Origin of the sequence: Arthrobacter sp. Soil762, assembly GCF_001428335.1 — a bacterium.
Classification (GTDB): domain Bacteria; phylum Actinomycetota; class Actinomycetes; order Actinomycetales; family Micrococcaceae; genus Arthrobacter.
Genome location: NZ_LMSG01000023.1, coordinates 1 through 57,482, shown reverse-complemented (window position 1 = coordinate 57,482; position 57,482 = coordinate 1). Strand labels below are relative to the sequence as shown.

The 57,482-nt window shown below is 65.9% G+C and carries 53 protein-coding genes, 2 tRNA genes, 1 pseudogene and 1 riboswitch (1 of these 57 running past the window's edge); of the genes and pseudogenes, 41 read left to right on the top strand and 15 right to left on the bottom strand.

What is annotated here, in order from left to right:
- On the bottom strand, positions 1-1,072 hold the 5' portion of the coding sequence (locus ASG77_RS20050; RefSeq protein WP_056349194.1) for a hypothetical protein. 323 nt of this gene lie to the left of the window's left edge; 1,072 of the gene's 1,395 nt are visible here — the first part of the coding sequence; the start codon lies at positions 1,070-1,072; the stop codon falls past the left edge of the window.
- 297 nt (positions 1,073-1,369) lie between these two features.
- Here ASG77_RS20050 and ASG77_RS20045 point away from each other — a divergent pair.
- The 4 genes from ASG77_RS20045 (at position 1,370) to ASG77_RS20030 (ending at position 5,205) form a co-directional block, all read left to right on the top strand.
- Positions 1,370-1,441: transfer RNA gene (locus ASG77_RS20045), tRNA-Gln, on the top strand.
- A 143-nt stretch (positions 1,442-1,584) separates the two neighbouring features.
- Positions 1,585-1,660, top strand: a tRNA-Glu gene (locus tag ASG77_RS20040).
- Positions 1,661-1,876: 216 nt separating this feature from the next.
- Positions 1,877-3,592 (top strand): dynamin family protein, encoded by a 1,716-nt coding sequence (locus ASG77_RS20035; protein WP_056349191.1) that lies wholly within the window; start codon positions 1,877-1,879, stop codon positions 3,590-3,592.
- Complete coding sequence (locus tag ASG77_RS20030) at positions 3,589-5,205, top strand: GTPase (protein WP_056349189.1); 1,617 nt, start codon at positions 3,589-3,591, stop codon at positions 5,203-5,205. Before ASG77_RS20035 ends, ASG77_RS20030 begins: the two co-directional genes overlap by 4 nt.
- A gap of 5 nt (positions 5,206-5,210) precedes the next feature.
- Here ASG77_RS20030 and ASG77_RS20025 read toward each other — a convergent pair whose 3' ends face one another.
- Positions 5,211-5,750 (bottom strand): DUF1697 domain-containing protein, encoded by a 540-nt coding sequence (locus tag ASG77_RS20025; protein ID WP_056349185.1) that lies wholly within the window; start codon positions 5,748-5,750, stop codon positions 5,211-5,213.
- 46 nt (positions 5,751-5,796) lie between these two features.
- Positions 5,797-6,516, bottom strand: coding sequence for an IclR family transcriptional regulator (locus ASG77_RS20020; RefSeq protein ID WP_056349182.1), 720 nt, complete (start codon positions 6,514-6,516; stop codon positions 5,797-5,799).
- A 113-nt stretch (positions 6,517-6,629) separates the two neighbouring features.
- Between ASG77_RS20020 and leuC the strand changes: the two genes are divergently transcribed.
- The 6 genes from leuC to ASG77_RS19990 all read left to right on the top strand — a co-directional run bounded on the left by leuC (position 6,630) and on the right by ASG77_RS19990 (position 13,158).
- Positions 6,630-8,084 (top strand): 3-isopropylmalate dehydratase large subunit, encoded by a 1,455-nt coding sequence (gene leuC, locus ASG77_RS20015; protein ID WP_056349640.1) that lies wholly within the window; start codon positions 6,630-6,632, stop codon positions 8,082-8,084.
- A 9-nt stretch (positions 8,085-8,093) separates the two neighbouring features.
- Positions 8,094-8,696: a 3-isopropylmalate dehydratase small subunit gene (gene leuD, locus ASG77_RS20010; RefSeq protein WP_056349180.1), complete on the top strand. Its 603-nt coding sequence runs from the start codon at positions 8,094-8,096 to the stop codon at positions 8,694-8,696.
- Positions 8,697-8,854: 158 nt separating this feature from the next.
- Positions 8,855-10,180, top strand: a complete 1,326-nt coding sequence (murA, locus tag ASG77_RS20005; protein ID WP_056349177.1) for a UDP-N-acetylglucosamine 1-carboxyvinyltransferase — start codon at positions 8,855-8,857, stop codon at positions 10,178-10,180.
- A gap of 10 nt (positions 10,181-10,190) precedes the next feature.
- On the top strand, positions 10,191-10,958 hold the full coding sequence (locus tag ASG77_RS20000) for a lysophospholipid acyltransferase family protein (RefSeq protein ID WP_056349174.1): 768 nt from the start codon (positions 10,191-10,193) through the stop codon (positions 10,956-10,958).
- Positions 10,958-12,007, top strand: coding sequence for an NAD(P)H-dependent glycerol-3-phosphate dehydrogenase (locus tag ASG77_RS19995; RefSeq protein ID WP_056349171.1), 1,050 nt, complete (start codon positions 10,958-10,960; stop codon positions 12,005-12,007). Before ASG77_RS20000 ends, ASG77_RS19995 begins: the two co-directional genes overlap by 1 nt.
- A gap of 2 nt (positions 12,008-12,009) precedes the next feature.
- The gene (locus ASG77_RS19990; RefSeq protein ID WP_056349168.1) at positions 12,010-13,158 is read left to right on the top strand and encodes a D-alanine--D-alanine ligase family protein; all 1,149 of its coding nucleotides are present in this window, start codon (positions 12,010-12,012) and stop codon (positions 13,156-13,158) included.
- 102 nt (positions 13,159-13,260) lie between these two features.
- Here ASG77_RS19990 and ASG77_RS19985 read toward each other — a convergent pair whose 3' ends face one another.
- Positions 13,261-13,764 (bottom strand): DUF3515 domain-containing protein, encoded by a 504-nt coding sequence (locus ASG77_RS19985; RefSeq protein WP_056349165.1) that lies wholly within the window; start codon positions 13,762-13,764, stop codon positions 13,261-13,263.
- 121 nt (positions 13,765-13,885) lie between these two features.
- Here ASG77_RS19985 and thiL point away from each other — a divergent pair, with 121 nt between their 5' ends.
- The 4 genes from thiL to rsmD are packed head-to-tail and all read left to right on the top strand — an operon-like array spanning position 13,886 to position 18,864.
- Positions 13,886-14,926 (top strand): thiamine-phosphate kinase, encoded by a 1,041-nt coding sequence (gene thiL, locus ASG77_RS19980; RefSeq protein WP_056349162.1) that lies wholly within the window; start codon positions 13,886-13,888, stop codon positions 14,924-14,926.
- A gap of 22 nt (positions 14,927-14,948) precedes the next feature.
- Entirely contained in the window at positions 14,949-15,959 is a 1,011-nt protein-coding gene (locus ASG77_RS19975) for a DAK2 domain-containing protein (protein ID WP_056349159.1), read from the top strand.
- Positions 15,949-18,231, top strand: coding sequence for an ATP-dependent DNA helicase RecG (locus ASG77_RS19970; RefSeq protein ID WP_056349639.1), 2,283 nt, complete (start codon positions 15,949-15,951; stop codon positions 18,229-18,231). Before ASG77_RS19975 ends, ASG77_RS19970 begins: the two co-directional genes overlap by 11 nt.
- 9 nt (positions 18,232-18,240) lie before the next feature.
- Entirely contained in the window at positions 18,241-18,864 is a 624-nt protein-coding gene (rsmD, locus tag ASG77_RS19965; RefSeq protein WP_056349156.1) for a 16S rRNA (guanine(966)-N(2))-methyltransferase RsmD, read from the top strand.
- Positions 18,865-18,904: 40 nt separating this feature from the next.
- On the opposite strand, the gene ASG77_RS19960 is transcribed toward rsmD, so the two are convergent.
- Positions 18,905-19,693 carry a spermidine synthase gene (locus ASG77_RS19960; protein WP_056349153.1) on the bottom strand — a complete coding sequence of 263 codons (789 nt, stop codon included), beginning with the start codon at positions 19,691-19,693 and terminating at the stop codon, positions 18,905-18,907.
- On the bottom strand, positions 19,693-20,922 hold the full coding sequence (locus tag ASG77_RS19955) for an aminotransferase class I/II-fold pyridoxal phosphate-dependent enzyme (RefSeq protein WP_235564704.1): 1,230 nt from the start codon (positions 20,920-20,922) through the stop codon (positions 19,693-19,695). The genes ASG77_RS19960 and ASG77_RS19955 overlap by 1 nt, the downstream gene beginning before the upstream one ends.
- A gap of 43 nt (positions 20,923-20,965) precedes the next feature.
- Between ASG77_RS19955 and coaD the strand changes: the two genes are divergently transcribed.
- The 7 genes from coaD (at position 20,966) to ftsY (ending at position 29,069) form a co-directional block, all read left to right on the top strand.
- Positions 20,966-21,466 carry a pantetheine-phosphate adenylyltransferase gene (coaD, locus tag ASG77_RS19950; protein ID WP_056349147.1) on the top strand — a complete coding sequence of 167 codons (501 nt, stop codon included), beginning with the start codon at positions 20,966-20,968 and terminating at the stop codon, positions 21,464-21,466.
- Positions 21,467-21,590: 124 nt separating this feature from the next.
- Complete coding sequence (locus ASG77_RS21595) at positions 21,591-22,115, top strand: YceD family protein (protein ID WP_082576166.1); 525 nt, start codon at positions 21,591-21,593, stop codon at positions 22,113-22,115.
- Positions 22,116-22,151: 36 nt separating this feature from the next.
- Positions 22,152-22,355, top strand: coding sequence for a 50S ribosomal protein L32 (gene rpmF, locus ASG77_RS19935; RefSeq protein WP_009356569.1), 204 nt, complete (start codon positions 22,152-22,154; stop codon positions 22,353-22,355).
- 21 nt (positions 22,356-22,376) lie between these two features.
- Positions 22,377-23,117: a ribonuclease III gene (gene rnc, locus ASG77_RS19930; protein ID WP_056349636.1), complete on the top strand. Its 741-nt coding sequence runs from the start codon at positions 22,377-22,379 to the stop codon at positions 23,115-23,117.
- A gap of 8 nt (positions 23,118-23,125) precedes the next feature.
- Complete coding sequence (mutM, locus tag ASG77_RS19925) at positions 23,126-24,073, top strand: bifunctional DNA-formamidopyrimidine glycosylase/DNA-(apurinic or apyrimidinic site) lyase (protein WP_056349138.1); 948 nt, start codon at positions 23,126-23,128, stop codon at positions 24,071-24,073.
- Positions 24,074-24,214: 141 nt separating this feature from the next.
- A complete protein-coding gene (smc, locus tag ASG77_RS19920; protein ID WP_056349135.1) occupies positions 24,215-27,805 on the top strand; it encodes a chromosome segregation protein SMC in 3,591 nt (1,196 codons plus the stop codon).
- Between the two features lie 55 nt (positions 27,806-27,860).
- Positions 27,861-29,069 (top strand): signal recognition particle-docking protein FtsY, encoded by a 1,209-nt coding sequence (gene ftsY, locus ASG77_RS19915; RefSeq protein ID WP_056349133.1) that lies wholly within the window; start codon positions 27,861-27,863, stop codon positions 29,067-29,069.
- A 77-nt stretch (positions 29,070-29,146) separates the two neighbouring features.
- Here ftsY and ASG77_RS19910 read toward each other — a convergent pair whose 3' ends face one another.
- Positions 29,147-30,388: an MFS transporter gene (locus ASG77_RS19910; RefSeq protein ID WP_056349129.1), complete on the bottom strand. Its 1,242-nt coding sequence runs from the start codon at positions 30,386-30,388 to the stop codon at positions 29,147-29,149.
- Positions 30,389-30,615: 227 nt separating this feature from the next.
- On the opposite strand from ASG77_RS19910, the gene ASG77_RS19905 reads away from it, so the two are divergent.
- Positions 30,616-31,965 carry an ammonium transporter gene (locus tag ASG77_RS19905; protein ID WP_056349126.1) on the top strand — a complete coding sequence of 450 codons (1,350 nt, stop codon included), beginning with the start codon at positions 30,616-30,618 and terminating at the stop codon, positions 31,963-31,965.
- Positions 31,962-32,300, top strand: a complete 339-nt coding sequence (locus ASG77_RS19900; protein WP_056349123.1) for a P-II family nitrogen regulator — start codon at positions 31,962-31,964, stop codon at positions 32,298-32,300. The genes ASG77_RS19905 and ASG77_RS19900 overlap by 4 nt, the downstream gene beginning before the upstream one ends.
- A 113-nt stretch (positions 32,301-32,413) precedes the next feature.
- On the opposite strand, the gene ASG77_RS19895 is transcribed toward ASG77_RS19900, so the two are convergent.
- Positions 32,414-33,817, bottom strand: coding sequence for a glucose-6-phosphate dehydrogenase (locus ASG77_RS19895; protein ID WP_056349120.1), 1,404 nt, complete (start codon positions 33,815-33,817; stop codon positions 32,414-32,416).
- Positions 33,818-33,905: 88 nt separating this feature from the next.
- Between ASG77_RS19895 and ffh the strand changes: the two genes are divergently transcribed.
- Positions 33,906-35,486 carry a signal recognition particle protein gene (gene ffh / locus ASG77_RS19890; protein ID WP_056349117.1) on the top strand — a complete coding sequence of 527 codons (1,581 nt, stop codon included), beginning with the start codon at positions 33,906-33,908 and terminating at the stop codon, positions 35,484-35,486.
- A gap of 103 nt (positions 35,487-35,589) precedes the next feature.
- On the top strand, positions 35,590-36,324 hold the full coding sequence (locus ASG77_RS19885; protein ID WP_056349113.1) for an alpha/beta hydrolase: 735 nt from the start codon (positions 35,590-35,592) through the stop codon (positions 36,322-36,324).
- Between the two features lie 4 nt (positions 36,325-36,328).
- Here ASG77_RS19885 and thiC read toward each other — a convergent pair whose 3' ends face one another.
- On the bottom strand, positions 36,329-38,098 hold the full coding sequence (thiC, locus tag ASG77_RS19880) for a phosphomethylpyrimidine synthase ThiC (protein WP_327019632.1): 1,770 nt from the start codon (positions 38,096-38,098) through the stop codon (positions 36,329-36,331).
- Between the two features lie 39 nt (positions 38,099-38,137).
- A riboswitch (TPP riboswitch) is annotated at positions 38,138-38,245 on the bottom strand.
- Positions 38,246-38,363: 118 nt separating this feature from the next.
- Here thiC and ASG77_RS19875 point away from each other — a divergent pair.
- The 16 genes and pseudogenes from ASG77_RS19875 to ASG77_RS19800 all read left to right on the top strand — a co-directional run bounded on the left by ASG77_RS19875 (position 38,364) and on the right by ASG77_RS19800 (position 50,554).
- On the top strand, positions 38,364-39,239 hold the full coding sequence (locus ASG77_RS19875; protein ID WP_056349107.1) for a VOC family protein: 876 nt from the start codon (positions 38,364-38,366) through the stop codon (positions 39,237-39,239).
- Between the two features lie 113 nt (positions 39,240-39,352).
- On the top strand, positions 39,353-39,790 hold the full coding sequence (locus ASG77_RS19870; RefSeq protein ID WP_200950819.1) for a hypothetical protein: 438 nt from the start codon (positions 39,353-39,355) through the stop codon (positions 39,788-39,790).
- Between the two features lie 212 nt (positions 39,791-40,002).
- A complete protein-coding gene (gene rpsP / locus ASG77_RS19865) occupies positions 40,003-40,419 on the top strand; it encodes a 30S ribosomal protein S16 (RefSeq protein ID WP_056349101.1) in 417 nt (138 codons plus the stop codon).
- Between the two features lies 1 nt (position 40,420).
- Positions 40,421-40,663 carry an RNA-binding protein gene (locus tag ASG77_RS19860; RefSeq protein WP_056349097.1) on the top strand — a complete coding sequence of 81 codons (243 nt, stop codon included), beginning with the start codon at positions 40,421-40,423 and terminating at the stop codon, positions 40,661-40,663.
- 112 nt (positions 40,664-40,775) lie between these two features.
- On the top strand, positions 40,776-41,321 hold the full coding sequence (rimM, locus tag ASG77_RS19855) for a ribosome maturation factor RimM (protein WP_056349094.1): 546 nt from the start codon (positions 40,776-40,778) through the stop codon (positions 41,319-41,321).
- The gene (trmD, locus tag ASG77_RS19850; protein ID WP_056349091.1) at positions 41,322-42,194 is read left to right on the top strand and encodes a tRNA (guanosine(37)-N1)-methyltransferase TrmD; all 873 of its coding nucleotides are present in this window, start codon (positions 41,322-41,324) and stop codon (positions 42,192-42,194) included.
- A gap of 243 nt (positions 42,195-42,437) precedes the next feature.
- Entirely contained in the window at positions 42,438-42,797 is a 360-nt protein-coding gene (rplS, locus tag ASG77_RS19845; RefSeq protein WP_056349088.1) for a 50S ribosomal protein L19, read from the top strand.
- A gap of 85 nt (positions 42,798-42,882) precedes the next feature.
- Positions 42,883-43,560: a signal peptidase I gene (gene lepB, locus ASG77_RS19840; protein WP_056349086.1), complete on the top strand. Its 678-nt coding sequence runs from the start codon at positions 42,883-42,885 to the stop codon at positions 43,558-43,560.
- Entirely contained in the window at positions 43,561-44,430 is an 870-nt protein-coding gene (lepB, locus tag ASG77_RS19835; RefSeq protein WP_056349083.1) for a signal peptidase I, read from the top strand. It abuts the gene before it with no gap.
- An 11-nt stretch (positions 44,431-44,441) separates the two neighbouring features.
- A complete protein-coding gene (locus tag ASG77_RS19830; RefSeq protein ID WP_235564723.1) occupies positions 44,442-45,170 on the top strand; it encodes a ribonuclease HII in 729 nt (242 codons plus the stop codon).
- Between the two features lie 93 nt (positions 45,171-45,263).
- Positions 45,264-45,590, top strand: coding sequence for a DUF2469 domain-containing protein (locus ASG77_RS19825; protein WP_056349080.1), 327 nt, complete (start codon positions 45,264-45,266; stop codon positions 45,588-45,590).
- Between the two features lie 123 nt (positions 45,591-45,713).
- Positions 45,714-46,070: a YraN family protein gene (locus ASG77_RS19820; protein WP_056349077.1), complete on the top strand. Its 357-nt coding sequence runs from the start codon at positions 45,714-45,716 to the stop codon at positions 46,068-46,070.
- Positions 46,071-47,615: a YifB family Mg chelatase-like AAA ATPase gene (locus ASG77_RS19815; RefSeq protein ID WP_056349074.1), complete on the top strand. Its 1,545-nt coding sequence runs from the start codon at positions 46,071-46,073 to the stop codon at positions 47,613-47,615.
- A gap of 13 nt (positions 47,616-47,628) precedes the next feature.
- Positions 47,629-48,812, top strand: a pseudogene (gene dprA, locus ASG77_RS19810) (DNA-processing protein DprA).
- Positions 48,813-48,862: 50 nt separating this feature from the next.
- On the top strand, positions 48,863-49,789 hold the full coding sequence (locus ASG77_RS19805) for a tyrosine recombinase XerC (protein ID WP_056349071.1): 927 nt from the start codon (positions 48,863-48,865) through the stop codon (positions 49,787-49,789).
- Between the two features lie 261 nt (positions 49,790-50,050).
- Positions 50,051-50,554: a DUF3145 domain-containing protein gene (locus ASG77_RS19800; RefSeq protein WP_056349065.1), complete on the top strand. Its 504-nt coding sequence runs from the start codon at positions 50,051-50,053 to the stop codon at positions 50,552-50,554.
- 154 nt (positions 50,555-50,708) lie between these two features.
- Here the strand turns inward: ASG77_RS19800 and ASG77_RS19795 are convergent, their stop codons facing one another.
- From ASG77_RS19795 to ASG77_RS19770, 6 genes are all read right to left on the bottom strand, one after another.
- A complete protein-coding gene (locus tag ASG77_RS19795; RefSeq protein ID WP_056349063.1) occupies positions 50,709-51,944 on the bottom strand; it encodes a beta-ketoacyl-[acyl-carrier-protein] synthase family protein in 1,236 nt (411 codons plus the stop codon).
- Between the two features lie 152 nt (positions 51,945-52,096).
- Positions 52,097-52,342: an acyl carrier protein gene (locus ASG77_RS19790; protein WP_009359314.1), complete on the bottom strand. Its 246-nt coding sequence runs from the start codon at positions 52,340-52,342 to the stop codon at positions 52,097-52,099.
- A gap of 81 nt (positions 52,343-52,423) precedes the next feature.
- On the bottom strand, positions 52,424-53,485 hold the full coding sequence (locus tag ASG77_RS19785) for a beta-ketoacyl-ACP synthase III (protein ID WP_056349059.1): 1,062 nt from the start codon (positions 53,483-53,485) through the stop codon (positions 52,424-52,426).
- A complete protein-coding gene (locus ASG77_RS19780) occupies positions 53,482-54,411 on the bottom strand; it encodes an ACP S-malonyltransferase (protein ID WP_200950818.1) in 930 nt (309 codons plus the stop codon). Before ASG77_RS19780 ends, ASG77_RS19785 begins: the two co-directional genes overlap by 4 nt.
- 88 nt (positions 54,412-54,499) lie before the next feature.
- The gene (locus ASG77_RS19775; RefSeq protein WP_056349053.1) at positions 54,500-55,744 is read right to left on the bottom strand and encodes a PucR family transcriptional regulator; all 1,245 of its coding nucleotides are present in this window, start codon (positions 55,742-55,744) and stop codon (positions 54,500-54,502) included.
- Positions 55,745-55,928: 184 nt separating this feature from the next.
- Positions 55,929-57,482, bottom strand: a 1,554-nt coding sequence (locus tag ASG77_RS19770; RefSeq protein WP_442854257.1) for a transketolase-like TK C-terminal-containing protein, incomplete at its 5' end; no start/stop codon positions are given.

Genomic DNA, 57,482 nt, shown 5'->3' with positions numbered 1-57,482 from the left:
GATCGCCCTTGATCCCGGCATTCAACGCCAACGTGCCGTCCGCCAGCCGTGAGGTGCCCTCAGTAATAGTGGCGACGGCGTTGATCAGGCCCGGGCGGTCGGCATTGCCGGGCACGCCGTCCATGCCGGTGCGGATCTGGGCAGTTCCGGCGGCCAGCAGTTCGGTACCGAGCACAACACCAGGGTTGTTGGGATCGCGACTGTTGAGCTTTTCACCCAGGGTGGCGAAGCCGGCGGTGAGGCGCCCTGTTCCAGTGTGCAACTGTGCCGCTCCGTCATTGAGCTTCCCCGCGCCAGCCTGCAGTTGCTGCGCCCCGGCGTCGAGCCTATGGGCTCCAGCGGTGATCTTGGCGATCTTGTCCTTGACTACGGCCAGCGGCACCAGACCCTGAAGCGGGTCCGAGGCTGCCGCCTCCAGCAGCTCAAGGGCCTGCGCCAAGGCTGCCGTTCCGGTACCTGCCTCGGGGGAGTTGTTTGCTCCCCGGTAGCCTTTCAGCTCGGCCGTTCCGGCGGCCAGTTCGCCGGTTCCCGAGGCCAGGCGGGCCGCACCTGCATCCAGCGCAGTCGCGCCGTCCGCCAGATTGTTCTCGGCATTTCCGGCGGCCGTAGGCGTCAGCGCCGCGGCGAGCTGGGTGGCTCCGGCGGCGAGCTTTCGGGCGCCATCGTCCGCTTTGTACACGCCGGGCGCGAGCTTGTTGTTGACGTCAGTTTCGATCTTGACGGCTCCGGCGGCGAGCTGGTCTGCACCGGACTGCAGTCTTTCAGCGCCCGGGGCCAGCTTCTCGCTGACACCCAGGAGGACTTTGTCGGCGCCGGAGGAGAGCTTGCCGGCACCGGTGTCGGCCAGGCCCGCGCCGGCCGCCAGCTGGCCGGCGCCGTCCTTGAGCTGCTCAGCGCCGGCCGAGGCCTGGCCCGCACCGTCCATCAGCTTGGCCGATCCGTCGGTGATCCTGCCGGTGACCAGGGTGTAAAACCCAAGCAAAGCAATCAGCATCAGGGCCAGGACGGCGACAGCAAGCTGCTGTGCCCGGGTTCGGGTCTTGGTGGGCGCGGCGGCACGACTTTGTGTCACGGTGGGTCCTCTCGACGGTTTGCCGGCAGTGTGAAATCTGCCGGCCACCCACCTGGACCAGGGTGGCAGTCCGGACGCAAAACGACATTCCGAAGGGCCTGCAGCAAAGGCAGTGGGTGGTTACTCTCGGGTAACTTACCGAGAGTAAACTTATTCCGGGTGATCTGGCAAGAGGTTCAGGCCCTTGGGTCTTCGGTGCCGATTTGTGCCAGCCCAAAGTCTCGGGTAAAGTAATTTCTCGTGCTGAGGCGCACGGAGCACGGCTTAAAGCCCGAAACTCCGGCCCGAAAGTATCATTGGGATATGGTGTAATTGGCAACACTACGGTTTCTGGTACCGTCATTCTAGGTTCGAGTCCTGGTATCCCAGCTCTGTTTGGTCGCAGGCTAACCGCGGCAAATCAGTGGTTTCAGATCGGTTCGCCGATTTGAAACACGCGCTGAGTGTATGAAATACTCACTTAGCAAACCGGCCTGGCGCCGGTTGGAAGTGAAAACTTCCTGGAAGTACGCGGCCCCATCGTATAGCGGCCTAGTACGCTGCCCTCTCACGGCGGTAACGCGGGTTCGAATCCCGCTGGGGTCACCAACGAACGGTCCCGGGCATCAGCCCGGGACCGTTTTTTCGTTGTGGAGGCTGCGCTGCGGGTTATAGGACAAAACCGGGGCCCGGTGGAAAAGCCGGCGCAGCTGGCATGATGATCCTGTGACCTCCTCAGACGGGCTTCGTCCCACGCAGCCTCCGTCGCCTAAGCGCGCACCGAGAACGCAGCCGGGCCGGCCCGACGCTGCGTCGGAGCCGGCCGTGGCCTTGCTCGAGGCCGTGCGTGGGGATCTGTCCGCAGTGTCGTTGCCGCTCGCCCTTGCTGACGTGGAACAGGCGCGCCAGGACACTCGGAACGCCGTCGCCCAGCTGGACGACTACATCCTGCCGCGGTACCGCAGCCTGGACGCACCGCTCCTTGCCGTCGTCGGGGGTTCCACGGGTGCCGGCAAGTCAACGCTGGTCAACGCCCTGGTGGGGCACCCGGTCACACGCTCCGGGGCCATCAGGCCCACCACCCGGCAGCCAATTCTGCTGCACCACCCGGCCGATGCCGGCTGGTTCGAAGGCCACCGCGTGCTGCCCACCCTCAACCGGATCCGGGGCACCGTCTCCAGGGAACCCGTTCCGGCCAGCCGGGCCGGCGCAACACCCGATGCAGAAGCCACTTCGTCCCTGGTACTGGTAGCGGACCAGGCTGTTCCGCAGGGGATCGCACTGCTTGACGCCCCCGACGTCGACTCCATTTCCGACGACAACCGCAGGCTCGCCGGTCAATTGCTGGCCGCCGCGGACCTCTGGGTTTTTGTGACCACCGCCAACCGCTACGCGGACGCGGTCCCGTGGAAGCTTCTCCTGGACGCGTCCTCGCGGGACATCATGGTGGCCGTGGTCCTGGACCGTGTGCCGGCGGAGGCGGAAGCCGAAGTCAGTGCAGATCTCCGCGCGCTGCTGCGGCAGGAAGGCCTCGGCGATGCCGGACTGTTCATTGTGCCGGAGACGGACCTGGACCATCTTGGCATGCTGCCATCGAGCGCAGTGGAGCCGCTGCGGCGCTGGCTGCAGGAACTTGCAGCCGACGCCGCGGGGCGGTCCGACATTGCCCGCCGGACCCTCAACGGGACGGTGAAGGCGCTGTCCGGGCGGGTCGGTGCGGTGGCGCACGCGGTCCAGGGGCAGGAGCGTGCCGCGGACGCGCTCCGTGCAGGCGCTGAGGCCGCCTACCGCGATGCCGGGGCCCGGATCCTGGACGCAACAAAGGACGGCGCCCTCCTCCGTGGCGAAGTACTGGCGCGCTGGCAGGACTTCGTCGGAACAGGGGAATTCTTCCGGGCGCTGGAGCAGAACATCGGACGGCTGCGGGACCGCGTGGGAGCGTTCTTCCGGGGCGAGCCGACGCCGGCCGTCCGGGTTGAGGCCGCCATCGAAACGGGGTTGCAGGCCGTCATCCTGGACGAGGCCGCCAACGCCGGCGAAGAGACTGACCGGCGGTGGCGCTCGGACCCGGCCGGCCGCGGGCTCCTGGGGACGGAGGATCTGTCCGGCACCAGCCCAGGCTTTGCCGAGGTGGCTGCGGCGGAGATCCGGGCCTGGCAGACCGGCCTGATGGAACTGATCCGCACGGAAGGGCAGGGCAAGCGCACGCAGGCGAGATGGCTTTCCTTCGGGATCAACGGCCTGGGTGCCGCGCTGATGATCGTGGTGTTTTCCATGACCGCCGGCCTCACCGGGCTGGAGATCGGCGTGGCGGGCGGTACCGCCGTCGTCGGCCAGAAACTGCTCGAGGCAGTGTTCGGCGAAGACGCTGTCCGCCGACTTGCGCAGACTGCGCGGAATGACCTCCATGCCCGTTGCCAGCGGCTGCTGCAGGCAGAGCAGCAGAAATTCATCCAACGCCTGCCGGAGGGCGGCGCGGACACTGGCCGGATCCTGACCGACCACGCCGCTGCCCTGGCCCGGCTGGCGGACAAGGCATGAGCCGCCACAGCGTAGCCCGTGAAGCGTCGCAGCTGGACCGCAGGCTCGAAGCCCTCAATGATGCCCGCGAACTCGCCGAAGGCGTCTTGCCGGATGCTGCACTCGAGGAGGTGTTCCAGCTCCTCGAACGCGCGAGCTCTCGCCGGTCACTGTCGGCTGATCACACCGTTGTTGGGTTCTTCGGTGCCACCGGCAGCGGAAAATCGTCACTCTTCAACGCGGTCAGCGGCGCTGAAATCGCGACGGCGGCCGCCCGCCGGCCCACAACGTCGGAACCTTTGGCTGGTGTCTGGGGAGCGGACGGCAGCGAGCCGTTGCTGGACTGGCTTGAGGTGGGCAACCGCCACCATGCGGAGCCCGTGGCAGGCTTCGCGGACGACCGCACGGGGCTGATCCTGCTGGACCTGCCGGACTTCGACTCCACCAGGACCGCAAACCGCGAGATCGTGGAGCGCATGGTTGGCCTGGTTGATGTCCTGGTCTGGGTCCTGGATCCGCAAAAGTACGCCGATGCGGCGGTCCACAATGATTTCCTCACGCCCCTGGCCGCACATGGAGCCGTGACCCTGGTGGTCCTTAACCAGGTGGACCGGTTGCCCGAACGGGACGTGCAGCCTGTGCTGGAGTCCTTGAAAGGGATCCTTGCCCGCGACGGGCTGGGAAAGGTTCAGGTCCTGGGTGCCTCCGCCCTGAAGGGCACCGGCGTGGACAAGGTCCGGAGCGCCATCCGCGGTGTGGTGGTGCAGCGCCAGGCACTTTCGCAGCGTCTGGCCGCGGACGTTTCGCGGGCCTCGGGGCAACTCCGGGAAGCCGCCGGCGCTGGGGAAGCCGCCGGTGTCAGGCCGGCGTCGAGATCCCGGCTCACCGATGAGCTGGCAACGGCCGCCAACGTGCCCGTGGTGGTGGACGCAGTTGCGCGGTCCTACCGCATCGAGTCGACGCGCCGCACGGGGTGGCCGGTGACGCGATGGCTGGTGCGGTTCCGGCCTGATCCGCTCCGCCGGCTCAATCTGAGAAGTTCTTCTCCGTCCCAGCTTAACCGGACCTCGCTCCCGGCCGCGGGCGCCCCGGAACGCGCCCGGACGGATGCTGCTGTCCGTGAGTTTGCGGACGCGGCGAGTGCGGGCGCACCCGGGCCGTGGCGTGCCGCGATCAGGGGTGCTGCCCGGGAAGGGCGGGAGGCGTTGCCGGATGCCTTGGACCAGGCCATCGCAGGCACGGACCTGATGGCGTCCCGGAAGTCCTGGTGGTGGGGCGTGTTCAACGTGGTCCAGTGGCTCGCGCTGGTGACAGTCCTGGGCGGCCTGGGTTGGCTTGGCGTGCTGGCCGGGCTCGGCTATCTCCAGCTGCCCGTGCCGGAGGTTCCGAAGGTGGAGGGCTGGCCGGTGCCGACGTTGGTGATTGGCAGCGGTGTGGTGCTGGGGATCTTCCTGGCGCTGACTGGAAAATTCATTGGGTCAGGAGCCGCGAGGGCGCGCGCAGCCAGGGCCAGGAAACGGCTGAGGGCAGCGGTGGGCGAGGTTGCCCGGGACCTCGTGGTGGAGCCGGTGGAAATTGAGGTCAGCAGGCTCGCGTCCTTCAACGCCGCACTGAAAGTTGCGGGCGGAAACTAAGGCCGCTACGCCAGGGCGGTTGCGGCGTCCCTGACCTTGATCAGCGTCCGCAGGTTCCGGGTGGTAGTGGTTGCCTTAAACCTGGCCTTGGACGAAATCTTGCTGAACGGGCTGTCCAACGTCCCGCCGGCCGGGGCCAGCCAGGCCAGTGCCTCCGGGCCGAGGCGTTTCTGTTCAGTCCCGTCAAGGGCTGCGCCTGCCGCGTCCAGCTCATCGAGCATGGCGGTGTCTGAGGCCAGCGTGATGTAGGCGTGTGTTGCCCTGTCGTCCGCCGGGTACGGGCAGGCCGCCACGAGTTCGGAGACCCGCTGGGCCGTCAAAATCACCACCCAGGCATCGTAGCCGAACGCGTCACGCAGGCACTTCTCAAATGTCCGTTTGACGGCGGCAGGATCCTCGTCGCTGGCAAGCACCACGTTGCCGCTGGCCAGCAGTGTCTTGACTTCCGCGAACCCCTGCGATGCGAGGGCATTCTTGAGGTCAGCCATCTTGATGTTGATCCCTCCGACATTGATCCCGCGGAGGAAGACCGCGTAGCTGTTCATGCCGACAGCCTAGCCGGGGCAGCCAGGCCTGGACGGAGGCGGGGCCTCAGTCGTTGCCCTTGCGCAGGGCCTCGGTGAGGAGCCGTGCGGCGTTGCAAACCACCTCGGCGTGGAGGCGGCCCGGCTGGCGGGTGAGCCGCTCAATGGGGCCGGAGATCGAGACCGCGGCGATCACGCGTCCGGACGGTCCCCGGACCGGTGCCGAGACTGAGGCGACCCCGGGCTCGCGTTCGCCGAGGCTCTGGCCCCAGCCCCGCCGTCGTACGCCTGCCAGCACGGTGGGCGTGAAGCGGGCGGCCTGCAGGCCCTCCAGAAGCCGGTCGTGGTCTTCCCAGGCGAGCAGCACCTGCGCGGCGGAGCCGGCCTTCATGGAGAGTTTGGTGCCCACGGGGATGGTGTCGCGCAGGCCGATGGGGCGTTCCGCGGAGGCGACACAAATACGCCATTCGCCCTGGCGGCGGAAGATCTGGGAGCTTTCGCCGGTGGCGTCGCGCAGCTGCATCAGGACCGGCCCGGCGGAAGCGATGAGACGGTCCTCGCCGGCGGCGGAGGCCAGCTCCACCAGGCGGCTGCCGAGGACAAACCGGCCCTGGATGTCGCGGCTTACAAGCCGGTGATGGATCAGGGCCAGGGCGAGCCTGTGCACGGTGGGCCGGGCCAGGCCCGTGGCGGCCACCAGCTGTGCCAGCGTGGTGGGGCCGGCCTCCAATGCATCAAGCACATGGGCCGCTTTATCAATGACACCGACTCCACTAGAATTGTCCATGTAATGATATTGCCGTCTCATTATCTGAGATGCAAATCTTTGGGCTGGCACAAAATGCAGCCCTGCTGGTTCAGTGGAACCAAACAGCCAAACAGCAGTGAAGGGAGATGGCCGTGGCAAAGACACTGGCCGAGAAAGTCTGGGACGCACATGTGGTGCGCAAAGGCGAGGGCGAAGGAGCCAATGCCCAGCCCGACCTCCTCTTCATTGACCTTCACCTTGTCCATGAGGTGACGTCTCCGCAGGCATTTGAAGGTCTGCGACTGGCCGGCCGCAAGCTGCGCCGCCCTGACCTCACCATCGCCACGGAGGACCACAACACTCCCACGCTGGACATCCATAAGCCCATTGCCGATCTCACCAGCCGCACCCAGATTCAGACGCTGCGCAACAACTGCGCGGAGTTCGGCGTTCGCCTGCACTCGCTCGGCGACGCGGAACAGGGCATCGTGCACGTGGTTGGCCCGCAGCTTGGCCTCACGCAGCCTGGCATGACCGTAGTCTGCGGCGACTCCCATACCTCCACCCACGGCGCGTTCGGTGCCCTGGCGATGGGCATCGGCACGTCCGAGGTGGAGCACGTCATGGCCACCCAGACGCTGTCCCTGAAGCCCTTCAAGACCATGGCGATCAATGTCGAAGGCACCCTGCGCCCCGGCGTCACCGCCAAGGACATCATCCTTGCCGTGATTGCCAAGATCGGCACCGGCGGAGGCCAGGGCTACGTCCTCGAATACCGCGGTTCCGCCATCCGCGCGCTGTCCATGGATGCGCGGATGACCATCTGCAACATGTCCATCGAAGCCGGTGCCCGCGCCGGACTGGTGGCCCCGGACCAGATCACCTACGACTACATGAACGGCCGCCCGCACGCGCCACAGGGCGCCGAATGGGATGCCGCCGTCGAGTACTGGAACACGCTGAGGACCGACGACGACGCGACGTTTGACGTCGAGGTGCACCTGGACGCCGACACGCTGGAGCCGTTTGTCACCTGGGGCACGAACCCGGGGCAGGGCGTTTCGCTTTCCGCCAAGGTGCCGTCCCCGGAGGACTTCGGCGACGAAAACGCCAAGGCGGCCGCCGAACGCGCCCTGCAGTACATGGGCCTGGCCGCCGGTACGCCCATGAAGGAGATCCGGGTGGACACCGTCTTCCTGGGCTCCTGCACCAACTCACGCATGGAGGACCTCCGCGCCGCCGCGGATATCATCCGTGGCCGCCAGAAGGACCCCAATATCCGGATGCTGGTGGTACCCGGTTCGGCCCGCGTGCGGCTGGAAGCAGAGGCTGAAGGCCTGGACAAAGTCTTTAAGGACTTCGGTGCCGAGTGGCGCTTCGCCGGCTGCTCGATGTGCCTGGGCATGAACCCGGACCAGCTCGAGGTGGGGGAGCGCTGCGCCTCGACCTCCAACCGCAACTTCGAAGGCCGCCAGGGCAAGGGCGGCCGCACCCACCTGGTGTCGCCGGTGGTGGCAGCGGCCACAGCCATCCGTGGCACCCTGAGTTCGCCGTCGGACCTAGATCCGGCTCCCGAATCCGCCGCCATCCGCACCGACGCAGCCTAGGAGGCCGCCATGGAAAAGTTCACCACCCACACGGGCATCGGCGTCCCGCTGCGCCAGAGCAACGTTGACACGGACCAGATCATCCCCGCGGTCTACCTCAAGCGGATCACCCGTACCGGCTTCGAAGACGCCCTGTTCTCCGCCTGGCGCAAGGACCCGGCCTTCATCCTGAACCAGGCGCCCTTCAGTGCCGGTTCCGTGCTGGTGGCCGGGCCGGACTTCGGCACGGGATCGTCCCGCGAGCACGCCGTCTGGGCGCTGAAGGACTACGGCTTCAAGACGGTCCTGTCATCACGCTTCGCCGACATTTTCCGCGGCAACTCCGGCAAGCAGGGGCTGCTGGCCGCCGAGCTCGCCCAGGACGACATCGAGCTGATCTGGAAAGAGCTCGAGAATGCCCCCGGCACCGAAGTTACCGTTGACCTCGTCTCCAAGACTGTCATCTGCGGCAGCATCGTGGCACCCTTTGAAATCGACGATTACACACGCTGGCGCCTCCTGGAGGGCCTGGACGACATTGGCCTGACACTCCAGCACGAAGAGGACATCACGGCCTTCGAAGCCACCCGTCCGGCCTTCATGCCCACAACGCTTCCGGCCCGCCTTTCCTGAGCCGGAGCCCGGAATTTCCCGCCCCGGACGGAGCCGCCTTCACGGCGCCGCGCCGGAGGCTTTCGGCGCCCGTATTTCGGTTCGGTAACGCAACCTCCTATGCTTAGCTGGAGCCTTTGCAAGGATTTTGGGGCGAGTAATCGTAAGGAAACCGGTATATGAGTAGTGTTCTGACAATCCGCGGCGGAGTCCCGCTTACAGGCCGCGTCAGCGTCCGGGGGGCCAAAAACCTTGTTCCGAAGGCAATGGTGGCAGCATTGCTGGGCAACGAGCCGTCGGTGTTGCGGAACGTTCCGGAGATCAAGGACGTCGAGGTTGTCACCTCGCTCCTGCAGCTGCACGGAGTGACGGTGGTCAAGGATCCCGTCAGCGGCGACCTCACCCTGGATCCGAAGGCGGCCAAAACCGCCCCGAGCACGGCGATCGATGCCCACGCCGGTGATTCGCGGATCCCCATCCTGCTCTGCGGACCCCTGATCCATGCGATCGGTGAGGCCTTCATTCCGGACCTTGGCGGCTGCAAGATCGGTGACCGGCCCATCGACTACCACCTGAACGTGCTCCGCCAGTTCGGCGCCGTGGTGGAAAAGCGCCCGGGCGGCATTCACATTTCTGCGCCCAAGGGCCTGCATGGCGCCAAGATCAATCTGCCGTATCCCTCGGTCGGCGCCACGGAGCAGGTTCTGCTCAGCGCCACCCGCGCCGAAGGGATCACGGAGCTTTCCGGCGCTGCCACGGAACCTGAGATCATCGACCTCATTGCAGTGCTGCAGAAGATGGGCGCCATCATCAGCGTCCAGACCGACCGGACCATCCGCATTGAAGGCGTCCGGGACCTGGGCGGCTACAACCACCGCGCCCTCTCGGACCGCAACGAATCGGCGTCGTGGGCTTCGGCAGCATTGGTGACCCGCGGTGACATCTTCGTCGAAGGCGCCTCGCAGCGGGACATGATGACGTTCCTGAATACCTACCGGAAGGTAGGCGGCGGCATGGACATCGGCGAGGACGGCATCCGCTTCTACCACCGGGGCGGCAAGCTCAACCCGCTGGTCCTGGAAACGGATGTGCACCCCGGCTTTATGACCGACTGGCAGCAGCCGCTGGTCGTGGCCCTGACCCAGGCCGAAGGCGTGTCGATCGTCCACGAGACCGTCTATGAAAACAGGTTCGGCTTCACCGACGCGCTCATCCGGATGGGCGCGAGCATCCAGGTGCACCGCGAGTGCCTGGGCAGCGTGCCGTGCCGCTTCGGCCAGCGCAACTTCCTCCACTCCGCCGTCATCTCCGGTCCCACCCAGCTCAAGGGCGCCGACATCGACGTACCGGACCTGCGTGGCGGCTTCAGCCACCTGATCGCGGCGCTGGCCGCTTCGGGCACGTCGCGCGTCACCGGGATCGACATCATCAACCGCGGCTACGAACGTTTCACCGAAAAGCTGTCCGGCCTCGGTGCCGACTTCGACATCACCTCGACAAAGTAGCGGTGGGCACGTGAAGGAAACGGCCAAGAGCCAGGCCACATTCGTTGTGGTCGCGGCCATAGTGCGCACGGTGCTGAACGCAATGATGAACAAGAAGTGGGAAGGCCTCGAGAACCTCCCCGCCGGCGGGTTTATTGCCGCGCCTAACCATTGCACGGAAATCGATCCGCTGATCGTGGGGCACATTCTCTACAACCAGAAGCGCGCCCCGCACTTCCTGGCGAAGGCCGGGCTGTTCAAGGTTCCGGTCCTGGGCGCGGTCCTGCGGGCCACCCGGCAGATCCCGGTGGAACGTTCGACGGCGGGAGCGAACCGCTCGTTGCAGCTCGCCCAGCAGATTGTGGCGGACGGCGGGGCCATCATCATCTACCCCGAAGGCACACTCACCCGCGATCCCGCGCTGTGGCCGATGAAGGGCCACACCGGCGCTGCCCGCCTTGCCTTGGAAGGCGGCATTCCCGTGGTACCGATCGCGCACTGGGGCGCCCATGAGGTGTTCCCGCGTTATGCGAAGCGGTTCCACCTTTTCCCGCGCAGGACGTCCAGGGTGATGGTGGGCAAGCCCGTTGACCTCAGCCAGTTCATGGGCCGGCCACTGGACAAAGCAACGCTGACCGCGGCTACCGAGAAGATCATGGATGCCGTGACCGGTTTGCTGGCCGACATCCGCGGGGAGGAGCCGCCAGCTGAACGCTGGGACCCTTCCAAGCACAATCAAGCCACGCACGGTCGCTTCGTTGTGCGGGAAAATCCTGACGACGCTGCGGATGCCACCTGATGGCCGACGGAAGCCGTCAGGGTTCCGCCCGCTCCGTCGCCGTCCTGGGCGCCGGTTCCTGGGGAACCACATTCGCCAAGATCCTCGCCGATGCAGCTCGGGCAGCGGGGGAAGAACGGAGCATCCGGATCTGGGGCCGCCGCAGCGAAGTGGTGGAACAGATAAACAGCTCCCACCGAAACGTCCAGTACCTGAAGGACACAGAGCTGCCGCCCAGCATCACGGCGTCCACAGACGTCCGTGACGTGCTGGCGGGCGCAGACCTGGTGGTTCTGGCCGTTCCTGCACAGTCACTGCGACTCCAGCTCCGTGAATGGAAGCCGCTGATCGCCGCTGACGCCATGGTGGTGTCCCTGATGAAGGGCCTCGAGCTCGGCACGGACTCCCGGATGAGTGAGGTGATCAGCGACGAACTGGGTATTCCCAAGGACCGCATTGCCGTGGTTTCCGGTCCCAACCTGGCCATGGAGATCGCCCGGGAGGAACCGACTGCTTCTGTGGTGGCCTGTTCCGATGCGGCGGCCGCGGGCTGGATCGCGAGGAGCTGCACCGCACCGTACTTCCGTCCGTACACCACGGCGGATGTCGTCGGCGTGGAAATTGGCGGTATCGTCAAGAACGTCATAGCGCTGGCCGTGGGCATCTGTGAAGGTAAACAGATGGGGGACAATACCAAGGCCTCCGTGATCACCCGGGGTTTGGCCGAAACATCCAGGCTCGCCCTTGCCCTTGGTGGCGAGGCACGGACCATGGCCGGGCTGGCGGGCCTGGGGGATCTGGTGGCCACCTGCTCCTCACCGCTGTCCCGAAACCACACTGCCGGGCGGTTGCTGGGCGAGGGCCTCACGCTTGATGAGCTGGCGCTGAAGATGACGCAGACCGCCGAAGGTATTAAATCCGGCCAGGCCGTGCACGAACTTGCGGGGAAGCTGGGTGTCGAAATGCCCATTACTGCCGCCGTCGTAGCCGTCCTGGCCGGCAAACTGTCCGTTGACCAACTGGGGCCGCTGCTGCTGGCCCGGGACCTGAAACCCGAAGGCGATTACTGACGATGTCCGACGATAACCTGACCGCAGCGGACTCAGCCCCCCGGGCCAAACCCCGTGTCGCGGTGCTTTTTGGTGGCCGGTCCAGCGAGCATGCCGTGAGCTGCGTGACCGCCGCCGGCGTGCTGGGCGCCATCAACAAAGACAAGTACGAAGTCATCCCCATCGGCATCGCCAAATCGGGGCAGTGGGTGCTGGCTTCGGGGGATACCGCCCAGTGGTCGCTGTCCGCGTCGTCGCTGCCGGAGGTCGCTCCGTCATCACAAACCGTGACACTGGCCGAGATCGGCGGCGAGCATCAGCTGATCGTGGCCTCGCCGAACCAGGTCCCGCAGGAACTCGGCACGGTGGACGTGGTGTTTCCGCTGCTTCACGGTCCCTTTGGCGAGGACGGCACCATCCAAGGACTCCTGGAACTGTCCGACACCCGCTACGTCGGCGCCGGCGTGCTTGCGTCGGCTGTGGGCATGGACAAGCACTACATGAAAGTTGTGTTCGAGTCCGCCGGGCTGCACGTGGGGCCCTACATTGCCGTCACGGACCGGCAGTGGGTCAAGGACGCGGAGGCCGTCCGCAAACAGGTGGACCAGCTCGGCTTTCCAGTGTTCGTCAAGCCGGCGCGGGCGGGTTCGTCCATGGGGATCTCCAAAGTTGACTCGCTCGAGGGACTCGACGCCGCCGTCGAGGAAGCCCGGCGCCACGACCTCAAACTGGTCATCGAGGCTGGCATCGTAGGGCGTGAGATTGAGTGCGCGGTCTTGGAAGGACGCGGGACCGATTCCCCCCGGACATCCATGCCGGGCGAAATTTCCGTCGCCGCCGGAACGCACGAATTCTACGATTTCAACGCGAAGTATGTTGAGGACGACGCCGCCGCGCTGAGCTGCCCCGCCGACATTCCCGAGGAAGCCATCGTGCGGGTCCGGGAACTCGCGGCAGCTGCCTTCGACGCTGTGGGTGCGGAAGGCCTGAGCCGAGTGGACTTCTTCTACACGCCCGACGGCGAACTGATCATCAACGAGATCAACACCATGCCCGGGTTTACGCCCAAAAGCATGTACCCGCAGATGTGGGCAGCATCAGGCCTGAACTACGCGGACCTGATTGATGAGCTGATCCATCTGGCCTTGAACCGGAAGACAGGCCTGCGGTAGCCGGAGGTTGAGCCTGTCGAAACCCCCGGGCGGACTTTCGGTGGTCGAGCCTGTCGAAACCCGGTGCTCAAGCCTGTCCCCGGAGGTCGAGCGTGTCGCGACCTACTGACTGGACGGCAGGTTCTGCAGGTCTTCCTGACCCACGCAGTTCCTGCTGGCCGGGATCTTTCCGGCTGAGGCGGAAAGATCCGCCAGGACCGTCGCGGAGCTGATCTTCTCCGGATCCATCAGGATTTCCGTGGCGGGTTCGCGGCCGAAGGTAGTCAGGGTCCACACCGGATCGCCCTCTTTGATGACCCAGTCGATGCCGTTGACGCTGACGCACCGGTCCGTCGTCGGGCCTGGAACGTTGACGCCGCAGCGCAGGATCACCTGTGAGGGGTCCCCCCAGGCGGCGGTGGCCTGGCTGTTGGTTTTCCGCAGGGCAGCATCGCCGATGGCGTCCGGGAGGGCCACCATCATCGGAGCGCAGGCCGGGTTCGCCGCGTCGCCCGCGGCGGTGACATCCACAGTCGGGGCACAGGCGGACAAAGCGGCTCCAGTGACGGCCGCGGTCAGCAGGATTCCGGACACGCGGACAGGCAAGGGAAAACGGGGATTGCGCATCCATCCAGCCTAGCGTCGCCGCCGTATGGAGCGGGACGCAGGAAGGACCGGACGCCCGTGCAAGGCCCTCCACAACAAGGGGCGGACCAGCAATGTCGGTGCCGCGCTGTAGCGTAGGGAGGTGCCTGAAATTCCGTTGACTGAAGAAACGCTGACTGTCGCCGCGCTGTCCGAAGCCGAACTGCTGGCCCGGATCTTTCCGCGGCTGGAAATGGCCGGAACGCACGGTTCGGCAACCCTGCTTGGCCCGGGAGACGATGCCGCCATTATCGCCGCTCCGGATGGCAGGACAGTAATCAGCATCGATACCCAGGTGCAGGACCAGGACTTCCGGCTCCAATGGCCCAACGGGTACCGCACCACGGGCTTCGACGTCGGCTGGAAGGCGGCGGCCCAGAACCTCAGCGATATCAACGCCATGGGCGGCGTGGCCACGTCGCTGGTGGTGAGCCTGACGTTGCCGCCCGACACCCCTGTCAGCTGGGTGGCGGACCTGGCCGACGGCCTGACTGCGGGAATCCGGGAACTCGGGGCCACAGACTGTTCGGTGGCGGGGGGCGATTTGGGCCGCGGCAGGGAAATCTCCGTGACAGTCGCCGTGCTGGGCTCATTGGCTGGCGGCAACGCGGTCCTGCGGTCGGGGGCCCGTGCAGGCGACGTTGTGGCCCTGGCCGGTACGGTGGGCAGGGCCGCGGCCGGGCTTGCGCTCCTGGAAGCAGAGGCTGCTGTGCAATCCCTGGCGCCCGCGCAATGGGCGCTCGTGGAAGTGCAGTGCAGGCCACGGCCGCCACTGTCCGCGGGGCCGCTGGCCAGGTCAGCAGGAGCCACTGCCATGCTGGATATATCGGACGGCCTGATGCGCGACGGCGGCCGCCTCGCCGCCGCCAGCGGCGTCGTCCTTGACCTTGACCCCGCGGCATTGAAACCCCTCGCGGAAGCCCTGCGTCCGGCGTCGGACCTTCTCAGGGCTGACCCCATGGCCTGGGTGCTGGGCGGGGGAGAGGACCACGGGCTCCTGGCCACATTTCCGGCCGGCGTTCAGCTGCCTGCCGGATTCACTGCGATAGGCTCAGTACAAGCCTTGGGAAGCGCCACACTTCCGGGCGTCACAATTGCGGGCCACGCCGTTGGCACCGGGGGATGGGATCACTTTGCAGACTAAGGTTGCCGCCAACGCGCAAGCGATGAAGCGGTGGTTGGACAAGGCTGAAACCGCCATTGCCAACCACAGCGACCGCCTCAATGCCATCAACATCTTCCCCGTGGCGGACGGTGACACCGGCACCAACCTTTACCTGACCGTTCGGGCGGCCGCCCGTGCCCTGCACACCGGCCCTGCGGTCCTAGGCGCGGCAGTCCCGGCTGACGCCGGCCAGGCGGATGTCGGAGCGGTGCTGGCGCGTGCCGGAAGGGCCGCGATGGAGCAGGCCCGCGGCAATTCCGGAACCCTCTTCTCAGTCTTTCTCTGCGCCGCGGCTGAACCCCTGGCCGGTCACACCCGCCTGACGTCAACCCTCTTGGCCGCCGCGCTGAACCGTGCCCAGATCCGGGCCTGGTCCGCGTTGAGCGACCCCGTGCCAGGCACCATGCTTTCGGTAATGGAAGCCGCGGCCCGGGCCGCCGCGGCAGTGGACGCCGGACACAACGGCAACGACAGCAACCATGCCCTGGGCAAAGCCCTCGACGCTGCAGTCAACGGCGCGCTGAAAGCAGTAGTCAGCACCGAGAGCCAGTTGGCGGCCCTTGAAGCCGCGCATGTGGTCGATGCCGGGGGCGTTGGTATGCTGCTCATCCTCGACTGCCTTCGCTCCGCCGTCCTTGGCGAGGAGCTGCAGGATGAACTCCTCGACGGGCTGCACGGATATGACGTCCAGGACCCCCACATCCACGCTGATATGCCGGCTGACGACGGCGTTGAGGTCATGTGCACCATCAGCCTTTCGCCGCTCAGCGCGGCCACGCTGCGCCAGCGGCTCGACGAGGTCGGCGAGTCCGTCATCATGAGCCAGGTGGACAGTATGGCCGATGCTGAGGGCAGCTACCGGTGGCGCGTCCATGTCCACGTCCCTGACGCCGCTCCCGCGGTCGCCCTGATCCGTTCCCTCGGCGAGCCCAGCGACATTTCGGTCAGCGAACTCGCCCTGGCCCGCGAACCCGAACCAGCTCCGGTGAACTCCAGTGGGCATGAGCGCTGAACTGGACCTGGGCCTGGAACGCCTGATCGGAAAGCGGTCAGCGTCGGCCATTGAGAAGCACCTGGGCATCGCCACAGTCGGCGGCCTCCTGAACTACTTCCCGCGCCGCTACCTGAACCGCGGTGAACTGACGCCCATCAGCGAGTTGCCGCTGGATGAAGAGGTCACGCTTTTTGCGCGGGTGCTCTCCAACAGCACGCGCAAGATGCATACGCGCCGTGGTTCCATCACCGATGTGGTGATCACCGACGACGCCGCCTCCCACGGCCGTCCGCGCCTTTCCGCGGTAGGCCCCGGCAGCGGGCACGGCACGCTCAAGATCACCTTTTTTAGCGGACACCGGGCACAGGCGCAGCTCCTGCCGGGCCGGCGCGTGATGTTCTCCGGCAAGGTGACGCGCTACGGAGCGTCCCTGGGCTTGACCAACCCGGACTTCCACCTCCTCGACGAGGACCCGGACATGCCGGCCATGGACCCCGAAAAGCTCGCCGCGATGCCCATCCCGGTCTACCCGGCCACCGCAAAGCTCACCAGCTGGTCGATTCAGAAAGTCATCGCCACGCTCCTGGAAACCGTGGATCTGGATGCCCTGCCGGATCCGCTGCCGGAGGCTGTGGCCCGTAGGGAGAAATTCCTTCCCGTGGCCGAGGCCTACCGGCTCATCCATAGGCCGGAATCGCAGGCTGACTGGATGAAGGCCCAGGAGCGATTGCGCTACCAGGAGGCCCTGGTCCTGCAGGCGGCCTTGGCGCGGCGCCGTGCCCAGCTTGCGGCCGAGGAAGCCACGGCGCGGCGCCCGGCCACGGACGGGCTGCTGGCGGCGTTCGACAGGCAGCTGCCCTTCACGCTCACCGGCGGCCAGGCCGCCGTCGGAAAAACGCTGGCCACGGAGCTGGCGCAGGACAGCCCCATGAACCGGCTGCTGCAGGGTGAGGTCGGCTCGGGCAAAACCATCGTCGCGCTGCGGGCCATGCTGCAGGTAGTGGATGCCGGCGGGCAGGCGGCCCTCCTGGCGCCCACCGAGGTCCTCGCCGCCCAGCACTTCGAATCCATCCGGCGGACCCTGGGCTCCCTGTCCCGCGACCCGATGCTGTCCGCGGACGGGCTGCTGGGCAGCCTGGCCGAAGGGGCGGTGCAGGTCACCCTCCTCACCGGCTCCATGCCCACCGGCGCCCGGAAACGGGCCATGCTGGACGCCGCATCCGGCGCCGCCGGGATTGTGATTGGCACGCACGCGCTGCTCAGCGACAACGTCGCGTTCTACGACCTTGGCCTGATCGTGGTGGACGAACAGCACCGGTTCGGTGTGGAGCAGCGGGACGTCCTCAGGTCAAAGGCCAACAAACCGCCGCACCTGCTGGTCATGACGGCCACGCCCATTCCACGCACCGTGGCCATGACGGTCTTCGGCGACCTCGAAACGTCCGTCCTGGACGAGCTGCCGGCTGGCCGGGCGCCGATTTCCACGCATGTGGTGGGCCTCGCCGAGAACCCCGGCTGGGCAGACCGCATCTGGTCCCGTTCCCGTGAGGAGATCGACGCCGGGCACCAGGTGTACGTGGTGTGCCCCAGGATCGGAACGGACGACGACGGCGACTTCAGCCCCGGGGAAGCGGAACCTTCCGCGGCTGACCTGGCGGGCGACGGCGGTGCGCGGGAGCTCGCGTCGGTGACCGCCGTCGTCGAACATCTCCAGCAGGAGCCAGCCCTGGCCGGTGTGCCCCTTGGGCCGATGCACGGCCGTTTGGACACGGCAGTGAAGTCCGCCGCGATGGCCGACTTCACCGCCAACCGGACCAAGCTCCTGGTCTCCACCACCGTTATCGAAGTCGGCGTCGACGTCCATAACGCCACCTTGATGGTGATCCTCGACGCCGACCGTTTCGGCATTTCCCAGCTGCACCAGCTGCGCGGCCGGGTGGGCCGTGGCGGGCTTCCCGGAACATGCCTGCTGGTCACCAACCTCGAACGCGGGCACCCGAGCCGGCGCCGGCTCGATGCCGTGGCGGCAACCACCGACGGCTTCGAGCTATCGCAGGAGGATTTGAAGCTGCGCCGCGAGGGCGACATCCTGGGCGCGTCGCAGTCCGGCGGCCGCTCCACCCTGAAACTGCTGCGCGTGCTGGAACACGAGGACATCATTGCGCAGGCGCGCCAGGACGCCCAGGAAATTGTGGGCTCGGATCCGGCCCTGGCGCGGCATCCGCGGTTGGCGGAGGCCATTGACGAGTACTTGAACCCCGAGAAGGAGGCGTTCCTTGAGCGCGGATAGGAGGCGGACATGAGCCGCATCATCGCGGGCGCCGCAGGCGGGACCCCCCTGGTCAGCGTCCCCGGCTCCCTGACCAGGCCCACTACCGACCGCGTGAAGGAAGCACTGTTCTCCCGGCTCGACGCATTCGGGATCATTGCCGGTGCCAGGGTCCTGGACCTGTACGCAGGGTCCGGATCGTTGGGCGTGGAGAGCGGCAGCCGGGGCGCTGAGGCCGTCGACCTCGTGGAATTCGATGCCAAGGCCAGTTCCGTGTGCCAACGCAACGCGGACCTGATCAACGGCGTGCTGGGCCGCAAAGCGGTGACTGTCCACCGGTCCAAGGTGGAGTCCTTCCTGGAGCGCACGGCGGAGACGGCCAGCTGGGACCTGGTGTTCCTGGACCCGCCCTATCCGCTGGATGACCCTGCCCTGTCGGCGGTGCTGGGCAAACTCGCCGATCATCTGGCTCCGGCGGCCGTGGTGGTGGTGGAGCGGTCCTCGCGTTCACCGGAGCCGTTCTGGCCCGCCGGCCTGGAACGGTTTGCCGAGAAGAAGTACGGCGAAACGCGGCTCTGGTTCGCGGAGCCATTTGTGCCGGACGCCATCGCGCCGGACGTCGTTATTGAGGAGCAGTCGCCGAAGCAGGTTTAGGGCCTGGCTCGGGACGCCTGGGACGCGGGGAGTCTGCGGCTCAGCCGGCCAGCTTATCCAGGTCCACGCCGGCGAGAACCTCCGCGGGGTGGGGGCCGCGTGCCGTCAGTTCGGCTGTCCAGGCTTCGGGCCACGGAGTCTGCGTTCCGGCGAGGATGATGTTGCCGGGGTAGCGGCCCGCGAACATCCCGGTTTCGGCGAAGGCCGCCACGTCGGCCATGGCGCGGCGTATGGCGGCGACCTGGCTTCGTACCAGGGTCAGGCCGGGTTCATCGCCCACGTTGACGATCAACAAACCTTCCGGTGCAAGGCGTGCACGGGCCTCCTGGTAGAACTCCTCGCAGGCGATGTGGGCCGGGGCTTCCGGTCCGGAGAAGATGTCCAGGATCACGACGTCGAACTGAAGTGCCGGGTCCAGGTCCGCCAGGGCGTCACGGGCATCGCCGATGACGGTGTGCAGCTCGGTACCGTCAGGCAGGGGGAGTTGCTGCAGGACAAAGTCGAGGAGCTCGCGTTCCAGCTCCACCGCATACTGGACGGATCCGGGCCTCGTCGCCTGGATGTAGCGCGCAAGGGTCAGGGCTCCGGCCCCGAGATGGAGCGCGGTGATTGGCTGGCCTTCGGGAGCGGCGAGGTCCACAATGTGGCCGATCCGTCGCAGGTACTCGTAGAAGATCTCCTCAGGATGCGCCAGGTTAACATGGGACTGCTCGGCCCCGCCGATGCTCAGGACGTAGCCGCCGTCGGTGAAAGCATCGGGCTCGATGGAGGCGTGCTGTCCGGTGGTCCGCAGGAACCGCGTGGAACGTGTGCCGCGGGGCTCCGACATCAGAGCTTTCCGCTGAGGGTCGCCAGCCGGGCGGCGGCCTCCTCGAGGAGCTCCACTTTCTTGCAGAATGCGAATCTGAGCAGGCTCCGTGTCCGTTCCGCGCCCTCCGGGTGGCAGAAGACGGGGACGGGGATCGCGGCCACTCCCACCAGTCCGGGCAGCCTGCGGGCCAGGTCCACGGAGTCGCCAATGCCAAGGGGTGCGGTGTCCACGTTGACGAAATAGGTTCCCTGCGGCGTGTAAACGTCGAATCCTGCGGCGCGAAGGCCTTCGCTGAGGATGTCCCGTTTTTTCTGGAGAGTGGCCGCAATGCCCTGGTAAAACTCATCCGGCAGTGCGAGGCCGGTCGCAATGGCTGCCTGGAACGGTGTACCGGAGCTGTAAGTCAGGAACTGCTTGACCGTCCGGACAGCCGCCACCAGATGATCCGGGCCGGTCAGCCAACCGATCTTCCAGCCAGTGAAGGAGAAGGTCTTTCCGGCAGACGAGATGGTGATGGTCCGCTCCGCTGCACCCGGCAGGGTGGCGACAGGAATGTGCCTGGCGCCGAAGGTGAGGTGCTCATACACTTCGTCGGTGATGATGAGGCAGTCATGCTTTATGGCAAGCTCAACGACGCGCTGCAGGACATGGCGGGGGAAGACGGCACCGGTGGGATTGTGCGGGTTGTTCAACAGCACCACCCTGGTGCGGTCGGTGAAGGCTGCCTCCATGGCCGTCATGTCGGGGTAAAAGTCGGGAGCCAGCAGCGGGGCGGTGACGTGGGTGGCGCCTGACAAGCCGATGACGGCGCCGTACGAGTCATAAAACGGTTCGAAAGTCAGCACCTCGTCGCCAGGGCTGACGAACGCCAGCAACGCTGCGGCGATCCCCTCTGTGGCGCCGGTAGTGATGATGACCTCTGTGTGTGGGTCCGGGGCCAGCCCGTAGAACCGCTCCTGGTGGGCAGCCACGGCCTCACGCAGTTTCAGGATGCCCTTGCCGGGCGCGTACTGGTTGGCACCGGCTTCGATGGCGGCCATCGCTGCCGCCTTGATTTCCCGCGGTCCGTCCTCGTCGGGAAAGCCCTGCCCAAGGTTGATGGCGCCGGTCTGCGCCGCCAGCGTGGTCATCTCTTCGAAGATGGTGACGCCCAGTTGGCCGGCAGGTCCCAGCAGATTGGCGCCTGAGGCGGTGCGCTGCCACGGGGCAGGCACGCTGGGCATGGAAAGGTCCCGTGGTGGATGCATCCAGTCATGGTATCCCGGCCGCCCCATGCGGTAGGTTCGGTGCATGAGACGCGCTGTCTGCCCCGGATCCTTTGACCCCATTCACAACGGCCATCTCGAGGTCATCGCCCGTGCCGCCGGCCTCTTCGATGAGGTGATCGTGGCGGTTTCGACCAACTATGCGAAGAAGTACATGTTCAGCCTGGGGGACCGCCTGGATATGGCGCGCGAAACCCTGGCATCCCTCAAAGGCATTGTGGTGGAACCGGTGGGCGACGGTCTCCTGGCCGAGTACTGCCGCCAGCGCGGTGTCTCCGCGATCGTCAAAGGTCTCCGCTCATCCTCAGACTTCGACTACGAACTTCCGATGGCCACGATGAACCGCCAGCTCAGCGGCGTGGAAACGGTGTTCCTGCCGGCGGAGGCGCACTACCTGCATTTGTCATCCACCCTGATCAAAGAGGTGGCCGGTCTGGGTGGCAGCGTGTCCGACTATGTGCCCCGGTCGGTACATAAAAGGTTGCTCGCGGGCGCGTCTGCGCCCGATCAGCCGCCAAGAGGGTAGGCTAGTCCGGTACTTCGACGGCCGTCCGTCGCCTGGTTTGAGTCCCTGCGGTTCTTCAGGCTAAGATGGTACGTCGGTCATATGTTCAACAGGAGTTCTCATTAAACGAGATGCTAGTTCGCCCTTGGCGTTCGACGTCAAGGATCTCGGGCGCAGCCCGGGCAGCATGCGGACACTGAAGGAACATGTACCCGCACCAAGTGATCTTGGTGTGGCACTCATTGGCGTTCAGGAAGGCTCGGACATCGAGCTGGATCTGAGGCTTGAGGCCGTACACGAAGGAATCCTGGTATCAGGAACCGCAGTCGCCGAAGTAAAAGGCGAATGCGGCAGATGCCTGGATCCCCTTGCGTATGACCTTGAGGTCAATGTGCAAGAACTTTTCTTCTACGAGGGCGTTGTGCTGTCGGACGAAGAAGACGAAGAAGAGCAATATCGAGTCGAGCGCGATGTTATCGATCTTGAGCCGGTGTTGCGGGACGCAGTTGTAACCATGCTGCCGTTCCAGCCGGTGTGCCGGGAAGACTGCCAGGGCCTTTGCTCCGAATGTGGAGTCCGCCTGGAAGACGAGCCGGGGCATCACCACGAGATCGTAGATCCTCGCTGGGCTGCCCTAGCCGACTTGGCTAAGCCTGACCGGCAAAACTGATTTGTACGTGTTTGTCTAGAGAGAAATGAGTTAGCCGTGGCTGTCCCGAAGCGGAAAATGTCTCGCTCGAATACCCGCGCCCGCCGCTCCCAGTGGAAGGCAACTGCCCCCCACTTGGTGAAGACTGTCGAAAACGGCCAGGTTACCTACAGCCTGCCGCACCAGGCAAAGGTCGTTACCGACTCGGCTGGCACCGCGCTGTTCCTTGAGTACAAGGGCCGCAAGGTAGCAGACGTCTAATCGGCCGCTTGGGCTGACATGATGTCTTCAACTGAAGAGCTTCTGAAGCGTCTCGGTGTCTCCATTGACGCCGGGACGCTTCGTCTTGCTCTCACACACCGTTCCTATGCCTACGAAAACGGCGGCATCCCCACCAACGAGCGGCTCGAATTCCTGGGCGACTCCATCCTGGGCTTCTCCGTGACCGATGCCCTGTACCGGGACAACCCCACACTGCCCGAAGGCGACCTCGCCAAACGCCGTTCTGCGGTGGTCAGCACGCGCGCCCTCGCCGGCATCGGCCGCAGCCTGGGCATCGGGGACTATATCTACCTGGGGCAGGGCGAAAAGCTCACCGAGGGCAAGAACAAGGCCTCCATCCTGGCGGACACCATGGAGGCACTCATTGGTGCCACTTACGTGTCCAACGACATAGAGACTGCCCGCCAGCTGGTTATGCGCCTGATTGGGCCGCTCCTTAAGGATGCGGGCGCACTCGGCGCCGGCACGGACTGGAAGACCAGCATCCAGGAACTGGCAGCCAGCCGGCAGATGGGCACTATCTACTACGCCGTTGAGGGGGCCGGGCCGGACCACGCCCGTACTTTCAGGGCTGTCCTGAATATCGGCGGCAAGCCATACGGCAATGGGTCAGGCCATTCGAAGAAGGAAGCGGAGCAGGAAGCTGCCGCGGACGCCTGGCGGCAGCTCTCCCCAAGCGCGGGAACCGCCGTGGCCTCAGCGGCGGAGGGCGCATCACCAGAGTCCTCCCGCAGCGTCTAGGCTGAGCCGTGCCCGAACTGCCTGAAGTCGAAGTAGTCCGCCGCGGACTGGTGAGTTGGGTCCGCGGCCGGACCATCACATCGGTGGACGTGCTGGACCCGCGTTCGCTCCGCCGCCATGCCCTGGGCACCGAGGATTTCAGAGGCAACCTCCAGGGTGCCACGGTTGTGGACGTGGTGCGCCGCGGAAAATTCCTCTGGATGCCGCTGAGTGAGACACCCGGCGCCACTGGCACGCGGTCTGTCGCACTGATGGCCCACCTCGGGATGAGCGGCCAGCTCCTGATGCAGGACGCGGACGTGCCCGACGAGAAACACCTCAAGGTCAGGCTGCGCCTGAGTCCCGTGGCCGGTATGCCTGAACAGCTCCGGTTTGTGGATCAGCGGATTTTCGGCGGGCTGTTCGTCACCGGCATGGTTCCCACGGACGACGGCGGCCCGGGCGGCGAGGCGGAATCTCCCGTTGCGTTCATCGCCGAGGAAGCCTCCCACATCGCCCGGGATCCCCTGGATCCGGCGTTTTCCTTTGACCTTTTTTACAGCCGGCTGCGGAAGCGCAAGACGGGCCTCAAACGCGCCCTGTTGGACCAGGGTCTCGTATCAGGCATCGGCAACATCTATGCCGACGAGTCCCTGTGGCGGGCAAAACTGCATTACGCCAGGCCCACCGATACGCTGCGACGCGGGGATGCGGAACGGCTCATCACCAGCGCGCGCGAAGTCATGCTGGACGCACTTGCCGCCGGCTGTACCAGCTTTGATTCGTTGTACGTCAACGTCAACGGGGCCTCTGGTTACTTCGACCGCTCCCTGAACGCCTACGGGCGGGAAGGGAAACCCTGCAGCCGTTGTGCCGCCGTCGGGACTAACTCCGTACTCCGCCGCGAGCTGTTCATGAACCGCTCGTCCTACACCTGCCCGGTCTGTCAGCCGCGCCCGCGCAACGGCCGCTGGTAGGCCGCCGTCGCCCTGCCGGCCATGATCGGGCGCTTTCCGCTGCAGGGACAGACACCCGGAAATCCGTGGAAACCCGCAGGGACGCAGTAGATTTGGGGCAGCAAAGCAGCCGCTTCAGCCATTCAGGAGACCAGAAACACCTTGCACCTCAAAAGCCTTACCGTCCGTGGGTTCAAGTCGTTTGCGTCGGCCACGACCTTCGATTTTGAGCCCGGAGTCACGGCAGTGGTGGGGCCGAACGGTTCCGGCAAGTCCAACGTGGTGGACGCCCTCTCCTGGGTGATGGGGGAGCAGGGAGCCAAAACGCTCCGCGGCGGCAAAATGGAGGACGTCATTTTTGCCGGGACTTCCGGGCGGCCGCCGCTGGGCCGGGCCCATGTGTCCCTGACCATCGACAACGCTGACGGGGCGCTGCCCATCGAATACAGCGAGGTCACCATTTCGCGGACCCTCTTCCGCACCGGGGGCTCTGAATACGCCATTAACGGCGCCAGCTGCCGCCTGCTCGACATCCAGGAACTGCTCTCGGATTCCGGTATGGGCCGGGAAATGCATGTCATCGTGGGCCAGGGGCAGCTGGACAAGGTCCTGCATGCCACTCCGGAGGACCGCCGCGGCTTCATCGAGGAGGCGGCCGGGATCCTCAAGCACCGCCGCCGCAAGGAAAAAACGGTCCGCAAGCTTGAGGCCATGCAGGCGAACCTGCAACGGCTGAGCGACCTGACGGGGGAGATCAGGCGCCAGCTCACACCACTCGGCAAGCAGGCTGATGTGGCGCGCCGCGCCCAGCGGGTCCAGTTCGATGTCCGGGACGCACGCGCACGGCTGTTGGCCGACGACCTCGTGCAGCAGCAGAGTTCACTCGAGCAGGACGTGGCGGACGAAACGGCGCTGAAGGCCCGCCGTGCCGTAGTGGAGCAGCAGCTGGAGGAGGGGCGCCGCCAGCAGGCAGCTGTGGAACAGCTCGCCGCCGAGGCCACGCCAAAGCTCAACGCCGCGCGGGATACCTGGTACCGGCTCTCCGCTTCCAGGGAACGGCTCCGTTCGCTGGGCTCGCTGGCCCAGGAACGCGGCCGGCTGCTGGGCGCAGTTGATGCTGAACCGTACTCGGGCCGGGATCCTGAGCAGCTGGAACGGCAGGCCGTCCGGGTCCGGGACGAGCTGACGGAGCTGGAGCGCCACATCCTGGACCGGCGCAGCGCGCTGGACTCAGCGACGGCTGCGAAGACCGGGGCCGAACTCGAGGCGTCTGCCGAGGAAAAAAGACTCACTGCCGTCCTGCGGGCCGCAGCGGACCGGCGCGAGGGCCTGGCGAAACTTGCCGGACAGGTTGGTGCGGCAAGATCGCGGGTTGAATCCGCGCAGGCCGAGCTGGGCAGGCTGCGGGAATCACTCGCCGCCGGACAGGAACGCCGCCGCCGGGCCCAGTCGGAGTTCACCGCCCTGGAAACGCAGGTGGCGGGGGTCGAAGAGGGGGAGGAAAGCCTCGACGCCGACTACGAGGACGCCAGCGCAGAGCTCGACGCCGTCGTCCAGGAGATTGCCGATCTGACCTCCGCAGGGGGAGAAGCTGTCCGCCAACGTGACGCCCTCGTGGCCCGACGGGACGCACTGCAGCTCGGCCTTAACCGAAAAGACGGCGCGGCGCACGCCCTCAACTCCGGGCTGGACGGCGTTGTGGGCACGCTTGCCGCGGGCCTCACCATTCAGCCGGGTTATGAGACGGCGATAGCCGCGGCACTGGGCGACGCCTCCGAAGCGATAGTGGTCCGGGATCCAGCCGCGGCCGCCATCGTGGTGCAACGTCTGAAGGACGACGATGCCGGGCGGGCCTCCCTGCTGCTGGCGTCTGCTCTGCCCTTGCCGGATGCAGTCTCCGGCACGGGCGGACCTTTGCCGGCGGGCGCACGCTGGGCTGTGGACCTGGCATCCGGCGGGGGCGGGCCCGCCCCCGCCGTGGCCGCGCTCCTGACCGGGGTGGCAGTTGTTGAAGACCTGGATGGGGCGGGGCTGCTGGTTGCCGAACGTCCGGACCTGACAGCCGTGACCCGGGCCGGGGACGTGTTTACTGTCCTCACGGTGACTGGCGGCTCGGCGAAGGCGCCGTCCCTGCTCGAGGTGCAGGCCGCCGTGGACGACGCCGAGGCCCGGCTGGCCGTTGTCACCGCGGATCTGGAACGGAACAGGTTCGCCCTGGCAGGCACCGAGGTCCGGCGCGCCGAGGCCCTGACGAGGGCAGAAGCTGCCCTGGACCGCCTGCACGATTCTGACGCCCGGCTCGCGGCCGTGGCCGAAAAGCTCGGCCACCTGAACTCCATCCTGCGCAGCGCCGTCGGCGAAAGCGACAGGCTGGCCACTTCGTTGGCCAGGGCCGAGGCCAATGTTATTACCGAGGAACAGGCGCTCGCCGCCGTTGCGGCGCGGCTGGCTGCCGCGCAGGAGGCGCCCGCCGAAAAGGAACCCTCCACCGAACAGCGCGATGCGCTCGCACTGGCCGCATCGCTGGCCAGGTCTGCGGAGATGGACGCGAGGCTCTCGCTGCGCAGCACCGAAGAGCAGCTGACCGCCACCCGCAACCGGGCCCTATCGCTGGAGCGGGCAGCGGCCACCGAACGACGGGCGCGTGAAGAGGCTGCAGAACGGGCGCGCCGCCGTCGGATCCAGGCCAGACGGGCGGCCGCCGTCTCCGCTGCGGTGGAGCTGGCAATCCGGTTCATCGATGTTTCTGTTGAGCTGGCCCGGCATGAACGTGACCTCGCCGAAGGGAACCGGGAAGAGCGGGACCGTGCGCTGCTGGCGACCCGGACAACCAATGATGCGCTGGCCCGCGAACTGGCGGAGCTGACCGACTCGGTTCACCGGGACGAACTGGCCCGCGCCCAGCAGCGGGCACGGATTGAAGCCCTGGAAACACGTTCCATCGAGGAACTCGGGATCACCCCCGACGTGCTGGTGGCGGACTTCGGCCCGGACGTTCCCGTGCCCGTCCCCGCGGAGGAAAGCGGGGACAAATGGGCGGCACTGCGGACACCCGTGGACGACGACGGCACACCGGTCCCCGAAGGCAAGCCGTTTGTCCGCGAGGAGCAGGAGAAGCGCCTCCGGAACGCCGAGAGGGACCTGTCAGCCCTGGGCAAGGTCAACCCGCTGGCGCTGGAGGAGTTTGCGGCCCTGGAGGAACGCCACCAGTTCCTCAGCACCCAGTTGGAGGACCTGAAATCCAGCCGTAAGGACCTGCTGGACATCATCAAGGAAGTGGATGACCGGGTCCAGCGGGTCTTTACCGAGGCCTTTGAGGACACCCGCGACCAGTTCGTCCACGTGTTTGAGCGCCTCTTTCCCGGCGGCGAAGGCCGGCTGGTCCTCACAGACCCTTCGGACATGCTCACCACCGGAATCGAAGTCGAAGCGCGACCTGCCGGCAAGAAAATCAAGCGGCTCTCACTGTTGTCTGGAGGCGAACGGTCGCTCACCGCCGTCGCCCTCCTGGTGGCCATCTTCAAGGCCCGCCCCTCGCCGTTCTATGTGATGGACGAAGTCGAAGCGGCACTTGATGACACCAACCTCGGCCGGCTCATCACCATCTTCCAAGAGCTCCGGGAGTCCAGCCAGCTGATCGTGATCACCCACCAGAAACGGACCATGGAAGTGGCTGATGCGCTATACGGCGTCACCATGCGCGGGGACGGCGTGTCCACCGTCATCAGCCAGCGGCTGGGCGTCGACGTCTAGCGTCCGCGCAGATGGCAGCCCCGAACGCCTGCCGCGTTTGTGAGAAGCTAGGGGAGTGAATGACATCCTCCCCATTATTCTGTCCATTGTTGCTGCCCTGGCGGTTATTGGCGGGCTGATCCCGGTCCTGTTGAAGACGCGGAAGAACATCACCCAGTACCCCGGTACGCGCGACGCCAATGATCCGGCCACCCCGCAAGGCGGGGGAACCCTGCTCGAGGACGCGCCCGTGGTTCCGGCCGAGCGCAACACTCCCGCCGGCGTCGACCTCGAAGACCTCGAAGTCACCGATGTTCCTGATGACGTGGCGGGCCTGGAAACCATCCAGGTTGAGACCCCCCTTCCCGTTGCCGGCCGCCTGACCCGGCTCCGCGAGCGTTTGGTCCGGTCGAACAACATCCTCGGCAAGAGCCTGCTGGCGCTGCTGTCCAGCGACAAGATCGACGAGAACGTCTGGGATGAAGTGGAGGAGACCCTCCTGCTGGCCGACCTCGGCACCGAACCCACCATGCAGCTGGTCGACGCCCTCCGGGAGCGCGTGAAAATACTCGGCACCAGGACCCCCGAGCAGGTCAAGGCTCTGCTCCGCGAGGAACTGATCAAGCTGGTGGACCCCACCATGGACCGCGCCCTGCGCACCGACCGGCACGCGGACAAGCCGGCCGTCGTGCTGGTGGTAGGCGTCAATGGCGTGGGCAAGACCACCACCGTGGGCAAGCTCGCCCGCGTGCTCGTTGCCGAGGACAAGGACGTCCTGCTGGGCGCGGCGGACACGTTCCGCGCCGCGGCCGCCGAGCAGCTGGCTACGTGGGGCCAGCGGGTGGGCGTTCCCACCGTGAAGTCCGACGTCGACGGCGCAGACCCGGCGTCCGTCGCCTATGAAGCGGTCAAGGCCGGCATTGACCAGGAAGTCGACGTTGTTATGATCGACACCGCCGGCCGCCTGCAGAACAAGACCGGCCTCATGGACGAACTTGGCAAGGTCAAGCGCGTCATCGAAAAGCTGGCGGAGGTTGACGAGGTTCTGCTGGTTCTGGACGCCACCACCGGCCAGAACGGCCTGAACCAGGCCCGTGTCTTCTCCGAGGTAGTGAACATCACCGGCATTGTCCTGACCAAGCTGGACGGCACCGCCAAGGGCGGCATCGTGGTGGCCATCCAGAAATCACTCGGCGTGCCGGTCAAGCTGATCGGTCTTGGCGAAGGCGCCGATGACCTGGCTCCGTTTGAAGTCGAGAGCTTCGTCGACGCCCTGCTGAACTAGTAACCGGGTCGACACCGGGGTTTACACAAACGAGGGGTGAGATCCCGCCGCTAAGCCGAGGCTTTAGCGGCGGGATCTCACCCCTCGACGCGTTTCAGCGGCTCGCGCGTCACGGACCAGCAAGCCGCCGCGAGCACCAGCACACCGCCGGTGACGCCGAAAGCCCAGCCGTAGCCCAGCCGGTCCGCCAGGACGCCCACGAGCACCGGTCCGGCAATAGCCCCGACGTCCGAGGTCATCTGGTAGGCGGCCAGGACCCGCCCGCCGGACCGCTCATTGCCGATGACATCCGCGACGGCGGCCTGCTGGGCAGGTCCCAGAAGTCCGGACCCCACACCGGCCACAACCGACGCGGCGAGGAACCAGCCCAGGTGGGACGTGAAGCCGATGGCGGCCGTGGCGAGCCCGGCGACCAGGAGCCCTACGACCATCAACGGCCGCCTGCCCATGCTGTCCGCCAGCCGGCCGGAGAATGTCAGTGCGGCGGCATTGCCCGCGGCGAAAACGGCCAGCGCAAGGCCGGCGGCCTCGGGACCGGCACCCAGCGCAGCAACGGCAAACAGCGGGACGGTGGCCATCCGCACACCAAATGTGGCCCAGCCGTTGGCGAAGCTGGACAGCAACGCCGAGCGGTACACACCAATTCCCCAGGCCTCGGCGAAGCGCATGTCCGGGGCGCGGCCCACTGTGGACCGGTCCGCGGACGGCGCGTGGCTGAGTTGGGTCTGCACCACCGCGGCAGCAAGGATCAGCGCGGCGGCGTAGCAAAGGAACGGCACCCGCAAGCCGAATCCGGCGAGCAGACCGCCTACCACCGGGCCCAGGACGCTGCCGATCAGGAACGCGGACGCGTAAGCGCCGGATACCCTGCCCCGGCTTTCCGGCGGCGCCAGCCGCACCACAAGGGCCATGGAGGCCACCGTGAACATCACCGAGCCCACGCCGCCGAGCCCCCGGAAGACCAGCAGCTGCCAATAGTCCTGGGCAAAAGCGCACGCCGCCGTTGATACCGCCACAATCAGCAGCCCCGCCACATATACGGGCCGCTCACCCCATCGGCCGATCAGGGCCCCGCCCGCCGGCGCGAACACCAGCCGCATGAAGGCGAAGATGCTCACGATCACGGCGGCTGCCGTTGCCCCGACGTCGAAAGTGGTGGCGAACTGGGGCAGGACCGGCGCCACCAGCCCAAAACCGAGGGCAATCAGGAACGCCGCAGCGAGCATCACCTTGATGTCGCGCGGAAGCGTGGGCCTCTGCGGGCGGATAACGGAAAAAATCCGCGTTGTGGCGCGGCTCACGCGTGATGGTGCCGTCATGGGGCGGGTTTCCTTGCAAGGTAGGCGGCCGGGGGTCGGCGGCAGTGGTGAAACATAACCGTAACAAGCCAGATATGCACCATTTACTTCCGGGAGGTTGTTGTAACAAGCCAGCAATGTAAATCCTCTGCGGGCGAAACACGGCAGCGACAGACTCGATACAGGACGCAAAAGGCGTTAGTAAGGCGGAGCATTCCGCAGCATCGATCATAGGGAGGACGTGCACCATGGAACTTACCGCAGGTCACGTATGGCTCATGGTGGCAGCAGCACTCGTGCTGTTCATGACACCAGGTCTGGCATTTTTCTACGGCGGCATGACGCGCGCCAAAGCTGCATTGAACATGATGATGATGAGCTTCATCTCCATCGGTATGGTCGGCGTGGTCTGGGTCCTCTGGGGCGCTTCGATGAGCTCCGGCGAGGGCTTCCTGCAGATTGTCGGTAACCCGTTCGCCACGTTCGGCCTTGAAGGCATCACCACGCCGGACGGGCTCATCAAGGTCGGCTACGCCGCCACCTTCGCCATCATCACCGTCGCCCTCATCAGCGGCGCGATCGCTGACCGCGCCAAGTTCGGCGCCTGGGCCCTCTTCGTCCCCGTCTGGGTCACCCTCGTTTACTGCCCCCTGGCCTACATGGTCTGGGGCGGAGGCCTCTTCGGCCCTGAAGGCGCCATTGGCCAGGCACTCGGCCCGGCCATCGACTTCGCCGGCGGCACCGTGGTCCACATCAACGCCGGTGTGGCAGCCCTCGTCCTGGTCCTGATCATCGGCAACCGCCGCGGCTTCGGCAAGGACCCCAACCACCGCCCGCACAACATCCCGTTCGTGATGCTCGGTGCAGCCATCCTGTGGTTCGGCTGGTTCGGCTTCAACGGCGGCGCCGCCACCACTGCTGAGCAGGGCGGCCTGATCTGGATCAACACCCTCGCAGCCCCGGCCGCGGCAATGCTCGGCTGGCTCGTCACCGAACGCATCCGCGACGGCCACCCCACCTCCCTTGGTGCCGCCTCCGGTGTTGTTGCCGGCCTGGTCGCCATCACCCCGGCCTGTGCCAACGTCAGCCCGGTGGGCGCGCTCGGCCTCGGTGTCATCGCCGGTGTCGCCTCGGCCCTGGCCGTCGGTCTCAAGTTCCGCTGGGGCTTCGATGACTCCCTGGATGTTGTGGGCGTTCACCTTGTCTCCGGCATCATCGGAACGGTTGCCCTGGGCTTCATCGCCCTCCCAACCGACGGTGTGGGCGGCGGCCTCTTCTATGGCGGCGGTCCGGCCCAGCTTTGGGCCCAGCTCGCAGCAGCAGGCATCGCCATCGCTTACTCGGCAATCCTCACCGCAATCATCGCCTACGCCATCCACAAGACCATGGGCTTCCGCGTCTCGCAGGAGCAGGAAGTCGTTGGTGTTGACCTCAGCCTGCACGCCGAGACGGCGTACGAGTTCGGAGTGGGCGGCCACGGCGGGAGCTTCCAGCCGCTCCACGAACTGATCAAGGGCAAGGGTTCGGCCACTGACGGCGAAGCAGCCGGCGCAAAGAAGACCGCACCGGCAGCGGGCAAGGAAAGCGTGGAAGCATGAAACTGATCACTGCCATCGTCCGCCCGGAGAAGCTCGAAGCCATCCGGGAAGGCCTGGAGTCCTACGGCGTCCAGGGGCTGACGGTCAGCGCGGCCAGCGGCTACGGCCGCCAGCGCGGCTACACGGAGGTCTACCGCGGAGCTGAATACAACGTGGACCTCCTGCCCAAGATCCGGGTTGAAGTCCTCGCCACGGACGAACAGGCCGATGACATCCTGGACGTCATCATCGCCAGCTCCAACACCGGCCGCGCCGGCGATGGCAAGGTCTGGACCGTGGACGTCTTCGAAGCGGTAAGGGTCCGGACCGGCGAACGCGGCGTCGCCGCCATCTAGCAGTGCCGGAAGCTGATTGATCGGCAAAGCAGACTGTTCCAAACGAAAGAGCGGGCAGGGAACCTCGAAAGGTTCCCTGCCCGCTCTGTTTGTTCTGGCATAGCCAGCCAGCCTTAGCCAGCCGGCGCGGAACCCGGCCATCCGGCGGGGCCGGCCGAACCGGCGTCGTACTTTTCCAGCGGCACCGTGCCCCGCTGCCAGGCCTTCAGCACCGGCTCAAGAATCCGCCAGCATTCCTCCGCGGTGTCGCCGCGCACCGAGAGCAGCGGGTCGCCGCTCAGGACGCCCTCCAGCACTTCGCCATAGGGCAGCAGCTCAGAAGCGCTCAGCTCCGCATTCAGCGTTGTGCGGCTCAGGCTGAAGATGCTGCCGGGGCCGTTGACGTCGACGTCGAACGCCAGGGTATCCGGCCCGAACCCGATCCGCAGCTGGTTGGGGGAGTCCACGCCGGTGAATCCTCCCGGCAGATGCGGGACAGGGCGGAACGTGACCACGGCTTCCTTGCGTTTCACCCCGAGGGCCTTGCCCGAACGCAGGATGAACGGGACCCCCTTCCAGCGCCAGTTGTCGATGTCCACCCGGACTTCCGCCAGGGTCTCTGTCCCGCGGGCTGCGTCCACCCCTTCTTCCTGCGCATAGTCCGGGACGTTCCGGCCGGCAATCGAACCCGCCGTATACGTGGCCCGGCGGGTGGAGTTCGCGTACGGCGCGCTGATGCTGCTGGCGCGCAGCACGGCTGCGATAGCGTCGCGGAGGTCCCGCTCCCCGATGGTGGCCGGCGGCTCAATGGCCATCAGGGCCATGATCTGGAGCAGGTGGCTCTGGATCATGTCGCGCAGGGCGCCGGCGTTGTCGTAATACCGCGCCCTTCCCTCCAGTGCCAGGTCCTCGTCGAAGATGATCTCGACCTTTTCCACGTGCTCGCGGTTCCATACGGGTTCCAGGAAATTGTTCGCAAAGCGCAGGCCCAGGATGTTGAGCACCGTCGCCTTGCCCAGGAAGTGGTCCACCCGGTGAATGTGGTCCTCCGGCACCAGCGCGGCGAGTGTTTGATTGAGGGAACGGGCCGAGGCAACACTTGCGCCGAACGGCTTCTCCATCACCAGCCGTGTTCCGGCCGGAACCTGGTCACGGTGCAGGGACTCGCAAGCCAGCTGGCTGACATGGGGAGGCAGCGCAAAATAGATCGCGGTGGGGCCTTCCAGGCCTGCCAACAATGCCGCCAGGGCTCCGTCCGCCGTAACATCCAGCTGGTGATAGGGGGTAGCTTCCGCCAAGGCCGTGAGTGCCTTCTTGCCGGCCGCGTCGGCGGCCTCCGCGGCGGGGGCGAAGGCCTCGTGGACCCTGGCCCGCCACTGGCCCGGCGTCCAGGCATCGGAGCCGGCGCCCACCAGGGTCAGGCCATCGGCGCGGCCGCTCGCCACCAGCCGGGCCAGTCCCGGGAGCAGAAGGCGTCCCGTCAGATCGCCTGAGGCACCCAGAATGAGCAGGGTTTTTACACTTGTTTGGCTGGTCACCCTGCCAGCATGCCATCCGGCAAGCCCGACTTGGTACCCTAGATAGTCGAGTCCCCCCTGTAAATCCACTGAAAGAAGTGCGCGGCGCGTGTTCAATTCACTCTCTGACCGGTTGACAGCAACCTTCAAGAATCTCCGTGGCAAGGGCCGCCTCACTGAGGCCGACGTCGATGCCACAGTCCGGGAGATCCGCCGCGCCCTCCTGGATGCCGATGTCGCCGTTCCCGTGGTGCGTGAGTTTACGGCCCGCGTCCGCGAGCGTGCCCTCGGGGCAGAGGTATCGGGGGCGTTGAACCCCAGCCAGCAGATCGTCAAGATCGTCAATGAGGAACTCGTTGAGATCCTCGGTGGCGAGACCCGCCGGATCCGCCTTGCCAAGACCGGTCCCACTATCATCATGCTGGCCGGCCTCCAGGGTGCCGGTAAGACCACCCTGGCGGGCAAGCTCGCCAAATGGCTCAAGGCCCAAGGCCACAGCCCCCTGCTGGTGGCATGTGATCTCCAGCGGCCCAATGCCGTCACCCAGCTCCAGGTTGTCGGCAACCGCGCTGGCGTGCCCGTTTTCGCGCCGCACCCCGGAGCCACTTCGGAACTGGAGCACCCCGCCGGTGACCCGGTCGCCGTCGCCCGCGCCGGCGTTGAGGAAGCGCGCCAGAAGCTGCACGACGTCGTAATTGTTGACACCGCCGGGCGCCTCGGTGTTGACGCCGAGATGATGGAGCAGGCGAGCGAAATCCGCCGCGCCATCGTCCCCAATGAAGTGCTGTTCGTGATCGACGCCATGATCGGGCAGGACGCCGTGAACACGGCTGTGGCGTTTGACGAGGGTGTGAACTTCACCGGAATCGTGCTGTCAAAGCTCGACGGCGACGCCCGCGGCGGTGCCGCACTCTCGGTTGCATCGGTCACCGGTAAGCCGGTTATGTTCGCCTCCACCGGCGAAGGCGTGGATGACTTTGAGCTGTTCCACCCGGACCGCATGGCCTCCCGCATCCTGGACATGGGTGACGTCCTCACCCTGATTGAGCAGGCCGAAAAGAACTGGGACAAGGACGAAGCCGCCCGGATGGCGAAGAAATTCGCCGACCAGGAAGACTTCACCCTGGATGACTTCCTCTCCCAAATGCAGCAGATCCGCAACATGGGCTCCATGAAGAAGATGCTCATGATGATGCCCGGTGCGCAGAACATCCGCGAGCAGCTGGAGAACTTTGACGAGCGCGAGATCGACCGTGTCGAGGCGATCGTGCGTTCCATGACGCCGCACGAACGCGTCGCCCCGAAGATCATCAACGGCTCCCGCCGGGCACGCATTGCCCGGGGTTCCGGCGTGCATGTCTCCGAGGTCAACGGCCTGCTGGAGCGCTTCGGCCAGGCCCAGAAGATGATGAAGAAGATGGCCCAGGGCGGCGGCATGCCCGGAATGCCCGGGATGCCTGGCATGGGCGGCCCCGGCGGTGCGCGGAAGGGCGGCAAGAACGCACCGAAGAAGAAGGCCCGCTCAGGCAACCCTGCCAAGGCTGCCCAGGAGCTGAAGGACGCCGAGGCCCGGCGGGCCGGCGCGGCGAAGGCGCTCCCCACGGGGGCAGCGTTCGGCCAACAGGGCGGCGACTTCGACCCGTCTCAGCTGAACCTGCCCAAGGGATTCGACAAGTTCCTCGGCAAGTAACCACCCCTCCCGACTGGGTAGCAGCAGGCGTCGTTGTGAGCACTCATAACGACACTGGCTGCTGCCCGATTGGGATGTCGATGCCGTGGAATAGGGTTGGGTCATGTTCAAACAGCGGGTAGTGTTCGTGCACGGCGCCGGACCTTTCGGTGCCGCGGCGTGGCCGCGCCAGCACGGAATGGCCCTGACGTACGACGCCCTCTTCCTGCGGCGGCACGGCTTTGATCCTGTGGCTGAACCCGTGGAGTCCTCGTTCGCTGAAGACGCCGCCATCATCCTGCGTTCACTTGCCGATGACGGCCGCGGGGCTGCCGGCGGCCATGTCGTCGCCCACGCCCAGGGCGCCATTGCGGCCATGATGGCCGCCGTCGAACGCCCCGATCTGGTGTTTTCCCTCACGTTGGTTGAACCGGCGTGTTTGTCCCTGACCGCCGAACTGCCGGCCACGTCTGCCCACAGGGCCATGATGCAACCGCTGTTCGACGTCCGGCACCAACTCAGCGATGAAGACTTCCAGCGGGAGTTCGTGCGGCGAATGTTCGCGGCGGACCTGCAGGAGCCCGCCACGCCGGAGGAAAAACGGTCGGCGCGCCGGCTCCGGTTGCAGGCGCCGTCCTGGGAGGCCCCGCTGCATATTGTTCCGGGCGTCCCCACCCTGGTCCTGACGGGTGGATGGGAACCGCTCTACGAGGAGATCGCCGGATATCTGCAGGAAACCGGTGCCCTGCACCGCATCGCTGCGGGAGGACACCGGCCCCAGGACTCTGCCGAAGGTGACCGTGCCATCCGGTCCTTCATCGCCGACGTCGGCAGGTCGCGCTCAGTTCAGGCTTCCTGAGCCGTCAGCTCCCGGTCGGGATCCGAAGCTCGGGGAGGTAGACCTTCCCGCCGGCGGCCAGGAACTCCGCACTCTTTTCGCGCATCCCGCTGTAGGCCTCGGCGATGGCCGCCTGCGAATCGGCGGAACCGTATTCGTCCCTGATGTCCTGGCTGATCTTCATGGAGCAGAACTTCGGGCCGCACATGGAGCAGAAGTGGGCGGTTTTGGCCGGTTCGGCGGGCAGCGTCTCGTCATGGAAGGCCTCCGCCGTGACCGGGTCCAGGGACAGCGCGAACTGGTCGCGCCAGCGGAACTCGAACCTGGCCTTGGACAGGGCATCATCCCGTTCATGGGCGCCGGGGTGGCCTTTGGCAAGGTCTGCTGCGTGGGCGGCGATCTTGTAGGTGATCACACCGGTCTTCACGTCGTCCTTGTTCGGGAGGCCAAGGTGTTCCTTGGGCGTGACGTAACAAAGCATCGCCGTGCCGTACCGGGCGATTTCCGTGGCGCCGATAGCGGACGTGATGTGGTCATAACCCGGGGCAATATCAGTAACCAGCGGCCCCAGGGTGTAGAACGGGGCGCCCTTGCAGAGTTCCTGCTGGCGTTCCACGTTCTCCCGCACCAAATGGAACGGGACGTGCCCGGGACCTTCCACCATGACCTGCACATCGAATTCCCACGCCCGCTGGGTCAGTTCGGCCAGGGTGTCCAGCTCGGCGAACTGGGCGGCGTCGTTGGCGTCCGCCGTCGCTCCCGGGCGCAGTCCATCGCCCAGGGAGAACGCGACGTCGTACTTGGCGAATATCTCGCACAGGTCGTCGAAGTGCGTGTACAGGAAATTCTCCTGGTGGTGGGCCAGGCACCAGCCCGCCATGATCGCACCGCCCCGGGAGACGATGCCGGTGACGCGGTTGGCCGTCAGCGGCACGTAACGCAGCAGCACACCGGCGTGGATGGTCATGTAGTCCACGCCCTGCTCGCACTGCTCAATGACCGTGTCCCGGAAGATCTCCCACGTCAGGGCGTTGGCCTCGCCGTTGACCTTCTCCAGCGCCTGGTATATGGGCACTGTACCGATGGGCACGGGGGCGTTGCGGATGAGCCATTCCCGGGTGGTGTGGATGTCATCGCCGGTGGACAGGTCCATCACCGTGTCGGCGCCCCACTGGGTGGCCCACTGGAGTTTGTCCACTTCCTCGGCGATGGAGCTGGTCACGGCCGAGTTGCCGATGTTGGCATTGATCTTCACCAGGAAGGCCTTGCCGATAATCATCGGTTCGGATTCCGGGTGGTTGATGTTGTTGGGGATGATGGCCCGGCCAGCCGCCACTTCGCTGCGGACTAGTTCCACGTCGCAATTTTCACGGAGGGCGATGAACTGCATCTCGGGGGTGATGACACCCTGCCGCGCGTAGTGCATCTGGGTGACGGTCCGGCCGCCGACGGCGCGGCGGGGCACCGGCTGCGCGCCCTTCCACTCCGCAGAGGCTGCGCCGCGGCGCACGGCCGACTTGCCGTCGTCGAGCAGGTTCCGCTCCCGGCCGCTGTAGGGCTCGGTGTCTCCGCGGGCGGCGATCCACTCTGAGCGGAACGGGTTGAGGCCCACCACAGGATCGCTGCCCGGTCCCGCCGTGCGGTAGGTCCGGAAAGGCCCGTTCGCCTCGCCGTTTGGCGATGGTTCGAGGGCGATCTCGGTCACGGGAACCCGGATCCCGGTGGCCTCATCGGTGATAAACGCCAGCGAGTGGGATTTCAGTGACTGGGTTTCAGGCTGGAGCGTTTGATCCACGTCGTCATTTTGGGCAGTGATCAGCTGTGTTTCTTGTGTATTCAATGAATACTCACTTCCTTCGCCGGCATTACCCGGACAGGTTCAACGGTCGCAGGCTGCGTCAGCCCGATCTCAGCCCCTGCAAGGGCTCCCGTGTGGTCAAGTCGAAGCTACCACAGCCGCTGCAGGATTTTGCAGGAACGCTTGAATTAAATTGAAGCTTCAAGTAAATTAGAACCATAGCCGCCTTCCATCCGAAGGCCAACGGACCGGGAGTTTTCAAATGACTGCAGAAGCCACCAGCCGGGATCTCCTTCCTGCCGACCTCTCCATGGGCACCGTGATGCTCAAGGTGGGCGACATGAAGCTGATGACCGACTACTACCAGCGTGCGCTCGGCCTGGAGGTCGTCGCGGAACAGGACGGCGGCGTCTATCTTGGCCGCCTTCAACGCCCGCTGGTCCATCTCGCGGCCGCCCCGTCCTTGAATCTGCCGGGCAGGGGAGAGGCCGGGCTGTTCCACACCGCACTGCTGTTTGACGACCAGGCTTCGCTGGCCGCCACGGTAGCCACCGCCGCCCAGTACGAACCCCGGTCCTTCACCGGCAGCGCCGACCACCTCGTCAGCGAGGCCTTCTACTTCAATGACCCCGAAGGCAACGGCGTCGAACTGTACTGGGACAGGCCCCGCGAAAACTGGTCCTGGAACGGGAAGGCTGTAGTGATGGACAGCCTGGCACTGCCGCCGCAGCGCTACCTTGAGCAGCACCTGACCCAGGAATCCGTGGCCGGCCAGCGGGCCAGCGAAGCCGGTGTGGGCCACGTCCACCTCCAGGTGGGCGACGTCCAGTCAGCGCACGATTTCTACGTGGGCACGCTGGGCTTCGAAAAGACCGCCGGCTGGCACGGGCAGGCGCTGTTTGTCTCCGCGGGCCGGTATCACCACCACATGGCCATGAACGTCTGGAACAGCCGCGGAGCCGGTCCCCGCAAGGACACCCTGGGCCTCGGCGAAGTGCTCATCGAGGTCCCTTCCGGGGATGACGTCGGAGCGCTCGCCGACCGCCTGAAGGTCGCCGGTGTGGCCTCGCACCACACGGGCGCCGAGCTGCGCTTCGAGGACCCGTGGCGCAACAATATCCGTGTCGCCGTCCGCTGAGTGCGGATGCCAAATGTGCGGCCTGCCTTGTACTAGGCTGATTCTGAACGGCCGGGGCGGCACTTGCTGCTGCCCTTCCAGGCCGCACCGTCGACGGAATGAGGGCTGTTCCCATGGGCTTCACTGAAATTTTTGTTTCCACTCACGATGCCGCGCTGAAGCGGGCGGACGTCCTGGATGCAGGCGGCTCCCCGGCGGGCCAGGCCCTGCGGATTCCCGGAATCAGCGATTTCGAAATCGAGCAGCTTGGCGATCTTGCCGGCGTTGCGGTGCACGCCGGTGGCGCGGACTACGAACTGGCCATGGTTGACGTGGCCAGTGATTCCCTCCTCGGGGTCCCGCCGGCTATGGTGCGTGCGCTCGCGGACCTGCTCAGCTACGAGACTGAAGGCGAAGGCAATGTCCTGGACGACGTCGCTGAAAAGTGGGCCGCCCAGGATGACATGCCGTTCGGCGTGGCCGAGGCCCGGACGTATGTCCAGCAGTTCGCTGAGCTGGCCAACTCCGTCGATGACGCCGCACGCACCGGCGTGTATGTCTGGTCGTCGTAGGCCGGCCGTGGCCCGCCGGGTCCGCGCGGCTGCCCCATCCCGACGTGTCAAGTCGAAATCCGGACGCTGATCTGGCACAATAAACAGGTACTCGATCTGCGTGGCCCCTCTCTCCGCGTCCGGATCCTGTCCTTCGAACCCTCAAGTATGGCCCGCCCCACGGGTGCAGAACGTCGGTTCACCCCTTTTCTGAAACAGGAGTGACCACAAAAGTGGCCGTAAAGATTCGCCTTAAGCGCTTTGGCAAGATGCGCGCACCGTACTACCGCATCGTCGTCATGGACGCACGCTCCAAGCGTGACGGCCGTGCCATCGAAGAGATCGGCAAGTACCACCCCACCGAAGAGCCCTCATACATCGAGGTGGACACGGACCGTGCCCAGTACTGGCTCGGCGTCGGCGCACAGCCGTCCGAGCAGGTTGCCGCGATCCTGAAGATCACCGGTGACTGGCAGAAGTTCAAGGGCCTGCCGGGCCAGGAAGGCACCCTGAAGACCAAAGCTCCGAAGGCTGCCTTTGTTGCCCCGGAAAAGGGTTCCGTGATCATCCCGGAAGCCATCACCAAGAAGTCGAAGCAGTCTGACGCAGCCGAGGCCCCGGCCGAGGCAGAGACCACCGAGGCTGAGTAGATTGCTGGCAGAAGCGCTCGAACACCTCGTCCGGGGAATCGTTGATTCGCCGGAAGATGTCAAGGTCAGCTCGAAGAACAACCGCCGCGGGGACACCCTCGAGGTTCGTGTTCATCAGGATGACCTGGGACGGGTGATCGGCCGCCAGGGCCGCACAGCACGGGCATTGCGCACCGTGGTGGCGGCACTGGCAGACGGCGAGCCGGTCAGGGTCGACGTCGTCGACACCGACCGCCGCCGCTAAGCGCTCGGCAACATCAGTTTTTTGCTCCGGCCCTTCCACCAGCAACGGTGGAGGGGCCGGAGTGCTTTCACCACATCGCCCAATCCCGGCACGATCACAGACAGAGGAACAGATGCAGCTTCAGGTGGCACGAATCGGCAAACCGCATGGAATCCGCGGCGAAGTGACGGTCCAGGTGCTGACCGACGCTCCGGGGGACCGGTTTGTTCCAGGTACCGAGTTTGTGGTGGAGCCTGCATCGGCCGGCCCGCTCATTGTTGAGGGTGCGCGCTGGAACAAGGACATCCTGCTCCTCGCATTCGAAGGAATCGAGACCCGCAACCAGGCAGAGACCCTGCGCGGCGCCAAGCTTTTCATCGAAACCGAAGAGCTGGACGAGGACGACGACGAAGGCTGGTACGAGCACGAACTGGTAGGGCTCGAGGCGCGCGTCGGGTCGCAGGTCGTCGGCAAGATCGCCGCCCTGCACACCTTGCCCGTCCAGGACCTGCTCGTGGTTGAAACGCCGGACGGCAAGGAAATCCTTGTCCCGTTTGTGGAGCAGATCGTTCCGGAGGTCAATGTGGCCGACGGCTTCGTCCTGCTGACGCCGCCGGACGGTCTCTTTGAGGTCAACGACGGCGAAGCCGGCCCCGGTGACGCGGAGGAAAACGCGTAGATGAGAATCGACGTCGTCAGTATCTTCCCGGAGTACCTGGCGCCCCTGGAGCTCTCGCTCATTGGCAAGGCCCGCCAGGACGGCCTGTTGGACCTGCGCGTCCATGACCTGCGTGATTTCACTACCGACAAGCACCGTTCAGTGGACGACACCCCGTACGGCGGCGGCGCCGGCATGGTGATGAAGCCTGAGCCTTGGGCGCAGGCGTTGGCTGCCGTTGCCGCAACTGCTGTCGCCGGAGCCGGTGAAGCCGCAGGGGGCGCCGAGGCCACGGCGGCCGAGCCCACCAAGCCGGTTTTGATTGTCCCGTCGCCGGCAGGGGAGCGCTTCAACCAGGCTTTGGCCCATGAGCTCGCAGACGAGGACCAGCTGGTTTTTGCCTGCGGCCGCTATGAGGGCATCGACGAGCGTGTCATCGAGTGGGCGGAAGAGCACTTCACGGTGCGCCCCATGAGCCTTGGTGACTATGTGCTGAACGGCGGCGAAGTGGCCGTTTTGGCCATGGTCGAAGCCATCGGCAGGCTGCTGCCGGGCGTTGTGGGCAACCCTGATTCCCTGGTGGAGGAGTCGCATTCGGACGGGCTGCTGGAATACCCCGTGTATACCAAGCCCGCCAGCTGGCGGGACCGGGATGTCCCGGCAGTGCTGCTGAGCGGCAACCACGGGAAGATCGCGCAGTGGCGCCGCCACGAGCAGTACCGGCGGACAGCGGAACGCCGTCCGGACCTGCTGGAAACGTTCGACGCCGGGAAGCTGCCACGTGCCGACCGGACGGCTTTCGCCGACCTCGGATACGACGTCGTCGACGGTCACCTCCTGGCACGACGGCAGGCCGATACCAGCACGGACACTGGAAACGACGCCTCAACCTGAACCGGCGCGCCTGTGGTCCAAGGCGATTGGCTGTAGGCCCACGAGTGTGGCAAAATTAGTCTTTGTGTCTGCTGGGTCCGCACCTGCCACAGGGGGAGCGCAACCAACAGCTGGACACCCCGGGACCTTCAATCAGTGAAGGAACCGGCCCCACTTAATTTTCGGCGGTAATTTCCGGTACTTCCGGGCTTGCCCGCCGTGACCCAAAGTGAATGACCTGTGGCGTTCACCAGGAGTGCAATTATGCATATTCTCGATTCCGTAGATGCAGCCTCGCTGCGCACCGATGTTCCTGTCTTCCGCGCGGGTGACACCCTCAAGGTTCACGTGAACATCATCGAAGGCAAGAACTCCCGTGTCCAGGTATTCCAGGGCTTCGTCCTGGGCCGCCACGGCGACGGTCTTCGCGAAACCTTCACCATCCGCAAGGTCTCCTTCGGCGTCGGTGTGGAGCGTACCTTCCCGGTGCACTCCCCGATCATCGACAAGATCGAAGTTGTCTCCAAGGGTGACGTGCGCCGCGCGAAGCTGTACTACATGCGCGACCTGCGCGGCAAGGCTGCGAAGATCAAGGAAAAGCGCGACTTCCAGCCCAAGAAGTAAAGTCCCCAGGGACCTACAAAGCAGGCCCCAGCCGTACCAGGCCAGCGCCGGAGCCCTTCGCAACAGCGCCCCAGGAATACGGATCATGGACCAGACAAAACGCCAGCCCAGAAGAATGGGCTGGCGTTTTGCGTTCCTGGCAGTTCTCCTGGCCGTGGCTATCAGCGGGCTGGTCCGTTCCCTGTGGCTGGATGTCTATTACATACCGTCCGAATCCATGGAGCCGGTCCTTGCGAACGGGGACCGCATCCTGGTCTCCAGGACAGACTTCCATGCCGAACCCATCCGTCGGGGCGACATTGTGGTCTTCGACGGCAGGGGTTCGTTTGCTCCCCTGCACAGTGGGAAGGGCCCCCTTCTGGATTCCGTTGCAGCGGCCGGGCAGTGGCTTGGCCTGGCCGGCAGTGACACCACGTACGTCAAACGTGTCATCGGCATGCCGGGGGACACCGTGGTTTGCTGCGATGCAGACGGAAAGATCACCGTCAACGGCGAGGCACTCGACGAGCCGTATCTGTTCGACGGAGACAGTCCAAGCACGCAGATCTTCAGCGCCGTGGTGCCCGACGGAAGGCTTTGGCTGCTCGGTGACCACCGCTCCGCGTCCGCTGATTCGCGCAGCCTGCTCGGTGCGCCCGGCGGAGGCATGGTGCCAATGGACCGTGTCATCGGCAGGCCGGTCCAGATCGTATGGCCACTTGATAGATTTGCTGCAGTACTACGGCCGCCAGCGGCAGGATCAACAACAGAGGACGGACAGTAAATGCCCGAGAACAATGCCCGGACACCTGAGCCGCCTCGCGAAGGAGCCCCCGGCACTGCCGACGGGATCTCAGCGCCGCCCGCAGGCGCGACATCCAGCGTCGGGATGTCCGACGGCGGGGCGTCCGGCGGGGCGGATGCCAGACCTGCCGCGCCGGCTTCCGGAAGGCGATCAGCCGCGCCGCAGACTGAGCCTGCCGCCCCCAGCCAGCTCTTTGTCTGGCTGAAGGAGGTTGCCACGGTAGTGGTGATCGCCGTGGTGCTGTCCTTCCTGATCAAGACGTTCCTGTTCCGCGCGTTCTATATTCCGTCCGAGTCCATGGTCAGCACCCTGGACGTCAACGACCGCATCTTCGTGAACCTGCTGGTTCCCGAGCCGTTTTCCCTCTCACGCGGCGACGTTGTGGTCTTCCGTGACACCAAGGGCTGGCTGAGCACCGCACCGGTGGAACCGAATGGACCTTTCACCTGGGTCCAGGACGGTCTGACATTTGTGGGACTTTTGCCGGACAACTCGGAACAGCACCTCGTCAAACGGGTCGTCGGGCTACCCGGTGACCACGTGATCTGCTGCGACGCCGGCGGTAAACTGACCATCAATGGATCTCCTATTGATGAAACCTATGTCAACGGGGCTGAGGAACCGCAGATCCGTGCTTTCGACGTCGTTGTTCCGGAAGGAAAGGTCTGGGTCATGGGCGATAACCGGAACCACTCCGCGGATTCCCGGTCGCACCTGGAATCCAATGGCGGATTCGTCGACCTCGTGGACGTAGAGGGCAAAGCCGCCGTCATCGCATGGCCGTTGAACCGGATCACTGTCCTTGACAATTATCCGGCCGTCTTCCGGAACGTTCCTGCGGGAGGCTAGGAGTGTCCGCAGTGATACCGGCCACCGAGTCCAAGGCTCCAGCCCGCCAGACGGACGGGGTCCGCTCCAAAGCACCGACGCTCCGGCACGAGCGGACGTTCAAAGCGCAGGGCGCCCGTTACCTGGCCGGCGTGGACGAAGTGGGACGGGGGGCGCTGGCAGGACCTGTGAGCGTCGGAATCGCCGTCGTGGACCTCCACACCCAGAAGCCCCTGGCCGGTGTGCGGGACAGCAAGCTCCTCAGCCCCGCCGAACGGGAACGGCTGGAACCGCTGGTCAGACACTGGAGTGTTGCGTCGGCCGTCGGGCACGCTTCCGCGCGGGAGATCGACGCAATAGGCATCATTGCTGCGCTGCGGCTGGCCGGTACGCGCGCCTGGCAGGACATCCTTGCGGCCGGCATCAGCCCAGATGTGGTGCTGCTCGATGGCAGCCACAACTGGCTCTCGCCCGCCGGGCAGCCTTCCCTGTTTGACGAGCCACCCGTGGATTTCGCGTGCCTTGCCCCGGTCCACACCAAGATCAAGGCGGACATGCAGTGCCTGAGCGTGGCCGCCGCCAGCGTGATTGCGAAGGTGGAACGCGACGAGCAGATGCGGGGCCTGCACAGTGAATACCCCGAGTTTGGGTGGGACGTCAACAAGGGCTACGCCACGGCAATTCACCGGGACGCGCTCCGCGCCGCCGGAGCCACGCCTTACCATCGGGTGAGTTGGAACCTCCTGGGCGGCGAACTCTGATTCCGTGCCGCTCCAGTGCCTGCCGCACTGCTGTGGGGCTCATGCGGCGCGGACGCTGCGACTGCGGCGCCCTGGATGGTGCAAGATGGAACCATGAGTGCTGAGGATCTTGAAAACTATGAAACCGACATGGAGCTGCAGCTCTACCGTGAATACCGCGATGTTGTCGGGCTCTTCAGTTACGTTGTCGAGACCGAACGCCGCTTTTACCTCGCAAATCACGTTGACCTGCAGGCCCGAAGCGCCGACGGCGAGGTCTACTTCGATCTGACGCTCCAGGATGCCTGGGTGTGGGATGTGTACCGTTCGGCACGGTTCGTGAAGACAGTCCGTGTCCTGACGTTCAAGGATGTCAACGTCGAAGAACTGCCCCGCAACGAGGAACTCGCCCTGCCGAAGGACGCTGACCTCGGCAACTGACGCCGGCCCACTGCTCCTCCACAGCCCCGCTGTATTGGGTCGGTTTTCCCGGGTTGCCCACATACGCGAATAGCCTGCTGTCCTCCGCTGTCCTGCCACTGCAGGCTGGTTGCGGAGGTAGAAATGAAATCCAAAGACCTGTTGGGCCGGCGCGGCGAGGAACTCGCGGCCGGTTATCTTGAATCGCTCGGCATGCTGGTGGTGGAACGCAACTGGCGCTGCGCCGAGGGTGAAATAGACATTGTGGCCCTGGACGGCGACGCCCTGGTCATCGCAGAGGTGAAAACCCGCCGTTCCCTGGACTACGGGCACCCGTTCGAAGCCGTGGGGCCGGACAAACTCGCACGGCTGCATCGGCTTGGTTCGGCATGGTGCCGGGACCGGGAGCTGCGGATGCCGCTACGGCGTGTGGACGTCATCGCCGTGGTGGACGACGGCGGCGGCGAACCCCTGGTGGAACACCTCAAGGGGGTGGGGTAGATGGCGCTGGGTCGGGCCTACTCCGTGGCGCTGGTGGGATTGAACGGGTACATCGTCGAGGTAGAAGCCGATATTGGCCAGACACTGCCGGCATTCGTGATCCTGGGCCTCCCGGACGCCGCCCTCAACGAGGCCAAGGAACGCATACGTTCCGCGGCCAGAAATTCTGGAATTCCGCTGAGCCGGCGGAAGATCACGGCCAACCTCATCCCTGCGTCGCTGCCCAAACGCGGTTCCGGCTTCGACCTTGCCGTGACCATGGCAGTCCTGAGGGCCGCAAATGACATCAAGCCCACCGGCCGGACCGTCTTCATCGCCGAACTCGGGCTGGATGGCCGGCTACGGCCGGTGCGCGGCATCCTGCCGGCAGTGATGGCATCGGTGCAGGCCGGCTACCCGGACGTGGTGGTCGCGCACGCCAACCTCGGCGAAGCATCGCTGGTCCCCGGAGCCAACGTCAAGGGGTACCGCACGCTGGCGCGGCTGGCGCTCGATTTCGGTGCAGACCCGCAAGAGCTCGCACTGGACTTCGAGCCGGAGGACGAGGCCGGTCACGGGGACTCCGAACCGGGGGCCCAGGCTGTTCCTGACATGGCCGACGTCTCCGGCCAGGGCGAAGCCAGACGTGCACTCGAGGTGGCCGCTGCCGGGGCCCACCACCTGCTCCTGACCGGACCACCGGGGGCGGGCAAGACCATGCTGGCCGAAAGACTTCCCGGTCTCCTGCCGGACCTTGCCGACAATGAGGCCATGGAAGTCACTGCCATCCACTCCCTCTGCGGCCTTCCCTCATCCGCCGTACAGCTTGTGCGGCGGCCGCCGTTCGAAAACCCGCATCATTCGGCCACAGCCGCCGCCATTATCGGCGGGGGATCGGGGTTGCCACGCCCGGGTGCGGCGTCGCGGGCACACCGCGGTGTCCTGTTCCTGGACGAGGCCCCGGAATACGAACGGCGCGTCCTGGACGCCCTTCGCCAGCCCCTGGAGAGCGGGGAGCTGGTCATTCACCGCTCGGCAGGAACGGCAGCCTACCCTGCCCGGTTCCAGCTGGTCCTTGCCGCCAACCCCTGTCCCTGCGGCAAGGCTTCGGGAAAGGGACTGGACTGCACGTGTACGCCCATGATGCGGCGCCGCTACGTGGCCAGGATGTCCGGTCCGCTGCTGGACCGGGTGGATATCCAGCTGCAGGTGGAGCGCGTGTCACTGGCCGACTTCGGCCAGGCGGGCGCCGAAGAAGACACAGCCGCCGTGGCACGGAGGGTAGGCGACGCACGCCGGCGCCAGGCCGAACGGCTGCGGCCGCTGGGAATGGAAACGAACTCGCAGGTGCCCGGCCGGATTCTGCGCGGCGCCCTGCGGTTGCCGGCCGGCGCCACGCGGATCCTGGACCACTCACTGGAGCGGGGCGTGCTGACCGCCAGGGGCTATGACAGGGTTCTCCGGCTGGCCTGGACCCTGGCGGACCTGTCGCACCGCGACATGCCCGACACCAACGACATCGGCCAGGCCCTTGGCCTCCGGCAGGCTGCCTCGGCAGCTGCGTGAAGGAAGAAGCCACATGGACAACGAACGGATCGCCCGGGCCGCCCTGTCGCGGCTCATGGAACCGCAGGACGCGGCCGGACTGGCCCTAGTACAGGCCACCGGCGCACCCGACGCCTTGAAAATCGCCACGGGCCAGGCGGCCGCCGGCCCGGCACTGGAGCGGGAGATTACCGGACTGCTGGCGGACAACGGCGCCGGAACCAGCTGGGCGGGGATGGCTGCCTGCCTGAAACGCTGGGCGCCCCGCATTCCGGATCTGGCGCCCGAGCGTGACCTGGCCACCATGGCACGCCTTGGTGGCCGGCTGATTGTCCCGTCGGACGATCTCTGGCCTGCCCAGCTCGGCGACCTTGGGATGCAGGAACCTATCTGTCTGTGGTGGCGTGGTCTGGAACAGGAGCTTCCCGGCCCTGCCCGGAGTGTGGCGCTGTGGGGTCCCGCGACAGCACCAACTACGGCGCCTCGGTGACCGGGGACCTGGCCTACTCGCTGGCCCAGCGGGGCTTCACCGTGGTCTCGGGGGGAGCGTACGGCATCGATGCCCACGCGCACCGGGCAGCACTGGCCGGGGGATCAGCGGCGGTGCCTACCATCGCGGTGATGGCTGGTGGTGTGGACCGGTTCTACCCGTCCGGCAACGAGGATCTCCTGCGGGCGGTCTGCAACCAGGGAGCGGTGCTGGCCGAGGTGCCGCCGGGGTCGGCGCCCACGCGCTACCGCTTTCTGCAGCGGAACAGGCTGATTGCGGCCCTGGCTGCCGTGACGGTGGTGGTGGAAGCCCGTTGGCGGTCCGGTGCACTGAATACGGCCCACCACGCGGAGACGCTCGGCCGCGCGGTGGGAGCTGTGCCGGGGTCCGTGCACAGCGCCAACTCCGCCGGCTGCCACCGGCTGCTCCGGGATGGCGGGGCTGTCTGCGTGACTGACGCGGCGGAGATCGCCGAACTGGCATCCCCAAGCGGCGTGGGGCTTGCGGCGCCCGGCACGGCGCATGCGGCCGACCATGACGGACTGACCTTGGAGGATCTGATCCTTCTGGACGCCCTGCCGCTGCGGTCCACCACGTCCGTGGACAAGCTCTGCGCAGTTGCCGGCCTCAGTGCGGACTCCGTGCGGGCCGGGTTGGGCAGGCTAGGCCTGCTGGGGCTCGCAGCTTCAGAAAGGGGCGGCTGGAAACGGGCCAAGGAATTAGCGTAGTTGCCTGTGTCCGGGACGGGATTCCCGCGGAGTTCTGGGACAGTGGAACAGTGCAGAATCAGGAACTGTCCCGGGCATTTGAGCAGGCACTTGCAGACTTCGGCAGATACCTGACCGCCGAGCGGGCCCGGTCCGGGCATACGCTTCGGGCATACCTGTCCGATCTTCGAAGCCTCCTGGAATACGCCACCTCCGAGGGCGTCACGGATCTGCCGGAACTGGAGCTGGGCACTCTCCGACGCTGGCTCGGGGCGCAGAGCCAGGCCGGGATATCCCGGGCCACCCTTGCGCGGAGATCGGCTACAGCGCGTTCCTTCACTACGTGGGCCATGAGGGAAGAACTCATCGAGACCGACCCTGCCCTCCGTCTCAGGGCTCCCAAAGCGGAAAAGTCACTGCCCGGGGTGCTGCAGTCCCAACAACTCCTCAGGCTGCTGAACAGTCTGGAAGAAGCCGCGGCTGACGGGTCACCGGTGCCGGTGCGCAACCGGGCCATGGTGGAGCTCCTATACGCCACAGGTCTGCGCGTGGGGGAGCTGGCCGCCTTGGATGTGGACGATCTCAACCCGGACCGCCGGACCCTGCGGGTGGTCGGCAAGGGCAACAAGGAACGGACGGTTCCCTATGGCGTCCCGGCCGCTGTGGCCGTGGACGACTGGCTACGCAGGGCCAGGCCGCTCCTGGCCACCGGCCACAGCGGACCGGCGCTTTTCCTGGGCACCAGGGGAAACCGTGTTGACCAGCGCCAGGTCAGGACCGTGGTGAATGCTCTCTTCGAAGCTTTGGGTGACACGTCAGCAACCGGTCCGCACGCGCTGAGGCATACTGCGGCAACGCACCTGCTCGATGGCGGGGCCGATCTTCGTGCGGTCCAGGAAATCCTGGGCCACAGCAGCCTCGCCACCACGCAGATCTACACCCATGTGTCCGTTGAGCGGCTTCGGAGCAGCTACCGGCAGGCCCATCCCCGGGCCTGAGAGCCAGGGATTACCGCCAACACGGGGTAATTCCAGGACCGTGTCACCTATGGCGAATCGCACTGGCGTAATTACGCGGCGTACGGCACAATAAGAGTCACGTCCGGCAACTTTCAAGTTTCGCTTGAAGCTATTTCGCTTCGCGCGTCACCCGCAAGTCCGGACACAGCTTAATAATCAGGCAGGGAACATACAGCACCGGGCAGTTTCATCCAGGCAGAGGTCGTTGGGGAAGACGTACCTACAGCTATGGAGGATGGAATGTCTGTTGCAATGACCCGCGGTGTGCTGTTTGTTCACTCAGCCCCTACAGCACTGTGCCCGCACGTTGAGTGGGCCATTGGATCCGTCGTGGACAAGCGGACGGATCTAGAGTGGACCCCTCAGCCTGCCGCGCCCGGAATGTTCCGCGCCGAGCTCTCCTGGACGGGAACTCCGGGCACCGGATCGCTGTTGGCTTCCTCCCTTCGCGGCTGGGCCCATCTACGCTACGAGGTCACTGAAGAGCCGAGCCAGGGCGTTGACGGCGGCCGCTGGTCGCATACCCCCGAACTGGGAATCTTCCACGCTACAACGGATGTCCACGGCAACATCATGGTCTCAGAGGACCGCATCCGTTACGCCTACGAATCGGGCGCCGGCGATCCCTCCGCCGTGTACCACGAGCTTTCCCTGGCTTTGGGTGAGGCCTGGGACGAGGAACTCGAGCCGTTCCGACACGCAGCCGAGGGCGCACCGGTCCGCTGGCTGCACCAGGTGGGCTGACCGCCGTCGGACATCACGACGTCGTACTTCCTGTCCGCTGTCCCGGCAGAAGCCGTGCCGGATCGGAATGGGGCGCTCCATAGCCAAAGCAGAGGCCCCGCCGCATGGCGGGGCCTCTGCTTCGTCTGCGGTACTTGCTGTTCCCGCGCTGCTGCTAGATGCTGCGGACAGCGATCACGGCGTTGTGGCCGCCGAAGCCGAACGAGTTGCTCAGCGCCACGATGTCGCCTGCCGGCAGATCCCTCGCCGACGTGACGACGTCGAGCGGGATCTCCGGGTCCTGGTTCTCGAGGTTGATGGTGACCGGGGCCTTGCGGTGGTACACGGCCAGCACGGTGAGTACTGCCTCCACGGCACCGGACGCGCCCAGGAGGTGGCCCATCTGTGATTTAGTGGCGGACACTGCGACGTTGTCGAGGTGGTTCCCCAGCGACGCGCGGAGGGCCGTGTACTCGGGCTTGTCACCGACAGGAGTGGAGGTGGCGTGCGCGTTGACGTGGACAACGTCCTCGGCCTGGATCCGGCCGTCGAACATGGCGGCCTTCAGCGCGCGGGTGGCGCCCAGGCCCTGGGGGTCCGGGGCGGTGATGTGGTAGGCATCGGCCGTCACTGAGGTGCCGGCCAATTCGGCGTAAATGCGGGCGCCGCGCGCAATGGCGTGCTCCTCGGCTTCGAGCACCAGCGCACCGGCGCCTTCGCCCATCACAAAGCCGTCGCGGCCCAGATCGTAAGGGCGTGAGGCACCCTGGGGGTCATCGTTGCGGCGGGAGAGCGCCTGCATGGACGAGAAGGCGGCCAGGGGCATGGGGTGGATGGCTGCCTCGGCGCCGCCGCACATCACCACGTCGGCCTTGCCGGAGCGGATCAGCTCCAAGCCCAGGTGAAGGGCCTCGGTGCCCGACGCGCAGGCCGAAACGGGGGTATGGGCGCCGGCACGGGCGCCAAGGTCAAGACTGACGGCTGCTGCGACGCCGTTGGGCATCAGCATGGGCACCGTCATGGGCAGGACGCGGCGCGGGCCTTTTTCCTTCAGCGTGTCCCACGCGTCCAGCAGGGTCCAGACGCCGCCGATGCCGGTGGCGAAGGCGACGGCGAGGCGGTCGGGGTCAATCTCGGTGATGCCGGAATCGGCCCAGGCTTCACGGGAGGCGATGACGCCGAACTGGGTGGACGGGTCCATCCGCTTGGCCTCAACGCGGCTCAGGACCGACAGTGCCGGCGTGGAGCAGCGGGCGGCGAAGTGGACAGGCAGTTCGTACTTGGCGACCCATTCGTCTTCCAGCGTGCGGGCACCGGAGACCCCCTTCAGCGCGTTGTTCCACATGGTGGGTACGTCGCCGCCGATGGGCGTGGTGGCACCCAGACCGGTAATGACTACTTTGCGTGTCATTGGATCACTCTCTGTCGGTGGGCAGGCCGTATCCGGTTGTCCGGCGGGGTCCCGCGTGTGGGGCAGCTGGCTGCCGAAAAATGTGGTGGACTGCCGGTCCGGCCTGAGCACGGACCGGCAGTCCAGTCAGCCTTAAGGGGCTGAAGCCTTGGCTAGGCCTGTGCGCCGGCGATGAAGCTGACGGCGTCGCCCACGGTCTTGAGGTTCTTGACCTCTTCGTCCGGGATACGCACGCCGAACTTCTCTTCGGCGTTGACCACGATGGTCATCATGGAGATGGAGTCGATGTCCAGGTCCTCGGTGAAGGACTTGTCCAGTTCCACAGCCTCCGGGGCAAGGCCGGTTTCTTCGTTGACGATTTCAGCCAAGCCGGCCAGGATCTCTTCGTTGCTAGCCATTGATGGCTCCTTTTCTTGTTATTGCCGGCAGTGGGTGCCGGAAACGGTGCAGCCCGCGGATGCGGCCTGTGTGGGGCGTTCCTAAGGAAGGACGATTACCTGGGCACCGTAGACCAGCCCGGCGCCGAAGCCGATCTGGAGTGCGAGGCCGCCGCTGAGTTCAGGGTTTTCCTTGAGCAGGCGGTGGGTGGCCAGGGGGATGGAGGCCGCCGAGGTGTTTCCGGCATCGGCGATGTCCCGGGCAACGGTGACGGATTCGGGAAGCTTCAGCTTTTTGACCATCTCGTCGATGATCCGCATGTTGGCCTGGTGGGGGATGAACGCAACAAGGTCTTTAGCCTCGACGCCCGCGGCCTCCAAAGCCTGCTGTGCCATCTTTGCCATTTCCCAGACCGCCCAACGGAAGACCGTCTGCCCGTCCTGGCGCAGGGTGGGGTAGAGCTCCTGCGCTTCTTCGAGCAGGGCAAAATCGCCGGATTCGTCGGACTGGCGGGCTGCCATGCTGAGGTCGCGGACATCGAGCATGGAACGCGTCATGCCGATGGCGTCCCACTTACTGCCGTCCGAACCCCACACTGAGGGTCCGATGCCGGGGGTGTCCGACGGGCCGATGACAACAGCGCCCGCACCGTCGCCCAGCAGGAAGGAAATGGTGCGTTCCCGGTTGTCGATGACGTCGGAAAGCTTCTCCGCGCCGACCACCAGCACGTAGGTGGCCGTGCCGGAGCGGACCAAGGCATCACCCTGGGCGATGCCGTAGCAGTACCCGGCGCAGGCGGCCGAGATATCGAAGGCCGGAGCCGGCGTCGCACCGATGCGGTCAGCCAGGGCGGCGGCGGCCGACGGTGTGGCGTACGGGTGGGTGACGGTGGAAACGATGACGGCACCAAGCTGGGAGGCTTCGATGCCTGCCTGCTGCAGGGCCTCCCGGGCAGCGCCCTCTGCCATATCGATGACGCTGACGTCGGCAGCGGCCCGGTGCCGGGTCACGATGCCGGTCCGCTGGCGGATCCATTCGTCCGAGGAATCAATCCACTGGCAGACGTCATCGTTGGTGACGATGACGTCTGGCCGGAATGCGCCGAGGCCGAGGATGCGGCTGTATTCGTTGACGGGAACCTGTTTCAGCGTGGGAACGCTCATGCATTTCCCTCCAGTTCTGCGAAGAGTGCCAGTGCGGCCGTGAGGTCGTCCGGGGTTTTGACTGCAACGGTCTTGACGCCGGGCATGCCGCGCTTGGCGAGCCCGGCCAGGGTGCCGGCCGGGGCCAGCTCAATGACGCCGGTGACGCCGCGCTGCACAAGCGTTTCCATGCAGAGGTCCCAGCGGACCGGGCGGGAGACCTGCGCGATGAGGCTCTCGACGGCGGCGCCGCCGTCGGTCACTTCCCGGCCGTCAAAGTTGGACAGCAGGGGTACCTGCGGCTTCTGCGGCTTGAGGCCCGGCTTCAGCGCCTCGAGGGCGCTCACGGCGGGGGACATGTGCGAGGTGTGGAACGCTCCGGCCACCTTCAGCGGGATCACGCGCGCCTTGGCCGGCGGGTTGTCCGCCAGGGCCTTGAGCTGTTCGAAGGTTCCGGCTGCCACGGTCTGGCCCGCTCCATTGACATTGGCCGGTGTCGCGCCGGTAGCCTCTATGGCGGCCAGGACCTCTGCAGGGTCCCCGCCCACCACGGCGCTCATGCCGGTGGGGGTCACAGCTGCGGCAGCGGCCATGCTGTTGGCGCGTTCACGGACGAACGTCATGGCTTCCTGCTCGGTGAGCACGCCGGCGAGGGCCGAGGCGGTGATTTCACCGACGGAGTGGCCGGCAAGGATCACGGGAAGCGTGCCGAGTTCGACGTCGAACAGCGACTTTGCGGCCACCAGCCCGGCGGCAACAATCAGGGGCTGCGCGACGGCGGTGTCCTTGATGGTGTCCTCGTCAGAGGTGGTCCCGTGGGCTGTCAGGTCGATGCCTGCGATCTCACTGAGGGAGGCCAGATGGCCTGCTACCGAAGGCAGTTCCAGCCAAGGGGCCAGAAAACCCGGGGTCTGTGAGCCCTGTCCAGGGCAGACTATTGCAAGCACGTATCCAGCTTTCCAAATTACGGGGTCATCCAGGGGTGTTTGTCTGCACCAAGCTCAAGGGGGCAGATTGTAGGAAGTCTACAACGACTCACGGCTGATTCCGCGCCGGATGACGCTCCGCCGGGGCTTTTGGCGGCGCGGAAAGCCGCCCGACAACCAACGCCGCCTGCAGCACAAACGCCTCCCGGGGGAGCAGCGGATCCCAGCCCGTGACGTCGCAGACGCGCTTGAGCCGGTACCTGACGGTGTTGGCGTGGACAAACAATTCGCGGGCAGTCGCCTCAAGGGAATGGCCCAGCTCCAGGTAGGTGCCCAGGGTCTCCACCAGCCCGTTGGAGGCGGCGACAAGCGGACGGTAGATGTTCTTCACAAGGGAACGGCGCGCCGCTTCGTCACCGGAGATGACGCGTTCCGGCAACAGGTCATCGGCGGCCACAGGCCGGGGAGCTGCGGGCCACGCCCTTGCCGCGGTCAGGCCGGCAAAGGCAGACTGCGCTGATCCGCTGGCCTCCAGCAGGGAACCGGCTTCCGGGCCGTAGACCACCGGGCCGGGGGCGAACATTTCGCTGAGTTTCAGGTAGGCGGTCTCGCGGTCCTGGACGCCGCCAAGGATGAGGATCAGCCGGTCGCCCTGGATGCCCACCAACGCGTCCTCGGCGTAGCGGCCTGCCAAGCGGCGTAGTTCGCTGACGTAGCTTGCACTGGGTTCAGACGGCGAATTGCCCACCATCACGGTGAACCTCTCCTGTGCCTTCCAACCCAGCGCGGCGATCCGGGACCGCAGCGCGTCCGTGTTTTCGCCACGGAGGATGGCGTCCACGATCAGCGCTTCCAGCCGGGTATCCCAGGAACCGCGGGACTCGGCCGCTCGCGCGTACACGTCTGCCGCCGCGAAGGCCACTTCCCGCGAGTACCGCAGCACCGCCTCGCGGAGGGAGGGCTGGTCAGCTTCCGGGGCGATGACCGGCACCTGGTCTTCCACCACTTCCACCACGATGCGGATGAGCTGGAGCGCCTTCTGGAGGCTGATGGAGCGCGTCAGCTCGGTGGGGGCCGTCCCAAAAACGTCGGTGAGGATCCACGACGGTGAGCTGGGCCGCTCATACCAGGTGACAAATGCTGCGATGCCGTTTTGCGCCACCATGCCCAGGGCGGAGCGCTCGTCGGAGCTGAGCCTCGAGTACCACGGCAGCGACTTTTCCAGCTGGCGAAGGGTGGTGGTGGAGAGTTGGCCCACGCTTGCCCGGAGCTTTTTCAGGGTTTCGGATTTCTCCGGTGTCATGCTGCGCGAGGACGGCTTGCGCTTCACGGGCGGGGTGGTTGGCTCTGGCATCCTACGAGCATACGGTGCCTGCCCGGCAAGCTCCATTTGTGCAAAGGCTACAACGTTGTTGGACCTGCATCACAGGCTGCCTCATGTCCAGAAAGGCAGGGGACGACGACGGCGACCCTCGCCTTTTCGGTGAGGGTCGCCGTCGTCGTTCATTTCCGCTGACAAGCAGGTCAGCGGGAGTTGATCAGGACTCGCCGCCCGCGTTGCCGGTGGAACCGGCGTTGACGTTGTGCAGCTTGTACTTCTCGATTGCCTGGGCCGGGGCCTGGGCATCAACTTCGCCGCGGCGCGCCAGCAGTTCCAGGGAACGGACCACGATGGAGTGGATGTCGTTCTTGAAGAAGCGGCGGGCAGCTGCGCGGGTGTCGGAGAAGCCGAAGCCATCCGCACCCAGCGTGGCGAACTCGTTCGGCACAAACTGGCGGATCTGGTCCGGGACGGCCTTCATGTAGTCCGAGACCGCAACCACGGGTCCTGTGGCACCGGCAAGCTGCTGGGTCACAAACGGAACACGGGCGGGCTTGCCCGGGTTCAGGAACGCCTCTTCCTCGGCGGCCATACCGTCGCGGCGCAGCTCGTTCCAGGACGTGACGGACCAGACGTCGGCGGAGACGCCCCAGTCCTCGGCGAGCAGCCGCTGGGCTTCGATGGCCCAGGGAACCGAGACGCCGGAGGCCAGGATCTGGGTCCGGGGACCGTCGATCTTCGCCGGAGCCAGGAGGTAGATGCCCTTGAGGACACCTTCCACGTCGAGCTCTTCGGGTTCTGCGGGCTGCGTGATGGGCTCGTTGTAGACCGTGATGTAGTACATCAGGTTCCGGTCAGCCGAATCCGGCCCGTACATACGCTCGATGCCGTCCCGGATGATGTGGCCCATCTCGTACCCGTATGCGGGGTCGTAGGTGACCACTGCCGGGTTCGTGGAGGCCAGCAGCGGGGAGTGGCCGTCGGCGTGCTGCAGGCCTTCGCCGGTCAGCGTGGTGCGGCCGGCGGTGGCGCCGATGATGAACCCGCGGGCCATCTGGTCCCCGGCGGCCCAGAAGGCGTCGCCGGTGCGCTGGAAACCGAACATGGAGTAGAACACGTACACCGGGATCAGCGGTACGCCGTGGGTGGCGTAGGCCGTGCCGGCGGCGGTGAACGCCGCGACCGCGCCTGCTTCGTTGATGCCGGGGTGGATCAACTGGCCCTGGGCTGATTCCTTGTACGCAAGGACCAGGTCCCGGTCCACGGACAGGTAGTTCTGGCCCTTGGGGTTGTAGATCTTGGCCGTGGGGAAGAACGCGTCCATGCCGAACGTGCGGGCCTCATCGGGGATGATCGGCGCGATGTGCTTGCCGAAGTTCTTGTCCCGCATGAGGTCCTTGAGGAGCCGGACAAACGCCATGGTGGTGGCTGCCTGCTGCTTGCCGGAACCGCGTTTGGCGACCTCGTACGTTTTTGCCTCGGGGAGTGCGATCTCCTGGTGCTTGGAGCGGCGCTCAGGAACAGAACCGCCCAGCTGGGCGCGGCGTTCCATCATGTACTGGATCTCCGGCGCATCGGTGCCCGGGTGGAAGTACGGGGGCTGGTACGGGTCCTTCTCCAGTTGCTCGTCGGTGACCGGAATCCGCAGGTGGTCGCGGAACTTCTTCAGGTCATCGAGGGTGAGCTTTTTCATCTGGTGGGTCGCGTTGCGGCCCTCGAAGTGGGGTCCGAGTCCGTAGCCCTTGACCGTTTTGGCCAGGATCACGGTGGG

Bases quoted from the DNA above. Each gene is read 5' to 3' on its own strand.
- ASG77_RS20030 (WP_056349189.1), top strand. From the start codon at position 3,589: ATGAGCCGCCACAGCGTAGCCCGTGAAGCGTCGCAGCTGGACCGCAGG.
- ASG77_RS20025 (WP_056349185.1), bottom strand. From the start codon at position 5,750: ATGAACAGCTACGCGGTCTTCCTCCGCGGGATCAATGTCGGAGGGATC.
- ASG77_RS20020 (WP_056349182.1), bottom strand. From the start codon at position 6,516: ATGGACAATTCTAGTGGAGTCGGTGTCATTGATAAAGCGGCCCATGTG.
- leuD (WP_056349180.1), top strand. From the start codon at position 8,094: ATGGAAAAGTTCACCACCCACACGGGCATCGGCGTCCCGCTGCGCCAG.
- murA (WP_056349177.1), top strand. From the start codon at position 8,855: ATGAGTAGTGTTCTGACAATCCGCGGCGGAGTCCCGCTTACAGGCCGC.
- ASG77_RS19995 (WP_056349171.1), top strand. From the start codon at position 10,958: ATGGCCGACGGAAGCCGTCAGGGTTCCGCCCGCTCCGTCGCCGTCCTG.
- ASG77_RS19990 (WP_056349168.1), top strand. From the start codon at position 12,010: ATGTCCGACGATAACCTGACCGCAGCGGACTCAGCCCCCCGGGCCAAA.
- ASG77_RS19985 (WP_056349165.1), bottom strand. From the start codon at position 13,764: ATGCGCAATCCCCGTTTTCCCTTGCCTGTCCGCGTGTCCGGAATCCTG.
- ASG77_RS19975 (WP_056349159.1), top strand. From the start codon at position 14,949: ATGAAGCGGTGGTTGGACAAGGCTGAAACCGCCATTGCCAACCACAGC.
- ASG77_RS19970 (WP_056349639.1), top strand. From the start codon at position 15,949: ATGAGCGCTGAACTGGACCTGGGCCTGGAACGCCTGATCGGAAAGCGG.
- rsmD (WP_056349156.1), top strand. From the start codon at position 18,241: ATGAGCCGCATCATCGCGGGCGCCGCAGGCGGGACCCCCCTGGTCAGC.
- ASG77_RS19960 (WP_056349153.1), bottom strand. From the start codon at position 19,693: ATGTCGGAGCCCCGCGGCACACGTTCCACGCGGTTCCTGCGGACCACC.
- ASG77_RS19955 (WP_235564704.1), bottom strand. From the start codon at position 20,922: ATGCATCCACCACGGGACCTTTCCATGCCCAGCGTGCCTGCCCCGTGG.
- coaD (WP_056349147.1), top strand. From the start codon at position 20,966: ATGAGACGCGCTGTCTGCCCCGGATCCTTTGACCCCATTCACAACGGC.
- rnc (WP_056349636.1), top strand. From the start codon at position 22,377: ATGTCTTCAACTGAAGAGCTTCTGAAGCGTCTCGGTGTCTCCATTGAC.
- ASG77_RS19910 (WP_056349129.1), bottom strand. From the start codon at position 30,388: ATGACGGCACCATCACGCGTGAGCCGCGCCACAACGCGGATTTTTTCC.
- ASG77_RS19905 (WP_056349126.1), top strand. From the start codon at position 30,616: ATGGAACTTACCGCAGGTCACGTATGGCTCATGGTGGCAGCAGCACTC.
- ASG77_RS19900 (WP_056349123.1), top strand. From the start codon at position 31,962: ATGAAACTGATCACTGCCATCGTCCGCCCGGAGAAGCTCGAAGCCATC.
- ASG77_RS19885 (WP_056349113.1), top strand. From the start codon at position 35,590: ATGTTCAAACAGCGGGTAGTGTTCGTGCACGGCGCCGGACCTTTCGGT.
- ASG77_RS19875 (WP_056349107.1), top strand. From the start codon at position 38,364: ATGACTGCAGAAGCCACCAGCCGGGATCTCCTTCCTGCCGACCTCTCC.
- ASG77_RS19870 (WP_200950819.1), top strand. From the start codon at position 39,353: ATGGGCTTCACTGAAATTTTTGTTTCCACTCACGATGCCGCGCTGAAG.
- rimM (WP_056349094.1), top strand. From the start codon at position 40,776: ATGCAGCTTCAGGTGGCACGAATCGGCAAACCGCATGGAATCCGCGGC.
- trmD (WP_056349091.1), top strand. From the start codon at position 41,322: ATGAGAATCGACGTCGTCAGTATCTTCCCGGAGTACCTGGCGCCCCTG.
- rplS (WP_056349088.1), top strand. From the start codon at position 42,438: ATGCATATTCTCGATTCCGTAGATGCAGCCTCGCTGCGCACCGATGTT.
- lepB (WP_056349086.1), top strand. From the start codon at position 42,883: ATGGACCAGACAAAACGCCAGCCCAGAAGAATGGGCTGGCGTTTTGCG.
- lepB (WP_056349083.1), top strand. From the start codon at position 43,561: ATGCCCGAGAACAATGCCCGGACACCTGAGCCGCCTCGCGAAGGAGCC.
- ASG77_RS19825 (WP_056349080.1), top strand. From the start codon at position 45,264: ATGAGTGCTGAGGATCTTGAAAACTATGAAACCGACATGGAGCTGCAG.
- ASG77_RS19820 (WP_056349077.1), top strand. From the start codon at position 45,714: ATGAAATCCAAAGACCTGTTGGGCCGGCGCGGCGAGGAACTCGCGGCC.
- ASG77_RS19815 (WP_056349074.1), top strand. From the start codon at position 46,071: ATGGCGCTGGGTCGGGCCTACTCCGTGGCGCTGGTGGGATTGAACGGG.
- ASG77_RS19800 (WP_056349065.1), top strand. From the start codon at position 50,051: ATGTCTGTTGCAATGACCCGCGGTGTGCTGTTTGTTCACTCAGCCCCT.
- ASG77_RS19795 (WP_056349063.1), bottom strand. From the start codon at position 51,944: ATGACACGCAAAGTAGTCATTACCGGTCTGGGTGCCACCACGCCCATC.
- ASG77_RS19790 (WP_009359314.1), bottom strand. From the start codon at position 52,342: ATGGCTAGCAACGAAGAGATCCTGGCCGGCTTGGCTGAAATCGTCAAC.
- ASG77_RS19785 (WP_056349059.1), bottom strand. From the start codon at position 53,485: ATGAGCGTTCCCACGCTGAAACAGGTTCCCGTCAACGAATACAGCCGC.
- ASG77_RS19775 (WP_056349053.1), bottom strand. From the start codon at position 55,744: ATGCCAGAGCCAACCACCCCGCCCGTGAAGCGCAAGCCGTCCTCGCGC.